Below are 57,671 nucleotides of genomic sequence, written 5' to 3'. Positions count from 1 at the left end.
GCACGTTGATGGCGGTGGGGTCGACGCCCTTGGCCTTGGCGAGGCGGCGGACATTGTCGGCCGGCGGCGCGTCGAGCTCGATCACGTTCTTGGCGTAGCCCGGACCGATCGCGATCTTCTGCATGTAGACGTCGGGCGCGTGCAGCAGCGTGCCGCCGTCGGCCATCGCCATGGTGGCGATCGAGCCCGGCATGTTCTTGGCGCACAGCGTGGTGCCTTCGAGCGGGTCGACCGCGATGTCGACCTTGGGACCGGCATTGAGGCCGACCTTCTCGCCGATGAACAGCATCGGCGCTTCGTCGCGCTCGCCCTCGCCGATCACGACCGTGCCCTCGATCGGCAGCTTGTTGAGCTCGCGCCGCATCGCGTCGACCGCGGCCTTGTCGGCGGCCTTTTCCTGGCCATGGCCGCGCAGCCGCGCGGCCGACACCGCCGCGCGCTCCGTCACCCGCACGATTTCGAGCGTCAGGATGCGCTCAAGCAACATTTGCGGCGGAACGGAAATATGGGTCGACATCAGCGTACTCCTTAAGCCTCGGGGACAGGCCAGCCTGCCCGCATCAATCGTCTCACGCCCGACCCGTTCAGGCCATGCGCTAGTTTTTCTCGATCCGGATCACCTGCGGCCGGCCGCTGATGACCTTATCGCGTTGCACTGCGGCCAGCGCGCGATGCACGGCATCTTCGCTGGTCGCATAGGTAATCAGAATGACCGGAACCGGTGAAGGTTTTTTGGCCGCACCGTTCACATCGACGCCATCCGGATGCCGCTGCACGATGGACTCCAGAGATATCTTCTGTTCCGCAAGCCGGGTGGCGATTGTTGCGGCAGTGCCTGCAAGATCGCGCGCCATCAGGCGGATATAATAACCACCCTCATGACGTTCCATCGGCGCCTTGGCGGTGTCGCGCAACCGCTCGACCGGGCGCCCGAACGGCTTGGCGCGGATGCCGCGGGCGACGTCGGCGATGTCGGCGACCACAGCCGAGGCGGTCGCGCCGCCACCGGCGCCCGGGCCGACCAGCGTGATCGGCGGAATGCCCTCGCCGTCGATCGCCACCGCATTGGTGACACCCATCACCTGTGCGATCGGGGACGATTTCGGCACCATGGTCGGATGCACGCGCTGCTCAATGCCCTTTGCCGTGCGCACGGCGACGCCGAGCAGCTTGACCCGGTAGCCGAGTTCCGCGGCCGCCTTAAGGTCTTCCGGCGTGATCGAGGAGATGCCCTCGACATAGACCGCGCTTTCCGCGACCTTGGTTCCGAAGGCGAGGCTCGCCAGGATCGCCAGCTTCTGCGCGGTATCGTGACCATCGACGTCGAACGACGGATTGGCTTCGGCATAGCCGAGACGCTGGGCGTCCTTCAGGCATTCTTCGAACGACAATCCCTCCTGCTCCATCCGGGTCAGGATGTAATTGCAGGTGCCGTTGAGGATGCCATAGACGCGGTTGACGCTGGTGCCGGCGAGGCCTTCGCGCAGCGTCTTGATGACCGGGATTGCCGCACCGACCGCCGCCTCGAAATTCAGCGCGCCGCCGTGCTTCTCGGCGGCTGTGGCGAGACGCAGGCCGTGCTTGGCGATCAGCGCCTTGTTGGCAGTGACGACCGATTTGCCGGCCTTCAGCGCCGTCTCGATCGCGGAGAGCGCCGGATCGCCGGCGCCGCCCATCAATTCGACGAAGCAGTCGATATTGGGATCCTCGGCCAGCGCCTCGGGGCTCTTCGCCCACGCGATGCCGCGCAGGTCGAGGCCGCGCTTCTTGGCTTTCGAGCGCGCCGTGACGGCGACGACGCGAATGCCGCGGCCGCTGCGCTCGGCCAGCGCGCGTCCTTGCGTTTCGATGAGGCGGACGACATCGGCACCGACGGTGCCGAGCCCCGCTATGCCCACGTTCAGGGGTGCGACCATGAGATTAAGCAACCTGGAAGGATTAGCGCCGGTTGGCGAGAGGAACGACGTTGTGCAACGTTTCGATGCCGCTTTCAAGGAAGCGGCGCACGCCGCGCGCGGCCTGCCGGATACGCTGCTCGTTCTCCACCATCGCGATCCGGACATAGCCCTCGCCGTGCTCGCCGAAGGCCACGCCGGGCGACACCACGACGCCGGATTTCTCCACCATCAGGGTTGCGAACTGCATGCTGCCGACCGCCTCGAACGCCTTGGGCAGCGGCGCCCAGGCGAACATTGAGGCCTGCGGCGGCGGAATGTCCCAGCCGGCGCGGCCAAACGACTCGACCAGCGCATCGCGGCGCTTGCGGTAGGTGTCGCGCATCTCGCGGATGCAGTCGTCAGGGCCGTTGAGCGCGGCGGTCGCCGCCACCTGGACCGGCGTGAAGGCGCCGTAATCGAGATAGGATTTGACCCGCGCAAGTGCGGCAATGATGCGCTCATTGCCGACCGCAAAGCCCATGCGCCAGCCGGCCATCGAGAACGTCTTCGACATCGAGGTGAACTCGACGGTGACGTCGATCGCGCCGGGCACCTGCAGCACCGATGGCGGCGGATTGTTCTCGTCGAAATAGACCTCGGCGTAGGCGAGATCGGACAGGATGAAGATGTCGTGCTTCTTCGCAAACGCGACGAGGTCCTTGTAGAAGTCGAGGTCCGCGACATAGGCGGTCGGGTTCGACGGATAGCAGACGATCAGCGCGATCGGCTTCGGGATCGAATGGATGATCGCCCGCTCGACCGCCTCGAAGAACTGCGGCGTCGGCTCCGACGGCACCGAGCGGATCACGCCGCCCGCCATCAGGAAGCCGAAGGCATGGATCGGGTAGCTCGGATTGGGGCACAGCACGACGTCGCCGGGCGCGGTGATCGCCTGCGCGACGTTGGCAAACCCCTCCTTCGAGCCGAGGGTGGCCACGACCTGGGTATCGGGGTTGAGCTTGACGCCGAAACGGCGGGCATAATAGGCCGCCTGGGCCTTGCGCAGGCCGTTGATGCCGCGCGAGGCCGAGTAGCGGTCGGTCCGCGGCTTGCCCAGCGTCTCCTTCAACTTCTCGATCACATGCGGCGGGGTCGGCAGGTCCGGGTTCCCCATGCCCATGTCGATGATGTCGGCCCCGGCGTTGCGCGCGGCCGCCTTGGCCTGGTTGACCTTCTCAAAGACGTAAGGCGGCAGACGGCGAATGCGGTAAAAATCTTCCATGGGACCCTTGCTCCGACAACCGCGATGCCAGAATCGACGCCCTTGGGATCGATGCCGAAGCCTGCTCGGGCTCTTACAGAAATCGCGCCAAATCAATAACTTAGAGCGAATTCAGGCGCACGATCTGAAGGCTGCGGCCGGATATGCGGTTGAATTGAGGTTCTTTTAGCACGGACACCGGGCGGCGCCAGCGCTGATCGGCCGCCTGGAACGCCTACTTCCCGCTCTGGGCTGTCGTCGCGCTTGGGGCCGCCGTCCCGCTCTGGGCCGCCGCCGACGCCTGGTGCTCGCGCGCGGCAATCAGCTCCTGCTCGATCTTGGCCTGATCCGCCGGCTTGATGGTCGGATCGGCGCGGTCGGGCGGAAGATCGTGGACCGGGAGGTAGCCGGTGGCATCCTTCGGCCGCGCCGGTGCGTCGGCCGGCATGGTCATATCGGCAATCGTGCTCGAGCAGCCGCTCAGCGCCGTCAACGACGCGAGCAGCGCTGCGGCAACGAGCGCCCTTTTCATCCAATCGATCGGCATGTGCCGAATTGTCCCCAACAAGCTAGCGCGCATGCCGCACGTTGCCGACACGGGTCGCACTGGTACGAGCCTTGGTACGAGCTTTGCAGCGTCCCCGCTGCGTTAATCCCGGCTTTAGCGTTTCAAACCATTGTCGCCCTAAACGCTTAAACCGTGAACAACTAAAGCGACCCCTGAGGCTTCAATATGTCAGAACAAAGAATTTTTTATCGCACTGCAGCAGAGCGAAACATTGGATTTTGACCGATTCCCGTTGCCGCACCGCGCGATGACGCCCTCCAAACCACGCGATATTGTCCCTCAGATGAGCAACGTCAGTACCGACACCCAGGCCACCCCGAAATTCAACGCCGAAGCCTTCGCCATGAACATCGCCCGGGCGATGGAGAGCAGCGGCCAGGCGCTTGCAGCCTATCTCAAGCCGCGCCAGACCGGGGAAGTCCGCGACAAGCCGCCGAATGAGCTCGGTGAGGTCATCAAGACCTTCAGCGTGATCGCCGAATACTGGCTGTCCGACAAGGAGCGCGCCTCGTCGCTGCAGATGCAGCTCGGCAAGGACTACCTCGATCTCTGGGGCGCGGCAGTGCGCCGCATGGCCGGCGAAGCCGATGCCAAGCCCGCGATCGCGCCGGCCCCCCGCGACAAGCGGTTCCAGGATCCGGAGTGGAAGTCGAACCAGTTTTTCGACTTCATCCTGCAGCTCTATCTGCTGACCGCGAAATGGGCGCAGCAACTGGTTCGCGACGCCGACGGGATCGATCCGCATACCCGCAAGAAGGCGGAGTTCTATGTCCAGCAGATCAGCAACGCGCTGGCGCCGTCAAATTTCGTGCTGACCAATCCGGAGGTGCTGCGCGCCACCGTCGAGAGCAACGGCGACAATCTGGTGCGCGGCATGAAGATGCTGGCCGAGGATATCGAGGCCGGCCACGGCACGCTGCGGATCCGCCAGTCCGATTCGGCCAATCTCGAGGTCGGCGTCAACATGGCGACGACGCCGGGCAAGGTGATCTACCAGAACGAGCTGATGCAGCTGATCCAGTATTCGCCGGCGACCGAGAACGTGCTGCGTACGCCGCTCCTGATCGTGCCGCCCTGGATCAACAAGTTCTACATCCTCGATCTGCGCCCTGAGAAATCCTACATCAAATGGTGCGTCGACCAGGGTATCACGGTGTTCGTGATCTCCTGGGTCAATCCGGACAAGGAACTCGGCAAGAAGACCTGGGCCGACTACATGACCGGAGGCCCGCTCACCGCGATGGACGTGATCGAGAAGGCCACCGGCGAGCTGAAGGTGCACACCGCCGGCTATTGCGTCGGCGGCACCCTGCTCGCCTCGACGCTCGCCTACCTCGCCGAGAAGCGCCGCCAGCGCGTGACGTCGGCGACGTTCTTTGCCGCGCAGGTCGACTTCAGCCACGCCGGCGACCTCCTGGTGTTCGTCGACGAGGACCAGATCTCGGCGCTGGAACGCGACATGCAGGAGTCCGGCGTGCTCGAGGGCAGCAAGATGGCGATGGCCTTCAACATGCTGCGCTCGAACGACCTGATCTGGTCGTATGTCGTGAACAACTATTTGAAGGGCCAGTCGCCCTCCTCGTTCGACCTGCTGCACTGGAATTCGGATGCGACCCGGATGCCGTCGTCGAACCACTCCTACTATCTGCGCAACTGCTATCTGGAGAACCGGCTGTCGACCGGCACCATGGTGCTCGACAACACGCTGCTCGATCTATCGAAGGTGAAGGTGCCGGTCTACAACCTCGCCGCACGCGAGGATCACATCGCGCCGGCGGAATCGGTGCTGTACGGTTCGCAGTTCTTCGGCGGCCCGGTGAAATATGTGCTGTCCGGCTCCGGCCATATCGCCGGCGTGGTCAATCCGCCGGCGTCGAAGAAGTACCAGTACTGGACCAACGACAACATCAAGGACATCAAGCTCGCCGACTGGCTGAAGGGCGCCGAGGAGCACAAGGGCTCGTGGTGGCCCGATTGGCGCGGCTGGCTGGAGAGCCATGATCCTGAGACGGTGCCGGCGCGCACGGTCGGGATGCCGGCGCTCGAGGACGCCCCGGGCAGCTATGTCCGTGTCCGCGCGTAGCGCGCGGTCTCCCGCTCAGCTATAAACAGACGATCCCGACGGTCGGGAATCGAATTGACGTGAGGGGGAGACGATGACGCGCGAACTGTTCTGGCTGTCGCTGACGGTGATCCTGACCGGGCTGCTCTGGGTTCCCTACATCATCAACCGCTGCCAGGTGCGCGGCCTCTCCGGCGCGATGGGCAATCCCTCGCGCAACGACAAGCCGCACGCCGAATGGGCGAACCGGCTGATGTTCGCGCACGACAACGCGGTCGAGAACCTCGTGATCTTCGCGCCGCTGGTCCTCATCCTCAACGCGGCCGACTATTCCACCAAATGGACCGTGCTCGCCTGCGCCGTCTATTTCTGGGCCCGCGTTGCGCATCTGGTCGTGTACACGCTCGGGCTGCCGGTGTTCCGCACCCTGGCCTTCACGGTCGGCTTCATCGCGCAGGCGGTGCTGGCGCTTGCGATCTTCAAGATCGTCTGAGCAGCAAATCCGCGCCGGCCGCGGTGCGGAAGCACGATGAAGTCATCGCGCTTCAACTCTTTTCTTGAGCATGATCGCTTCGGAAAACCGCTTCACACTTTTCCGGATCATGCTCGAGCCGCGCCGGCGCTATTCCTTAAGCCCTTGCGCACGACGATATGCAGCATCGTCGCGGGCGCCTCGTCAAAACTCTTGACCTCGCTGGTGTCGGACGAGACTTGCGTCCACGCCCCTGACGATGCGTAGGTCGCCGCCAGCCAGTCGGCGGCGGGGTAATTGTAGTAGCGGCCGATGCTGTCGCGGCCATCGCCATGGCCGATCTTGTAGCTCGCGTAGAAGATGCCGCCGGATTTCAGCGCCCGGTGGATGCGGCCGATGATGCCGGCCAGTTCGTCGCGCGGCACGTGCAGCAGGCACGCGCTGGCCCAGACGCCGTCATAGACGTCCAGATCGTCGAGCTGATCGAACAGCATCGCCTCGACCGGATGATTGATGCGGCGCGCCGCGACCTCGGCCATCTCGGGCGAACCGTCGGTCGCACGCAGCACAAAGCCTTCGGCGAGCATCACCGCGGCATGATTGCCGGCGCCGCAGCCGAGTTCGAGGATCGCGCCGCCCGGCGGAAGCAAAGCGAGAAAGCCCTTGAGCCGGGCGGACGGTGCTTTCGCCCACCCGGCATAGGCCTCGGCATTGCGCCGGTAGAATTGCAGCGTGGCGTCGTCCACGATGCGCCCGCAGTTAGCTGTCGGCCAGTCCGAGCATCAGCCGCATGTTCTGCACGGCAGCGCCCGACGCACCCTTGCCCAGATTGTCGAGCCGGGCGACCAGCACCGCCTGACGGTGCTTGTCGCTGGCGAAGACATAGAGCTCGAGCTGGTTGGTCTCGTTGAGCGCTTCCGGCTCGATCTTTCCGCCTTTGCTGACCTCGTTCTGCAGCGGCATTGCGGAGACGTATTTGCTGCCCGCGTACCACTTCGCCAGAACGGCCTGCAGATCGGCTCCGGTCGGCTTGCCCGGCAACGCGTCGAGCTGCAGCGGCACCGAGACCAGCATGCCCTGCCGGTAGTTGCCGACCGACGGGATGAAGATCGGCCGCCGCGTCAAATGCGAATACAGCTGCATCTCCGGTACATGCTTGTGCTCGAAGCCGAGACCGTAGAGCTCGAAGGCCGGCGCCGAGCCGTCCTCGAAGCTTGCGATCATCGACTTGCCGCCGCCCGAATAGCCGCTCACCGCGTTGACGGTGACGGGGTAATCCGCCGGCAGCAGGCCGGCATCGACGATCGGCCGCAGCAGCGCGATCGCGCCGGTCGGATAGCAGCCCGGATTGGAGACTTTTTTCGCGTTGCGGATCTTGTCGGCCTGATCGGGCGCGAGTTCCGGGAAACCGTAAGCCCAGTCGGGCGCGACCCGATAGGCCGTCGATGCGTCGAGCACTTTCGGCGCTGAATTGCCCATGGTGTCGATCAGCGCGACGGTCTCCTTGGCGGCCTCGTCAGGCAGGCAGAGGATCACGAGATCCACCTCCTCCATCAGCGCGCGCTTGGCACCGGCATCCTTCCGCTTGTCCTCGGCGATGTGCTTCACCGCGACGTCGCCGATTGCGTGCAGCCGCTCCTGGATGCCGAGACCGGTGGTGCCGGACGCGCCATCGACGAACACGGTGGCCTTGGTCGCACAGCTTGTGGTCTTGAGCTCGTTCTTGGGCTGGTTGGTGTCGGTGAGGGTCATGGCACGCTCCTTTCGAGCTCGTTGGTTTTGATAGCAAAGACATCCGGCCGCGCCTGCCGCATCAGATACGCAATCTGCTGCGCACCGGCGTCCGCCTGCGCGGCAAGGTTGCCCGCGACCGCCGCATAGTCGGTCTCGGACTTGTGCTGGTTCAGCTTGAAGCTGCCCTCCACTTCTTCCACCGTCATCTCAAGGCCCACGATCGCCTTCTTCATGGCATCGAGCCGCGCGGCGGTCATCTTAGCCGACGTCCAGTTACTTGAAGTACCGGGCTTCTTCGGCAACAGCCGGTCCTCGAACTTGGCGCTGAGCGCGTCGATCTGAACCGCAAGTTCCTCACCCGACAACATCCGCACCGGCCCGGTCAGATGCACGGCCTGATAGAGCCAGGTCGGCACCTGGTCGGGCGACGCGTACCAGTCCGGCGACACATAGGCATCCGCGCCGGTGACGGCCAGCAGCCAAGGCACCTCGCAAGCCGCCTCGCCTGCCAGCTTTACCAGCGGATTGTGACGGGCAACATGAAACAGCGCCCGCGGCGTGCCGTCGGCAGCGTAGCTCAGGTAGAACGGCAGCGCGGAGGCGATCGGCTTGCCGCCGTCCCACGCGCAGGCCATGCCAAAACCGCGCGCTTCCGCAAAGGCGAGGCTTGCGGCGCGGTCGGGCTTGAAAGGCGGCGGCGTATACATGGTCGAAGCTCCTGCATGACGAAGGAGCCGCCAGATCGAACCGCGTGTCTTTTTGAGGAGAGCGCCGCGGGACAGGATCCGGCGGCAGAGGCGATGGTCTTAAACGCGAGCGACCGCCCATACCGCGAGAATGCGGCGGCGGCGGGCAATGATGATGGTCGCGGCGTTGATCATGGGCGCGGCTATAAGGCCGCGCCCCCATGTCGTCAAGAAAAATTGGCGTCAGGACAAACCGTTCAGATCACCGGATTCCACGACGCCGGCACGAGCCGGTAGCCGCTGCCGTCCTTCACCACGTTGCCGAGGCCCGGGAACGGATAGTGGAAGCCCTGCACCTGCAGCCGCTCTGCAACGATCATGTCGTAGATGCGGCGGCGGGTCTTCTCCGCCACGTCGGCGTCCTGGTCGAAGAAGGCATGCCAGCCGGGATTGGTCGCGAACAAATGCGGATTGTTAGTGACGTCGGACTGGATGAAGACCTTGTCCGGGCCCGAGGCGAGCACGTAGGAGGTGTGGCCCGGCGTATGGCCGACGGTCTCGACCGAGGTCAGGCCCGGCGCGATCTCCTTGCCCCATTCGTAGGGCGTGACCTTCTTCTTCAGGCCGGCCTCGAAGATGTTGCGGTTGTTCTTGAACAGGCCCGCCATGCGGCCGGCCGGCGCCCGGCTCATCTCGCCATCGTCCATCCAGAACTTCCATTCGGTGGCCGGCACCAGCACCTCGGCATTCGGGAATGCCGGCGTGCCATCGGCAGTCAGCAAGCCGTTCACGTGGTCGCCGTGGAAGTGCGAGATCACGACCATGTCGACGGCCTTGGGATCGAAGCCGGCCGCGACGAAATTGTCGGCGAACAGGCCGTTGGCGCCCTTCGAACTGGCCTTTGCCAGCACGCCATTGCCGGTGTCGATCACGACCAGTTTGCCGCCGGTGTTGAGCACCAGCGGCGCGTACCAGATCGTCACCATGTCACGCGGCATGAACGCCTTCTCCAGCGCCGCGTTGACATCGTCCCGCTTCGCGTTGGGGATGAAGGAGTCTTCCAGCTTGAAGACGGTCTTGCCGTCGGATACCGCAGTGACCGTGATGTCGCCGACCTTGTAGCGATAGAAGCTCGGCGCCTGCTTGTCGGCGGCGGGTGCCGTGGCGGCCGCGGGAACAGCTGATAGCAATGGTGCTGCGGCGATGCCGGCAGCGCCGGCGAGAGCGTAACGTCGTGTCAATTCCATGTGTTGTCCTCCCAATGAGACGGCGCCCGATGAATTCGCGTTTGGTGGGCGAGGTTGTATCAGCGTTTCGATGCCCGCGCGATGACGACCGCGCGAGCGGTCATCATTCCGCGTAACCCCTGCGTCAAAGCCTTATTCCGGTTCTCGCTACACCACCCGCCATACCCACTCGATGGCATGCGCAATGACGTCGCCGAACAGCAGCAGCGCGGCCGACCAGACCAGCGCGGAGACGAAATTGGCGACCTGGAATTGCCAGTACGACATCTCGAAAATGCCGGCCGCCAGCGGCACCGAGGCGCGCAGCGGGCCGAAGAACCGGCCGATGAAGATGCTGGGCACGCCCCAGCTCTTCACGAAGGCCTCGCCGCGCGGCAGGATCTCCGGATAGCGCGACAACGGCCACATCTGCGCGACCTGCTCCTTGTAGCGGTAGCCGAACCAGTAGGAGACCCAGTCGCCGAGCGCGGCGCCAATGCCGCCCGCGATCCAGATCGGCCAGAAGCTGATGCCGCTGACGCCGATCAACGCGCCGATCGCAACCAGCGCGCCCCAGGCGGGCACCAGCAACGAAATGAAGGCGAGCGATTCAGCGAACGCCAGCAGCATGACGATCGGAGCGGCCCAGGCCTGGTGATGGCGGACGAATTCGGCCAGGGCCCGCGTAATATCTTCCATTTCGTCGAGTGCCTTCCGCTCCGTTGAACCTCGAATGAACCTTTGTAGCGGCACGCAGCCTAAGAACAGGTAAGCCAGCCGATTGCGTGACATCAAGTCACAAAGGCGGGGGGATCGAACGTGATTTCCCGTAAGGCCCCTGCGGTCCAGGCTGGCTGGCATCCCCCTCACAAGAAAAAGGAAATACTGGATGATCGGATCGCTGATGATGTGCGTGAGCGTTGTCGTCCTGTTGTTCGGAATGCTCGCGGGCATTGCCATGGGTATCGAGCACGACTTCACGTTAGGACCGGCGCACGCGCATCTCAACCTCGTGGGCGGCGTGCTGCTGTTCCTGTTCGGTCTGTACTACCGGCTGGTGCCGGCCGCGGGCACCATGCTGCTGGCCAAGATCCAGGGTTGGCTGCATATCGTCGGCGGCATCCTGTTCCCGGCCGGCGTGGCAGCGGTGCTGCTCAAGGGGGCCTCGTTCGAGGCGGCGCCAATCGTCGGATCCCTGGCCGTGGTTGTCGCCATGGCCCTGTTCACGGTCGTTGTGTTCCGCACCTCGAAGGCGTAATCGCGGGCTCCTATCTACAGAGGCGGCCGGCCCCCGGGGCGCGGCCGTCCCCATTGGCAGCCCATCCGTGGCATAGTCAGAACAACCGATTCGCTGCGCCAAAACTGGCGCGCCACTTGAAGAACCATGGCCAAAGCATTGAAGTCGAACGCCAAAAGCAAATCCGCTGAAGATCTGTTCGGAGCCCCGGAACCGAAGGGCCGCGCCCCGGCGAAGGCGGCTTCCCGGCCGACCTCAGGCGCCGAAGCCAGCTATACCGCTGATGATATCGAGGTGCTGGAGGGGCTCGAGCCGGTTCGCCGGCGCCCCGGCATGTATATCGGCGGCACCGATGAAAAGGCGTTGCATCACCTGTTCGCCGAAGTGATCGACAATTCGATGGACGAGGCGCTTGCCGGGCACGCCACCTTCATCGAGGTCGAGCTGACCGCCGACGGCTTCCTGACCGTGACCGATAACGGCCGCGGCATTCCGGTCGACGCGCACAAGAAATTCCCGAAGAAGTCGGCACTCGAAGTCATCATGTGCACGCTGCATTCGGGCGGCAAGTTTGACTCCAAGGTCTACGAGACCTCGGGCGGTCTGCACGGCGTCGGCGTCTCCGTCGTCAACGCCCTCTCCTCGCGGCTCGAGGTCGAGGTTGCGCGCAGCGGGCAGTTGCACCGCATGACCTTCGAGCGCGGCCATCCCAAGGGCAAGCTCGAAGATCTCGGCAAGATCAACAACCGCCGCGGTACGCGCATCCGCTTCAAGCCGGACACCGACATCTTTGGTGCCAAGGCGGCCTTCAAGCCGCAGCGTCTGTTCAAGATGACGCGTTCGAAGGCGTATCTGTTCGGCGGTGTCGAGATTCGCTGGCGCTGCGACCAGGAGCTGTTGAAGGGCGTCGAAGACGTCCCGGCGGAAGCCAAATTCCACTTCCCCGGCGGCCTGAAGGATTATCTGGCGGCGGCGATCCACGCCGACACGCTGGTGCATCAGGACATCTTCTCCGGCAAGTCCGGCCGCAGCGGCGCGCATGGCGCCTGCGAATGGGCGGTGGCCTGGACCGCCGATGCCGACGGCTTCCTGTCGTCCTACACCAACACGGTGCCGACGCCCGACGGCGGCACGCATGAATCGGGCCTGCGCAGCGCGCTGCTGCGCGGCTTGAAGGATCACGCCGAACGTGCAGGCCAGGGCAAACGCGCAGCCTCCATCACCTCGGAAGACGTGATGGTCGGCGCGGCCGTCATGCTCTCGGTGTTCGTGCGCGAGCCTGAATTCCAGGGGCAGACCAAGGATCGCCTCGCCACCGCCGAAGCGCAGCGCATCGTCGAACAGGCGATCAAGGACCCGTTCGATCACTGGCTGTCAGGCAATCCGAACCAGGCCAACCGGCTGCTCGATTTCGTGATCGATCGCGCCGAGGAACGGCTGCGCCGCCGCCAGGAGAAGGAAACCGCGCGCAAGACCGCCGGCAAGAAGCTGCGTCTGCCCGGCAAGCTCGCGGATTGCTCCGACGCCGGCACCGAAGGCTCCGAACTGTTCATCGTCGAAGGTGACTCGGCCGGCGGCAGCGCCAAGCAGGCGCGCGATCGCAAGACGCAGGCCGTGCTGCCGCTGCGCGGCAAGATCCTCAACGTTGCGTCTGCCGGCAAGGACAAGCTAACCGCGAACGCGCAGCTCTCCGACCTCGTGCAGGCGATCGGCTGCGGCACGCTCGCGCATTACCGCGAAGAGGATCTGCGCTATCAGCGCATCGTCATCATGACCGACGCCGACGTCGACGGCGCGCACATCGCCTCGCTGCTGATCACCTTCTTCTACCGGCAGATGCGGCCGTTGATTGACCAAGGGCATCTCTATCTGGCAGTGCCGCCGCTCTACCGCCTCACCCACGGCACCAAAACGGTCTACGCGCGCGACGACGCGCACAAGGAAGCGCTGATAAAGAGCGAATTCAACGCCAACGCCAAGGTCGATGTCGGCCGCTTCAAAGGCCTTGGCGAAATGAACCCGACTCAGCTCAAGGAAACCACGATGGACCCGGCCAGGCGCACGATGCTGCGCGTGGTGCTGCTCGCCGACGATCGCGAGGGCACCGCCGACTCGGTCGAGCGGCTGATGGGCACCAAGGCGGAAGCCCGCTTTGCCTTCATCTCGGACAAGGCCGAATTCGCGAGCGACGATTTGCTCGACGTCTAGGTCGCAACCAACTGATTTGAAATGTTTTTCCGGCCGCCTCCTGATCGAGGCGGCCGTTTTCATTCGCCTTTTCCGAGAGCACCGACGATTTCGTTTTCAGCTGGTTGTGTCTCACCCGCAACAGCATTTCCGGCGGAACCACGTATAGTCCCCAACATGAGTTTCGGGAATCGGTGCCAAGGCGCTCCCGTCAGCGACCCGATCGAACGCTAAAGTCGAGGATTTGGAAATGAAGAAGATTTTGCTCGCTCTGACCGCGGTTGCTGCGATGACGGCCTCGGCGTCGGCTGCTGACCTGGCCGCCCGCCCCTACACCAAGGCTCCCGCCCCGCTCCCGGTCGCTCCGAGCTGGACCGGCTTCTACATCTTCGGCGGTGGCGGCGGCGGCATCTGGGACGCTGACACCGGTGTCCAGTCGACCACCACGGGCGCGCCGATCCTCGGCTTCAACCAGCGCCAGGGCGGTGATGGCTGGTATGGCACCGTCGGCGCCGGTTACGACTGGCAGACCGCCAACAGCTGGGTCATCGGCGTGTTCGCCGACGGTCAATTCGGCAGCCTGAAGGGCACGATCCAGGATCAGGGTCCGTTCCTCGCCGGCAATATCAAGAACGACTACAGCTGGGCCGCCGGTGCGCGCCTGGGTTATCTGGTCGCTCCGAACGTTCTGTCCTACGTCAACGCCGGTTACTCCAGCTCGCACTGGAAGGGCACCACGCTGTTCAACACCGCGACCGCTCTTCCCTCGGGTCTGCACACCGACGGCTTCGATCGCAGCGGCTGGTTCGTCGGCGGCGGCGTCGAGAACAACCTGAACATCTTCGGCATCACCGCGCCGGGCTGGTTCATGAAGACCGAGTACCGCGCCGCTTACTACGACAACAGGAACATCTCCGAGCTGGCTGACGGCACCAATATCTCGAACGGTCGCGACATCACCTTCAGGCCGTTCGTCCAGACCATCAGCACCGCGCTGGTCTACCGCTTCAACTGGACCGGCCCGGTTGTCGCCAAGTACTGATCTCTGCTGATAGCAGACCAAAAGCCCCGGCATTGTCCGGGGCTTTTTTGTTGCGCCAACGTCTTCGCGAGCAGTCCCCTGCGCATGCCGGCTGGCGCAGGGCCGCCCGGCTGCGCCTGATCTGGTCAGCGTTGTGGCGATCGGGCACTCTCGACCCCCGGTTCAAACCACAGCGGACAACAACAATGAAAAACGGACAGTTTGATCTCTCGGGCCGGGTCGCCATCGTCACCGGCGGCAACGGCGGCATCGGGCTCGGCATGGCGCGCGGCCTGGCGGACGCCGGCGCCGCGGTTGCCGTGGTCGGCCGCAACGAGGCGAAATCGAAAGCGGCGGTGGAGGATCTCGCCAAGCGCGGCGTCAAGGCGATCGCGGTGGCAACCGATGTGACCGACAAGGCGGCGGTCGCGGCGATGGTTGCGCGGGTCGTCGGCGAGCTCGGCCGGATCGACATCCTCGTCAACAACGCCGGCATGAGCATCCGCAAGCCGCCGCACGAGCTCGAGCTCGACGAGTGGAGCAAGGTGATCGACACCAATCTCACCAGCGCATTCCTGTGCTCGAAGGCGGCCTATCCTGCGCTCAAGGCGTCTGGCCACGGCAAGATCATCAATATCGGCTCGATGATGTCGATCTTCGGCGCGAGCTTCGCTGCGGCCTATGCCGCGAGCAAGGGCGGCATCGTGCAGTACACGCGCGCCTGCGCCAACGCCTGGGCGCCGGACAACATCCAGGTCAATGCCATCCTTCCCGGCTGGATCGACACCGATCTGACCAAGGGCGCGCGCCAGCAGGTGGCCGGTCTGCACGAGCGCGTGCTCGCACGCACGCCGGCGGCACGCTGGGGGGCGATCGACGACTTCGCGGGCATCGCCGTGTTCCTGGCGTCGCCGGCCTCCGACTTCGTCACCGGCACCGCCATCCCGGTCGATGGCGGCTATTCAGTGATGGCCTGAAACACAGGAGCCCCGGCGCATGCGTGCGCGCGGTGCGCGTCAGCGCGCCGTCGGCGAATGGACGTGCTCCGGCCGCACGCCGACAGCGACCAGACGCGCGGTGAGCCCCTGCAGCCAGGGCATCGCCGTGATCAGCCGCAACGCCAACGGTGCCGGCTGATCGCCTGGCTTCAGCGCTGCGGTGATGAGGTTGTTCTGCGCGATCACCTGCATGCGCTGCGTCACCCGCACCGGAAATTCGCGGCGCCGTCTGACGGCATCGAGCTCGTCCTCCGACGGCAAGCCATCTACGAGCTTGGTCGCCAGGATGTTGGCGGTGGCGACCGCGTCCTGCACCGCGAGGTTGACGCCGACGCCGCCGATTGGCGACATCGCATGCGCGGCGTCGCCGATGCAGAGCAGGCCGGGACGGGTCCAGCGCGTCAGGCGATTGATCGCCACCGTAAGCAGCTTGACGTCGTCAAAGCTTTTGACGTCGGCAATGCCGTCCTTCAGGATCGGCGCGAGATGCACCACGTCGTCGAGCAGCGCCGCTAGCCCCCTCGCCTGCACGGCCTCGTATTGTCCCTTGGCGATCACATAGGCGCATTGCCAATAGTCGCCGCGGTCGAACGTCACCATCATCTTGCCGTGCTCGACGCGGGCGAACAGATTCTCGGTCTCGTCCGGACGGCGGCCGACGCGAAACCACAGCACGTCCATCGGCGCGCCGATCTCCTCAACCTCGAGGCCGGCGCGCTCGCGCACGACGGAATGGCGGCCGTCGCAGCCGATCGTCAGCTCGGCTTCGATATCGACGGGACCATCAGCCGTGTTGGCCCGGACGCCCGTAACGGCGTCGCCATGCCGGATCAGGTCGGTCGCCTCCGCGCTCATCAGCACCTGCAGCGAAGGAAAGCGCCGGCCGCTCTCACGCAGGAAATTGAGGAAGTCCCACTGCGGCATCATCGCGATGAAGGGATATTTGACGCTGAGGCGGCTGAGGTCGGCGATCCGCACCGAGGCGCCGCCGAACATGCCGTCGAGCTTCTGGATGTCCTGGTGCGGCAGCTTGAGGAAGCCGTCGATCAGACCGAGCTCGTCCATCACCTGCAGGGTCGAGGGATGCACGGTGTCGCCCCGGAAGTCGCGGAAGAAGTCGGCGTGCTTCTCCAGCACCACGACGTCGACCCCGGCGCGTCCGAGCAGATAGCCGAGCATCATGCCGGCCGGGCCGCCGCCGACCACGCAGCAGCGGACCTTCATCCGACGCCTGTTCGCCTGCTCCGGATTGCCTGCATCCATGATGCCGTCCTCACCGCTGCCTCAGGCCTTGATTGTAGCGCGGATCGGACGACAGGGATGCAAACCTATCGCCTGAACGTCTTGATTTCCGACACGCTGCCATCGCGATAGGTCAGCTCCACCGAGACCGATTTGGTCTGCGGCGCGAGTTTCAGATAGGGCTGCGCGTCGGACGGGATCGCGCTCGGATCGCGCTGATTGCAGGCCGGCATCTTCAAGACCTTGTCCGGCACCGCGCTATCGATGCCGATCCGCACCTCGCGGATCGCGCAGCGATACGACATCAAATGGGTGTAGTAGACCAGCAGCCCGTTGAACTCGCGGAACGACAGCCAGCTCGTCGCGGTCATGTCGAGTATCTTGCGCTGGTCGCGGATCAGCGCGGCGTCGGGATCGAACTTGATCGGGAACGGCCCCTGCATCTCGCCCTGGGTGTCGACATAGCGCAGCTGGATCGTGGCGGCCGGCGCATCGGCCGGCAGCTCGATCGACGGATTGGGCATCCGCTTGCGGGTGCGCGGATCGAGCGTGTCCATGAAGCCGGTCTCGCGGAAATCGCCGCTGTCGCCGATCCGCCAGGAAATGCCGAGCGCCGGATCGGCGATCGAGAACACGACGGACCAGCCGCCATTGTGCCGCGAGAAGCTCGCGATCGGCGCGTTGACGGTATCCTCTTTCGGCAGCTTCGGCACCGAGACCGGCGGCAGCGCGGCCACCTGCTGCGGCGGAGCGGACGGCTTGGCCGCCTCGGCCTGCCCCTTCGCGATTCCGTTCAGGAAGACATCGTCGACCATCTGGTCGAAATAGACCGGGATCTGCTTGTGCTTCACGGTCTCGGCCATCTCGCTGACCAGGCGCCGGGTGCGCTGGGCGACCTGCACCATGTTCTCGCCGGGTTGCAGCAACTCCCTGGCGAAGGTTCGCGTGAACACCGAATTGGGATTGGCATCGTCGTTCGAGAGACGGTCGAGCGCGGTCTGGCGCGGCCCCGCCGAGAACACCGAGAACACGCCTTCGGGCAGCTGCGTCATCGGCGCCAGCCCGCCGCCGCCGGCAACGGCGCGCGTGCCGGCCCGTTCGAACGGATTGTTGCGGCAGGCGTCGAACACCAGGATGGAGGTACGCGCCTTCTTGTTCTGCAACCGCTCGATGATGCGGTCGGCGAGCACCGAGGCGTCGCGCACCAGTTCCTCCTGCCCTTCGGTCGCGGCCGGCACGTCGGTCGGCAGCAGGAAGTTCTGGCCGGCGATCTCGAAGCCGTGGCCGGCATAGAAGAAGAACGCAGTGTCGCCGGGTTCCACGGCGCGGTCGAAAGCGAGCAATGTCTCGGAGAACGCCTGCCGGTTCAAATTCTCGGCCACCATGACGTTGAAGCCGAGCTGCTTCAGCGTGTCGCCCATGGTGCGGGCGTCGTTCACCGCCTTCTGCAGCTTGGGTACGTTCCTGTAGTCATTGTTGCCGATCACCAGCGCGACGCGCTTCTCGGCTTGGGCGGGCGCCGCCAATGCGACCAATCCAACCGCCAAAACGGTCGCCGAAAGTCTCGAAAGCCAGCTCTTCATCCGATTCCCCGCCTGCACGACAAGTGCGCCGCCCGTGCGACCGCCGCCTAGAGCATGATCCGGAAAAGTGCGAAGCGGTTTTCCGAAAGATCATGCTTAAACAACAGACTAAAGCGCGATGGACAATTCAACCTCATCTCATCGCGCGCTTAATAGTCGGATCAGCCGTTTGGCCGGTTCAAGGCTGGCCGCGGGTGGCCGTTCCGACCGGCCACCCCCGGCCCGAATGAGGCGCCCACCGGCCTTAGGTCAAGTTTCTTTTTCCGGTCCGCGTGATAAGATTCGCCCTCTCCATCCGGCTCGAGCTCCCCGCAGGTCCCACAGGTTTTCCACGAGCTTTTCCGTGTACACATGGTCCACTGAGCAGGTCGATCCCCGGGATCGCTTCGACTATTGGCGCGAGGTGCGCGCCAAGGGGTTGTTCGGCGTCACCGCGGAGCTCGAGCCCGAGCAGCGCCGGGACTTCTTCGGCGAGTTCTCGCTGCGCAAGCTCGGCGATGCCGGGCTGGTCGAGCTGCGCGCCTCGCCCTACCGCGTCGAACGGCGCGCTGCCGATATCGCCGATGCGAGCAGCGACAGCCTGTGCATCTACCAGCAGCTCGGCGGTGGCGGCTGGTTCGGCGGCGCACGGCTCGATGAATTCGCGGTTCGCGACGGCATGTTCGCGACCAGCTATTCGGACCTGCCCTATCGCACCGTCCCGCTGCACGACGACGGCTTCCATCTGCGCATCATCAAGATCCCGGTGGCAGGGATTATCCCGCCGGGCGCCGAGCTCGGCGAACTCGTCCCCAGGCCCGTGCCGGATCAGACCGCGCTGCGGACCCTGCTGGAATCATGCTTCCGCGACCTGGTCGAAGGGAGCGACGCCGCGACGGCGGACGCGCCTCCGACGGTGCAGGCGCTCGCCCATATCGCGCTGATCGACCGCGGCATCATGCGGCCGAAGAGCCGGCTCGCGCAGCAGGCGTTGCGAACCGGCCATCTGTCGCTGGCCCGCCGCCTGATCCGGCGGCATCTTTCGAATGCGGCGCTGTCGCCAAGGCTGATTGCCGGCCTGCTCGGCATCTCGGTCCGTCACCTGCACATCCTGTTCGAGGAGACGGAGATGAGCTTCTCGGAGACCGTCACCGTGCTCCGGCTCGCGCGGAGCCGCCGCCTGCTCCGCGAGACGCCGGGGCAGACGATCGCCGAGGTCGCCTTTGCCTGCGGCTTCGAGAGCCTTGCGACGTTCTACCGCCTCTTCAATGCGTCGGAATCGATGACGCCGGGCGATTACCGGGCGCGACTGGCCTGAGCGTCCTGCGCCGGACAGGCACGCACCCCGGGCTGTTGCGGGTTGCTAAAGCATGGCTATGTCCGTGCCGGCGACCGGGCACGCCGCCGCGCAATCCGACGCTCGCCGAACCGACGTCAACAGCCTGCGCGCATTGAGAAGATATTTTCCGGCGATTTCGCCAGAACCGCGCAGGCGCTTCGCCCGGACAAGACAACGCAAATCTCGTTACCGGCGACGCGCGCTCTCATGCAGAGCGAGAGGTCATGCACGATGCGCGGTAAGCACGAGGATCAGAGCCCGGAGGCGTCATCCACCGGCCCGGCGCGCCTTGTTGTCCCCACTGTCGTCGAGCTGCATGCCGATCAGACCCCAGCCCTGGAAGCCGCCCGTCGCAGCGCTCCGACGGCAAGCAATCGTGGCTGGGCACCGTTGCTCGAAGCCTGCCTTGCCGACTTCAAGGAGGCGACGGAGGCCGGTGATAGCGCGAGCATACCTGCGCTGGTTAAGATCGTGGCCGACCTCGCGCTGATCGAGCGCGGCGCGATCAGGCCTGGCAGCCGCCGTGCCCAGCAGGCGCTCCGCGTCGGCCGGCTCAGCCTGGCGCGACGCCTGATCACGCGCCATCTCGCGAAGCCGGCTCTCTCGCCCGGCATGGTCGCCGACCTGCTCGGCGTCTCGGTCCGTTACCTGCACGTCCTGTTCGAGGCGACCGAGGCGAGCTTTTCGCAGACCGTCACCGCCGAGCGCCTGAGCGAGAGCCGAAGGCTGCTGCGTGAAAAGCCGCCGCAGCCGATCGCCGATATCGCGCTTGCATGCGGGTTTGGTAGCCTGGCCACGTTCTACCGGATCTTCAGCGCATCCGAGGGCCTGACGCCGGGCGAGTACCGGGCCGCGGGGCTCTAGCACGACGGCACCGCCCGGCGGCGCTGCCCTCGCGCCAATCCGGCGCGGCCCGTGCAGCATGGTGCCGAACGGCTACACCTGCGCTCATTTCTGCGGCAGGTGCGCTTTGGATCAACGGTATGCGCGCACTGAGAAGACACCACACGGCCGTTACGTCAGAAACAAACAGCTACAATGGGGTGTCGGGGCACGGTTATGGCGGGCGGCGGCGGCAGGCCGGGAATGTGGCGCGGCGCGCTGCTTGGATCGGCGTCATTGATCGCGATGGCGTCCACGGCCGAGGCGGCGGTCTACTGTTCTGGCGTCGGCACCGGCAACGTGCTCTGCGACGCCGCCCATCCGTCGGACGGCGGGCTCAACACGAGTTTCAACGGTGATATCACCGTGAACGTCAACGCCGGCGCCGGGATCACCACCCACGGCGTGACCGTGAGCGCCTCCGGCAGTATCACGTTCAACCACAACGACCCCGCGGGCATCACATCGCGCCTGTACGACGGCATCCAGCTCCTCGGCGGCAGCCAAGCCCCGATCACCTACACGGGATCGGCCGACGTCACCGCCAACTGGTACGCAATCAACGTCTCGACCAGCGGTCCGGTCTCGATCACGCAGACCGCCGGCACGATCACGGCTGGCACCGGCATCAGTGTCACGAGTGCAGGACCGGGGGGGAGCGTCAACATCAACACGGTTGGCAGCCAGATCGAGGCCCCGAACGGCACCGGAATCTTCGTCCTGACCAACGGCAACCAGTCCGACGTCACCATCGCGACAGGCGCAGTCACCGGCAACACAACCCAAACAGGCGGCGGGATTTACGTCCGCATGGGACAGGGCAGCTATTATGCGCGTAATCTTTCCGTCACGACCAACGGCGCGGTCGTCGGCGGCATTTATCTCCAGGACGGCGGCACCGGTACCGTCGACCTTACGACCAATGCGAGCGTCACGGGCGGCATCATCCTCCAGGCCAACAATTCCGCCAACACCAGCGCGTTCACGGTGAAACTCAATCAGGATGTCAGCGGCTCGGTGAATTTGACTAACTACGGCAGCGGCACCAACACGGTGCGGACGCGCGGCATCACGGGCGGGACGCTTTCCGTGTCCACCGGCGGCGGCGGCGCCAACAATAGCCTCGTCGTGGACGGCAATATTGCCAAGGGAAACGGCCCCGACCAAGGCTACTACGGCGCCCTGGCGTCCGTCTTTTTTTCCGGCGCCGGCACCAACACCGCGACCTTCAATGGCGATATCTCCGGAACCTTCGACACCAGGACTTCCACCTCTCCTTCGGCCGGTGGCACCGTCGTCGGCCTCTCCGCCGGATTGGGAAGTACATCCAGCAACGGCTCCGCGGCATTGAACGCCAACGGATCGATCACGATTGCCGGCATGACGCCATCCGGCCAAGTCGCAAATGTGACCGGAGCGTCCTTGGCAGCCTACGGCGTGGTCCCGGTCGACTTCAATCTGCACGGCGCCGTGACGGCAACATCGATCAGCGACACCGCGTCGACAGTCGTTGGCGTCAGCGTGGCACAAAACAATCTGAGCGCGACCCGGCTGACCGCCGATGGCGCCGTGACGGCCACTGCGATCGGCGCCGGCAGCACGGCCACCGGAATTACTGCCTCAACCGTCAGCCTTCCGCCGACCTTCGTCAACACCGGTACACTCACCGTTCGCGCCAATGGCGACGTGACCGCGGCTTCTGACGGCGCCGCGACCGGCATCACGCTGAGCCGCGGCATTTCCAGGTTCTCGTCCATCACCGCGGGCCTCGGCGGCATCGACCTCGTCACCAAGGGCACCGTGAGCGCAACATCGACCAGTGCGGCGGCGATCGGCATCAGTGGCGTCATTACCCATGGCGCCGACAACGCCGCAACGCTGGCGCTGCGCGCCGAAGGCAATGTCATTGCGAGCGGCACTGCCGCTGGCAGCTACGGCATCTTCGCCCAGCGCGACGGTCTCGGCGACATCAGGATCGACTCGCTGGGCAGTGTGCTGAGCTGTGGCGTCGGCATCGCCGCATCGCGCTCGACACCGGGCAACATCTTCATCACCACCGGGACTTCCGTCACCGGTGCCACCGGCATCACGACGTCAGGCGGCACCACGACGCTGATCGCCAACGGCACCATCACCGGCACCGGCGGCACCGCGGTGCAGTTCGGCGGCACCAACGACGTGCTGCAAATGCAGTCCGGCGCAGCATTCAACGGCAATGTCATCGGCACCGGGACCAGCATCCTGCAATTCGGCGGCACGACCGCGACCAGCTTCGATCTGTCGAAGCTCGGTAGCGGCGCGCAGTTCTCGGGCTTCTCCAGCCTTGCATTGCTCGCCGGCGCAAACTGGAGCTTCACCGGCAGCTCGAACTTTGCCGGGCCTGTCAACGTCGACAGCGTGTTCACCCTCAACGGCGCGCTGCCGAATGCCAGCGTCACCGTCGGCCCAACCGGCACGCTCGGCGGCAACGGCACCATCGGAAACACCGTCATCGGCGGCACGCTGTCGCCCGGCAATTCGCCCGGCACCATCACGATGGCAAGCCTGACCATGACGGCGGCCGCGACCTATCTGGTGCAGGTCACCAACACGATCAGCGACAAGGCGATCGTCACCGGCACCGCCAACATTGCCGGCAATGTCATCGTCGATCCGCTCGAGCGGATCACCAGGAAGGTCACCTACACGATCGTCAATGCAGGAACGCTGAGCGGCACGTTCGGCTCGGCGAATTTGTTGCTCGCCAACAACCTCGCCCGCAATCCGGTGCTGAGCAATGTCGGCAACGACGTGCTGCTGTCGCTCGATCCCGGCCTGCTCTCCCCGATCCTGCCGAACAACGCCGGCATCAACCACAGGAACGTCGCGGGCGCGATCGACAACGGCCTGCTCGGCGGCGCCAACCTCTCCAACGCGTTCAGCGCGATCTTCAACCTGTCGGGCGACGATCTCCTGAAGGGCCTGACCCAGCTCTCCGGGGAGAGCGCGGCAGGTTCGCAGCAGACCACGTTCAACGCCATGAACCAGTTCATGGGCACGATGCTCGATCCCTTCATCGACGGCCGCGGCGCGGCGGCCGTGCCGGCCGGCGCCACGTCCTACGCTGACGACAATTCCATGGCCTACGCGGCCAGGCGTTCGACCAGCGAGGCCTATGCCGCAGTCTATCGCAAGGCGCCGATCGCCGTGAGCTACGATCCGCGCTGGAGCGTGTGGGCGGCAGCGTATGGCGGCTCGCAGACCACCGACGGCAACAACGGCTCGGCTCGAACAACACCACAAGCCAGGCGTTCGGCACCGCCATCGGCGCCGACTACCGCTTCTCGCCAAACACGATCGCCGGCTTCGCGCTCGCCGGCGGCGGCACCAACTTCAGCGTCACCAACGGCGGCGGCGGCCGCTCCGACCTGTTCCAGGCCGGCGCATTCGTCCGGCACAATATCGGCGCGGCGTACGTCGCCGGTGCGCTGGCCTATGGCTGGCAGGACGTCACCACCGACCGCACCGTGACGGTCGGAGGCATCGATCGCCTGCGCGCCGAATTCAACGCCAACGCCTGGTCGGGCCGCGCCGAAGGCGGCTACCGCCTCGTTGCGCCATGGATCGGCGGCGTCGGCCTGACGCCCTACGCCGCCGGCCAGTTCACCACGTTCCAGCTTCCGGGCTACGCCGAACAGGCCATCGTCGGCGCCAACACCTTTGCGCTGGCCTACAACGCGAAGAGCATCACCGACAGCCGCAGCGAGCTCGGCCTGCGCGCCGACAAATCCTTCGCACTCTCCAATGCGGTTCTGACGCTGCGCGGCCGCCTCGCCTGGGCGCATGATTTCAACCCCGACCGCAGCATCGCAGCGACGTTCCAGACCCTCCCCGGCGCGAGCTTCGTGGTGAGCGGCGCGGCGCAGGCCTCCGACTCCGCCCTGACGACGGCCTCCGCCGAACTGAGATGGGCAAACGGCTGGTCGGCGCTCGCAAGCTTCGAGGGCGAATTCTCCAACGTGACCCGCTCCTACGCCGGCAAGGGCGCGGTCCGCTATGCATGGTAGGGCGTCCCGGCCCGTGGCGGGGCCGGTGCATCCGGGGGCCTGACGTCAGGCGAATCCAGGCCGAAAAGTAGCGCGCACGCCCCTGCCGAGGCCCGGCCGCCGGATCCGGGGGTAGTGATTCATTTGACCGCAAAATGACGGAAACGACGCTTATTTCTGCGAAAACATTAAGCTTTTTCGGCCATCGGCCGGTTCCAAGATTGACTTTACCGGGTTCGCCCCTATGTTGCGTGGCAACGCGGCCCTCGGATCGAAACGCGATTCGTCAGGTTTGCCGTCCGTCAGCGTTAGTCAGAGCCCCCGAGCTTTATAGAAAAGCGAGCCGTTTCGGGGCCGAACGCGACAGCCTTTTACCTGCGATGCCGAACGGCGGTTTCGACCAGAGGCTCAATGTCTTTTTCCAATCTAGGCCTGTCCGATAAGGTCCTCGCCGCAGTAGCGGCCACCGGTTACACCACCCCCACTCCCATCCAGGAACAGGCAATCCCGCACGTCCTCGCCCGACGCGACGTGCTCGGCATTGCCCAGACCGGCACCGGCAAGACCGCGGCCTTCGTTCTCCCGATGCTCACGATCCTCGAGAAGGGCCGCGCCCGGGCACGGATGCCGCGCACCCTGATCCTTGAGCCGACCCGCGAACTCGCCGCGCAGGTGAAGGAGCAGTTCGACAAATACGGCGCCGGTCAGAAATTGAACGTGGCGCTGCTGATCGGCGGCGTCTCCTTCGGCGACCAGGACTCCAAGCTGACCCGCGGCGTCGACGTCCTGATCGCAACGCCCGGCCGCCTGCTCGACCACACCGAACGCGGCGGGTTGCTGCTCACCGGCGTCGAGCTCTTGGTGATCGACGAAGCCGACCGCATGCTCGACATGGGCTTCATCCCCGACATCGAACGCATCTGCAAGCTCGTCCCCTTCACGCGGCAGACACTGTTTTTCACCGCGACGATGCCTCCGGAGATCAGCCGCATCACCGAGGCCTTCCTGCATAATCCGGCACGGATCGAAGTCTCCAAACCGGCGACGACCGCCGTCACGGTGACGCAATTGCAGGTCCCGGCCGGCCGCGAAGCGCATGAGAAGCGCGATATCCTCCGCCGCCTGCTGCGCGACGCCAAGGATCTCAACAACGCGATTATCTTCTGCAATCGCAAACGCGAAGTCGCAGTCCTGCACAAATCGCTGCAGAAGCACGGCTTCAGTGTCGGCGCCCTGCACGGTGACATGGATCAGAGCGCGCGCACAGCGGCCCTCGATCAATTCCGCAAGGGCGAGATTCCGCTGCTCGTCGCCTCCGACGTCGCCGCCCGTGGCCTCGACATTCCGGCCGTCAGCCACGTCTTCAATTTCGACGTGCCGCACCACCCCGATGACTACGTCCACCGCATTGGCCGTACCGGCCGCGCCGGACGCACCGGTACCGCGATCTCGATCGTCACCTCGCTCGACAGCAAGTCGATGACCGCGATCGAGAAGCTGATCGGCCAGCCGATCCCGCGCGCCGAGGGCGACTACACCGTTCGCAGCGATGCCTCCGACGAGGACGCCGCGCCGCGCCGCTCGCGCAGCCGCGACGGTTCGCGCGATGGTGCCCGTGGCAGCCGCAAGCCGCGCCGTGAGCGCGAACCGCGCCAAGGTGAGCGCGAGCCGCGTCACAGTGAACGCGAAGCGCGTCACGGAGAAGGCGAGCCCCGGCAGGACCGGGAGCCCCGGCAGGAGCGTGCAGCGAAGCCGGAGCGCGAACCGCGCCACGGCCGCAACGCTGGCCCGCAGGCCCCGTCGCATGTGCCGTCGATCGGACGTGCCGAGCCGCGCCGGCCGCAGCGCGAGGCGGACCACGAGCCCGGCGATCATTCGCACCTGCCCGCCTTCCTGCTGCGACCCGTGCGCGCACGCGCCTAAGGTCGGCTCCGCCGCCGCCGCTCCTGCGGCGGTATTCCGGGCAATCTCCGTTGTCGTCGACGGCGGAGGCGCGCGTGATTCCTTCGGGTTTGAAGCAAATACGCGCAGCTTTCGCACCGGAATCGTGAGCAAGCGAAAAGCGTGTGAAAGCGGCGTGCGATCCTCGGCGGAATCGAGATCGTCCGACGATCGTCGCAGCCAAATCCCCGTAGTTCCACTATTTACCTTGCCTTCACTCTCGTCCCGTACCCTCCCGCCAATAGTTTAGTTATTGCAGCCGGACACAATCGGCATTGTGCATTGGGGACGTAACAGTGGTTAAGCTGCTGGACGAACAAGAACGTACATTGGCCTTTGCCGAAGTCGCGCTTGGCCAGATTCGCTCGCTTCGCCAGACCGCCGTCCCCCGCAACTACGAAATCTGGTACGTCTACGCGACCGGCTACAACGCTCCGCTCAACAAGGTCATCAACGAGACGCTGGCGCGCAGCGGCAAGCTCAGCGAATCCGACCTCGAGCAGATCTACGAAACCTACCTCTCGCACATCAAGACGTCGGACCGCATCGACCAGGTCGGCGCGCGCGTCATCGGCGAGATCGACGCCGTCATGAAGCTGATCACCGATGCGCTTGGTGTGTCGGCCACATATGATGCGAGCCTGGTCGGCGCCACCAGCAAGCTTGCGACCGCGACCACCCGCGATCACATCAAGGCCATCGTCGACAGTCTGGCGAAATCTACCCGCGAGATGCGCGAGACCAACCAGGCGCTGGAGAACCGGCTCGCACTGTCGAAATCCGAGATCAGCGACCTGCAGCACAGCCTCGAGGCGATCCGCGCCGAGAGCCTGACCGATCCGCTGACCGGCCTCGGCAACCGCAAATATTTCGACCGCTCGATCGACATGGCGGTGCAGACTGCGCTCGCCAGCAGCGAACCGCTGTCGCTCCTGATGTTCGACATCGATCACTTCAAGTCGTTCAACGACTCCTACGGCCACCTCACCGGCGACCAGGTGCTGCGGCTGGTGGCGCAGTCGTTGAAGCAGACCATCAAGGGCCAGGACATCACCGCGCGCTATGGCGGCGAGGAATTCGCTGTCGTGCTGCCCAACACCGCGCTGCGCCAGGCGCTGACGGTCGCCGACCACATCCGCCGCGCCGTGATGGCCAAGGAACTGAAGAAGAAGTCGACCGGCGAGATCCTCGGCCGTGTCACGATCTCGGTCGGCGTCTCCATGCTGAAACAGGGCGACGACACGGATTCACTGATCGAGCGTGCCGACGCCTGCCTCTATGCCGCCAAGCGCGCCGGGCGCAACCGCGTGATCTGCGAGACCGATCCGGAATACAGCGCCGAGACCCAGACCCGCGTGGCGTGATCTGTCCGCCATCCTTCGAGACGCGCGCTCAGGATGACGGAATTGGCTTACTCAGCTTGCTCAGCGTCATCACCCGCGCATGCGGGTGATCCAGTATTCCAGAGACGGTCGTGCTTGAGCCGATAGGCCGCGGCGTACTGGGTCGCCCGGTCGAGCCGGGCGACGACAACAGTGGATGCGGACAAAGCTTCACATCAGGATGACGACCTCTTCTTCTTTTGTACTCACTTCTTTGAAGGTCGCTTCGCCGCGGTCTTCTTCACCGCAGCCTTCTTGGCAGCAGTCTTCTTCGCGGAAACTTTCTTCGCAGGCGCCTTCGCCGTCCGCGCAACCGGTCGTTTCCGTGGCCGCTTGCGCAGCTCGGCGCGCTGGGCAGCGCCGAGCGCCGAGCGCGCCCAGACCGCGAGCTCCTCGGAATCATCGAACAACCGCGCCGGCAGCTGCCAGTACGAATTCACCGTGACCGTCTTCGACCGCGTCTGGTACTGGAACGGCCCGCAGCCTTCGGCCTCGAATTGCGGGATGGTCTCCTCGTCGGCACTGAAGTAGAGCCCGGCACGCAGCGCGAGCGCGAAATTGGTGCCGTCAGCGGAGATGCCGTAGCCGGAGAACATCCGGCGCAGCGTGACCGGGCCGAAATCGGCGAACAGGTCGCTCAGGAATTCACGGTCCATGTGCCTGCCTCGTGCCCCGGACGCAGCGCAGCGTGGAACGATGCGCTGCAGAGCCGGGGCCCATCGGCCGTTGCGCAACTGAGGGATGGGTCCCGGCTCTGCGATGCGGCGCTACACGCCGCAGCGCGTCCGGGACACGAAAGAATCAGACGGTGGCCGGCTTGAGCTGCACCGATTCGCCGCAGCCGCAGGCGGAGACCTGGTTCGGGTTGTTGAACACGAACTGGGCCTGCATCTTGTCGGCCTTGTAGTCCATCTCGGTGCCGAGCAGGAACAGCACGGCCTTCGGATCGACCAGGATCTTCACGCCCTTGTCCTCGACCACTTCGTCGGTCGGACGGATCTCGTGGGCGTATTCGACGGTATAGGATTGTCCGGCGCAGCCGCCGTTCTTGATGCCGACGCGCAGGCCGACGATCTCGGAATCGGCGCGCTTGGTCAGCTCGGTGATCCGCTCCGCCGCGGCATCGGTCAATTTCATGACCTGCGGGCGCGGCCGCTTCGGCTTGGCTGGGGTTGGTGAAGCTTGCGTCATGTCACTCATGTGGTCAGTCCCAGCGGCAAATCAATTGCCGTTTTTCTTGAGCCTAAGTCTAGTTCCCTAACGCATCACCACATATTGAGGACGAGGCGCGCCTCGTCCGACATCCGGTCCGGCGTCCAGGCCGGATCCCACACCAGATTGACGTTGACGACGCCGACGCCGGGAACGCTGGCCACCGCGTTCTCGACCATCTGCGGCAGCTCGCCCGCGGCCGGGCAGTTCGGCGTGGTCAGCGTCATCAGGATGTCGACGGAGCGATCATCCTTCAGGTCGACCTTGTAGATCAGGCCGAGCTCGTAGATGTCGGCCGGGATTTCCGGGTCGAACACCGTCTTCAGCGCGGCGACGATCTCGCCGCTCATGCGCTCGGTCTCCTCCGCGGGCAGTGCCGAGGTGGTTTCCATGGTGGCCGTCTTGACTTCGGCTGTATCGGTCATGCGAACAGTTCCCGCGCCTTGATCAGCGCCTGCGCCAGATGGTCGACTTCTTCCCTTGTATTATACATCCCGAAGGATGCGCGGCAGGTGGCCGTCACGTTGAACCGCTCTAAAAGCGGCATCACGCAATGGGTGCCGGCGCGCACCGCGATGCCCTGACGGTCGATTACGGTCGCGACGTCGTGGGCATGCGCGCCCTTCATCTCAAAGGAGATCACCGGGCCCTTGTTGCGGGCGGTGCCGATCAGGCGCAGCGAATTGATCTCGCGCAACCGCTCCTGCGCATAGGTGAGCAGCTCATGCTCATGCGCGGCGATGCGCTCCTTGCCGATCGAATTGACGTAGTCGATCGCGGCACCGAGCCCGATCGCCTCGACGATCGGCGGCGTCCCGGCCTCGAACTTGTGCGGCGGATCGCCATAGGTGACCCAGTCCTTGGCGACCTCGCGGATCATCTCGCCACCGCCGTTGAACGGCCGCATCGCCACCAGATGCTCGTGCTTGGCGTAGAGCGCGCCGATGCCGGTCGGCCCGTACACCTTGTGGCCGGTGAAGGCATAGAAATCGCAATCGAGGTCCTGGACGTCGACAGGCAGATGCACCGCGCCCTGCGCGCCGTCGACCAGCACCGGAATGCCGCGGGCATGGGCGAGCCGCACCACCTCCTTGACCGGAACCAGCGTGCCGAGCGCGTTCGACATCTGGGTGATCGCGACGATCTTGGTGCGCGGCGTCAGGAGCTTCTCGAACTCCTCGATCAGGAAATTGCCCTCGTCGTCGACCGGCGCCCATTTGATGACGGCACCATGGCGCTCCCTGAGGAAGTGCCACGGCACGATGTTGGAGTGGTGCTCCATGATCGAGAGGACGATCTCGTCGCCCTCCTTGATGTTCACCCCGCCCCAGGACGACGCCACCAGGTTGATCGCTTCGGTGACATTGCGGGTGAAGACAATCTCTTCACTGCGGCGGGCATTGATGAACTTAGCGACCTTGTCGCGGGCGCCTTCATAGGCCTCCGTCGCGGCATTGGCGAGGTAATGCAGGCCGCGATGCACGTTGGCGTATTCGCTCTTGTAGGCCTCGGTCATGCGGTCGAGCACCGCATTCGGCTTCTGCGCCGAGGCGGCGTTGTCGAGATAGACCAGCGGCTTGCCGTAGATCTGCATGGCGAGCGCCGGGAAGTCCTGCCGCACCAAGGCGACGTCGTAAGAGCCGTTGGCGACCGCCTTGTGCATGCTCACGCCCTCGCCTGAAGCCAACGCTGCGCGGTGGCAATTGCGACCTCGCGCAGCGCGTCGCTGGCAATCGTCTCGATCGCCTCGCCGACGAAGGCCTGAATCAGAAGCGCCTGCGCCTCCTTCTCGGGCAGTCCGCGGGCGCGCATGTAGAATAGCAGGCTCTCGTCCAGCGCGCCGGTGGTCGCACCATGGCCGCAGGTGACGTCGTCGGCGAAGATCTCGAGCTCGGGCTTGTTGTCGGCTTCCGCGTCGTCGGACAGCAAAAGCGCGCGGGTCATCATCTTGGCGTCGGTCTTCTGGGCATCCGGGCGGACGATGATGCGGCCCTGGAACACGGAATGGGCGCGGTCGTCGACGACGGCACGGAAGATCTCGCGGCTCGCGCAGTGCGGCACCGCGTGATCCATGAACAGCGTGGTGTCGGCGTGCTGCTTGCCGTTGATCAGATTGACGCCGTTAGTCTCGACCGTCGAGCCCTCACCGGCACAGGTGATCGTCAGCTGGTAGCGGCTGACATGGCCGCCCGAGGTCAGGCCGAACGTATTGAAATGGGCATGCGCGCCGAGCGTAACGGTCGCCGAGGAAATGTTGAACGCGTCGATGGAGTCCTCGACCAGCCTGACGTGATCGAGCCGCGCATTGTCGCCGATCGCAACGATCAGCCCGTCATGGGTCTGGTAGGCCTTGGCGCCTTCGCCCGCGAGATAGCTCTCCACCAGCGTCACGCCGGTGTCGCGGCCGAGCCGGAGCAGCGACCGCGTGAACGTCGAGGCCGGCGTCGCGCCTGATGCGACGTGGACGATGTGCAGCGGCTGCGACAGCACAGTGCCGTCAGCGATCTCGATGACGACGCCATCGGTCGCCATCGCGCCATTCAGCGCGATCATCGGATTGGAGATGTCGGAGGCAAAGGCCTGGGCGGAGAGCCCGCCATCGCTGGCCTCGAGCACCTCGCGCAGCGCGCGGATGCTGAGCCCCTTCTCGAGACCGCCGAGATCGGACAGATCAGGCGCGAAGGCGCCACCGACCAGCACCAGGCGGCGTACGCCGTCGATCGCCCGCAACTTGACGGCAGCAGCCGCGCGGTCCAGCCCGGCCGCATCGGGCGCCGGCGCGAGCGGCAGCACTTCGCGCATCAAGGCGCGCAGGTCGGTGTATTTCCAGTCCTCGATCCGGCGATGCGGCAGGCCTGATCGTTCATAGGCCTCGAACGCCTGGCGGCGCTGATCGGCGATCATGCCCTTGCCCGGCAGACGGTCGCACACCACGGCGAAAGCATCGCCCAGTGCGCGTCCGGTCTCGGTCTTTGCTACAACGTTCATATGAAAACCCGTAACCTGATCAGGCAGCGTCTTCGAACTGCGCGTAACCGGACTCTTCCAGCTCCAGCGCCAGTTCCTTGCCGCCGCTCTTCACCACCCGGCCCTTCGACATCACGTGCACGACATCGGGTACGATGTAGTTGAGCAGCCGCTGATAGTGGGTGATCACGACCATCGCGCGCTCCGGCGAGCGCAGCGCGTTGACGCCGTCGGCGGCAATCCGCAACGCGTCGATGTCGAGGCCGGAATCCATTTCGTCGAGGATGCAGACGGCCGGCTCGAACAGCGCCATCTGCAAAATCTCGTTGCGCTTCTTCTCACCGCCGGAGAAGCCGACATTGACGCCGCGCTTCAGCATGTCCTGCGGGATGCTGAGCTGCTTCGCCACTTCGCGGACCTTCTTGAGGAACGCCGGCGACGAGATCTCGTCCTCGCCGCGCGCCTTGCGCTGCGCGTTGAGCGCCGCATGCAGGAAGTTCCAGGTGGTGACGCCGGGGATCTCGACCGGATACTGGAACGCCAGGAACACGCCCTTGGCGGCGCGCTCGTTAGGAGCCATCTCCAGCAGGTCCTCGCCCCTGAACAGGATTTGCCCGCCGGTCACTTCATAGCCCGGCTTGCCCGCGATGACGTGGGACAGCGTCGACTTGCCGGAGCCGTTCGGCCCCATGATCGCGTGCACCTCGCCCGGGTTCACTGTGAGCGACAGCCCGTGGAGGATCTCACGCTCCTCGACACGAACCTTCAGATCTTTCACTTCAAGCAAAGACATCAGATTTTTCCTGAGCATCATCCGCAAAGAGCGCGTCGGCCGCGCCCTCAAGCGGGATGGATTAGCCAACCGAACCTTCAAGGCTGATCGAGATCAGCTTCTGCGCTTCCACCGCAAATTCCATCGGCAGTTGCTGCAGCACGTCCTTCACGAAGCCGTTGACGACGAGGCCGACGGCTTCTTCCTGCGAGAGCCCGCGCTGGACGCAGTAGAACAGCACGTCCTCGGAGATCTTCGACGTGGTCGCTTCATGCTCGAACGTTGCCGAGGAGTTCTTGGCCTCGACATAGGGCACGGTGTGCGCGCCGCATTTGTCGCCGATCAGCAGCGAATCGCAGGCGGTGTAGTTGCGCGCGCCGGTGGCTTTGCGGTGCGCACTGACGAGGCCGCGATAGGTGTTCTGCGACCTGCCGGCGGCGATGCCCTTGGAGATGATCCGGCTCGACGTGTTCTTGCCGAGGTGGATCATCTTGGTGCCGCTATCGACCTGCTGGAAGCCGTTCGAGATCGCGATCGAGTAGAACTCGCCGCTCGAATTGTCGCCGCGCAGGATGCAGCTCGGGTATTTCCAGGTGATCGCCGAGCCGGTCTCGACCTGGGTCCAGGAAATCTTGGAATTCCTGCCGCGGCAGTCGCCGCGCTTGGTGACGAAATTGTAGATGCCGCCCTTGCCCTCGGAATTGCCGGGGTACCAGTTCTGCACCGTCGAATACTTGATCTCGGCATCGTCGAGCGTGACCAGTTCGACCACGGCGGCGTGCAACTGGTTCTCGTCGCGCTGCGGCGCGGTGCAGCCTTCGAGATAGGAGACGTAGGAGCCCTTGTCGGCGATGATCAGCGTGCGCTCGAACTGGCCGGTGTTGCGCTCGTTGATGCGGAAATAGGTCGACAGCTCCATCGGGCAGCGCACGCCCGGCGGCACGTAGACGAACGAGCCGTCGGAGAACACCGCCGAATTCAGCGTCGCGAAATAATTGTCCGTGGTCGGCACCACGGTGCCGAGATATTTCTGCACCAACTCGGGATGCTCGCGGATCGCCTCCGAGATCGGCATGAAGATCACGCCGGCCGCCTTCAGCTCCTTCTGGAAGGTGGTCGCCACCGAAACCGAATCGAACACGGCGTCGACCGCGATCTTGCGGCTGGGCGACGGCGGGCCGCCGGGCGGCGGCTCGACGCCCTCGAGGATCGCGACCTCGCGCAAGGGAATGCCGAGCTTCTCGTAGGTCTTGAGGATTTCCGGATCGATCTCGTCGATCGAGGACAGCGTCTTCTTCGGCTTCGGCGCCGCGTAGTAGTAGATGTCCTGATAGTCGATTTTTGGATAGTTGACGCGCGCCCAGGTCGGCTCGGTCATGGTCAGCCAGCGGCGATACGCCTCCAGGCGCCATTCCAGCATCCAGGCCGGCTCATTCTTCTTTGCAGAGATGAAGCGGACGGTGTCTTCCGACAGCCCCTTCGGGGCCTTGTCGGACTCGATCTGCGTCTCAAACCCATATCGATACTGGTCGACGTCGATGCGCCGGACGCGCTCGACCGTCTCTTGTACAGCAGGCATTCAATCCTCCGCTCGCGGTTTCAAGGACCGCGGTGGATCTCAAGTTCCGAAAATCTCTTACGAAGCTTTGACGACGAAATCGGCTTAGAACAGTTCAAGCTGTGTTTCGTCGTTCCCCTCTAACTAAGGTATCGGCGAGCTTTCGCCAAGCCTTGAGGGCCAAATCCACGTCTGTCTCCGTGGTAGACCAGCCAAGACTAAGCCGCACCGCTCCCTGGGAGACGTCAGAACGGTATCCCATTGCCTCCAGGACATGGGACGGCTGGACCTTGCCCGACGAGCAGGCGGAACCGGAGGAGACCGCTACGCCCGCGAGGTCGAATCCGATGACCGCCGTCTCGGCCTTCATCCCGGGCGCCGTGAAAAGAACGGTATTTGGCAACCTTTTAACGTCATCGGAGAAGACCAGCAAGCCCGCCGTCTGCCGCAGACCGTGCTCGAGCCGGTCGCGCAGCCCTCTGACGCGAGCGGCGTCGGCCTTCAGCGCTGCCATCGCGGCCTTCACGGCCGCACCATACCCGGCGATCCCGGCGACGTTCTCGGTCCCTGCCCGCCGCCCATGCTCCTGTCCGCCGCCGCGCAGAAACGCCTCCAGTCCCTCGACGCCATCTGCGAGCACCAGCGCGCCGGTGCCCTTCGGTCCGCCGATCTTGTGCGCCGACAGCGTCACGAGATCGGCCTGCGTCGAGGCCAGATCGAACGGGATCTTGCCGAACGCCTGGATCGCGTCGACATGCAGCAGCCCGCCGGCCGCATGGACGATCCCGGCGACGTCAGCCATCGGCTGAATGGCGCCGGTCTCGTTGTTTGCCAGCATCACCGAGACCAGCGCAGGCGGCCCCTCCGCCAGCAGCGCGCGCAGATGATCGAGATCGATCACGCCAGCGCGCGTGACATGGATTGCGGAGATCGCATCCGGCGAAAATCGCCCGCCCGCCAGCACCGACGCATGCTCGATCGCCGACACCAGGAGCCGCCGCACCGGCGCGCTCGCCGCACGGCGCAATCCCGGCGTTAGCGCCAGCGCATTGGCCTCGGTCCCGCCGGAGAGAAACACCACGTCCTGCGCGCGGCGGCCGACCGCCTTCGCCACCGCATCGCGGGCATCCTCGACCAGCCGTCGCGCCCGCCTGCCCTCGCTGTGCACCGAGGACGGATTGCCGCTCAATTCCCACGCGGCGGCCATCGCCGCTTTCGCCTCGGCGCGAAGCGGCGTGGTGGCATTCCAGTCGAGATAGACGCGCTCGGCCATGCAATCTGTCCGCCGAACCATCATGGTTGCGGCCTTCCACTGCGACATAACGACAGTCAGGCACCGAGACCAGATCGGAGTCACCGGCAGGCGAGATTTTTCACACTCGTCCGGAGCCTCGTCTTGTTGCCGGGCAAGACACTGACGGCTCCCCGAGCGCGATAGCAATATGACAAACTGAAGCTTCAGGTAGCCATTCCACCGCGTGAAACCAGCGAAGCGACCGCGCAAGGATCAAGCCTCGCTGATCGCACGTTCCAGCGCCATGATTCGACGGCGCTTTTGATCCACAAAAGCGCCGCAGACGCGCCCGCTGTGCGCACGTCACGAAACGGATTCACTCCCGCCAAGCCGCACAATTTCCTTGATTTTTGCCCCTTGCGTCATGCTAGAAGGCCTTCCAGCGTGCCGCCCGGCGGTGCCTGCGCCGCTTTCATCATGAGCCGCTTTGTTCGCGCCCCGTCGCTGAAGATGGCTCCAACCGGTTGATTGATCGACGTCAATCAAGGGAACGCAATGCCTGAAGTCATTTTCACCGGCCCTGCCGGCCGTCTCGAGGGCCGCTATCATCCGGCCAAGCAGAAGAACGCGCCGATTGCGATGATCCTGCATCCGCATCCGCAGTTCCACGGCACGATGAACCACCAGATCGTCTATCAGTGCTACTACGCGTTCGCGCATCGCGGCTTCTCGGTGCTGCGGTTCAATTTCCGTGGCGTCGGCCGCAGCCAGGGCTCGTTCGATCACGGCACCGGCGAATTGTCCGACGCCGCGAGCGCGCTCGACTGGGCGCAGGCGATCAATCCGGAAGCGCGCGCCTGCTGGGTTGCCGGCTTCTCGTTCGGCGCCTGGATCGGCATGCAGCTTTTGATGCGCCGGCCGGAGGTCGAAGGATTCATCTCGATCGCACCGCCCGCCAATCTCTACGATTTCTCGTTCCTCGCGCCCTGCCCGTCATCGGGCCTGATCGTGCACGGCGACAAGGATGCCGTGGTCCCCCCCAAGGACGTCAACACGCTGGTCGAGAAGCTGAAGACGCAGAAGGGCATCGTGATCGACCAGCAGGTCATCCCCGGCGCCAACCACTTCTTCGACGGCAAGCTCGAGCCGTTGATGGAGACGGTGACCGGCTATCTCGATATGCGCCTCGCCAACGTGCGGTGAGGACGAACATGATGTAGCCCGCATGAGCGAAGCGACATGCGGGTCGCAACGGCGCAGACCCCGGATATCGCTTCGCTCATCTGGGCTACGGTCCCCGTCTATTCCGGCGCGAACTTCAACGCGGCAATGCCGATCAGCACCAGCGCAATCCCCGCAACCTTCATCGGGTTCAAGGCTTCGTTGAACAACAGCACGCCCATGGTCAGCGTGCCGACCGCGCCGATGCCGGTCCACACCGTGTAGGCGACGCCGACGCCGAGCACCTGCAGCGCGCGCCCGAGCAGGAACACGAAGGCGGCGAGCAGCACCAGCGAGACCAGCGTCCAGCCGAGCCGCGTATAACCTTCGGCGTATTTCATCGATATCGCCCAGCCGACATCAAGCATTCCGGCGACGACGAGCGCGATCCAGGCAACCGAGTGCGACATGGCTTACGCGGCAAGCTTGAGCATGTGCGCGCGGTGGTTAACCAGGAATGCGTGTAGCAGCGCGGGATAGTCGGCTGACACGGCGCTGCGCACGCTCGGCCGCTGCGCCAGCGCGCGGCGCCAGGCGCGCAGTTTTGGCGTATGCGTGAACACCGCGAGATCGATCAGCTGGTCGAACAGATCGAAGTAGCGGAAGACCGGCGCGAACACCGCATCCACCAGGCTGAAATTTGGGCCTGCGAAGAACGGCCCCGCACCCAGCGCCGCCTCGACCCGCGCGAATTTCGCGACGACCGCCTGCCGCTTGCTCTCGAAGGCCGCGGCATCGGTTGCGGTCTCGAGCCCCCAGAGATCGCCGAGAATGGCCGAGCCGAACTCCATCCAGGCGCGATGCTCGGCGCGGACTAGCGCCTCCTTGGGGTGCAGCTTGGCGCCGGCCTGCGTCTCCTCGATGTACTCGCAGATCACGTTGCTCTCGAACAGCGCGACCTCGGTGCCGTCGTCACGGGTCACGACCAACACCGGCACCTTGCCGAGCGGCGAGATCTTCAAAAACCAGTCCGGCTTGTTGCCGAGATCGATGTCGATCCGCTCGAACGGCACGCCCTTTTCATGCAGCGCGATCACCGCGCGTTGCACATAGGGGCAGAGCTTGTGGCTGATCAGCTTCAGGGCGGCCATGGCGAACCTCGCGTTCAATGCAACTGCATCGAATTAAATGCAGCGGCATGGAACTGTCAAGGTAGATGCATTTGCATCTAAATCACGGTCGCGCGATGATGCCCCCGGTCATCGGGATCGGCACCCCCGTAGTGGCGGGATAGCTCAGCGGCAGGCCCTTCAGGCCGCGCGCGGCGAGGAAGCCGAAGGCCTGCGCCTCGATGGCGTCCGCGGCCCAGCCCAGCGCCTCGGCGGGTTCCACGATCGCCGGCGCGAGCCGTTCGCGCAGCATCCGCATCATCGTGAGGTTGGAGGCGCCGCCACCGGAGACGATCCAGCTCTTCGGCACCTTCGGCAACAGCGGCACGACGCGGGCGATCGCAGCCGCGGTGAAGGCGGTCAGCGTCGCCGCGCCATCGGCGGGCGCCACGGCGCCGAGCTTCAGGCTGGCAAAGTGGTTGCGGTCGAGCGATTTCGGCGGCGGCAGCGTGAAGAACGGCAACCTCAGGGCCTGTGCGATCCAGGCCTCGTCAGCTTTGCCCAGCGCGGCGAACTTCCCGGCGGTGTCGAACGGCTGATGCATCTGGCGGAACATGAAGTCGTCGAGCAGCGCGTTGCCCGGCCCGGTGTCGCAGGCGATCAGCGTGTCCGCCCCGTCGATGTAGGTGATATTGGAGACGCCGCCGATATTGACCACGACGATCGGCCCCTCGCGGTTCAGCGATTGCGCCAGCGCACGATGGTAGACCGGCACGAATGGCGCGCCCTGCCCGCCCGCCTCGACGTCGGCGGCGCGGAAATCATGCATCACCGGAATGTGGATCGCCTTGGCAAGCGCCAGGGCATCACCGATCTGCACCGTCAGCTTCCGCTCCGGGCGATGCAGCACGGTCTGGCCATGGAACCCGACGATGTCGATCTCCTGGGCGGAGATCCGGTTCTGCGCCGTGAAGCTGGCGACCGCCTCGGCATGGGCCGTGGTGACCGCCTGCTCGGCCTGCCGCAAGATCCCCGGCCGGGCGTCACGCCGCGACAGATGAACCGCCTCGGTCAGCGCCTGGCGCAGCAGGCTGCGCTCGCCGTCAGTATAGGGTCGATAGCCCGAGGGTCCGAAGGCCTTGATCTGGCGGCCGTCGGTCTCGATCAGTGCGACGTCGACCCCGTCGAGCGAGGTGCCGCTCATCAGACCGAGTGCCGTTAACATCATCTTGGAAGCGCCCCAGCCGGGAACCCCCGGCTTGTCTCAAACAAGTACATCCTATAATGCCACTGCGCGGCGGCCTGCGAGGCCTAAGCGTCAAGGTTCCGCAAATAGATGCAAAAACCGTAAAACAAGAATGATCTGGCTCGCCGACAAATGACTGCATTTAAATCGGATTTCCTGAATACTCTACAGGAACGCGGCTTCGTCCACCAGTGCTCCGATTTCGAGGGCCTCGACGCGCTTGCCGCGAAGGGCGAGGCGACCGCCTATGTCGGCTACGACTGCACCGCGCCGTCGCTGCACATCGGCAACTTCCTCACCATGATGATGCTGTACTGGCTGCAGCAAAGCGGCAACAAGCCGATCACGCTGATGGGCGGCGGCACCACGATGGTCGGCGACCCCTCTGGCAAGGACGAGACGCGCGCGATGCGCACGGTCGCGGAAATCGAAGCCAACAAGGCCTCAATCCGCGGCGTGTTCGCCAAGGTGCTGCGCTACGGCGACGGACATTCCGACGCCATCATGCTCGACAACGCCGAGTGGCTGACGAAATTGAACTGGATCGAGATGCTGCGCGACATCGGCCGGCACTTCTCGGTCAACCGCATGCTGACCATGGACTCGGTGCGGCTCCGGCTCGAGCGCGAGCAGGAGATGAGCTTCATCGAATTCAACTACATGGTCTGCCAGGCCTACGACTTCGTCGAGCTGGCGCGCCGCGCCGGCTGCCGGCTGCAGATGGGCGGCTCCGACCAGTGGGGCAACATCGTCAACGGCGTCGATCTCGGCCGCCGCATGGGCTCGCCGCAGCTGTTCGCGCTGACCACGCCGCTGCTCACCACCGCCTCCGGCGACAAGATGGGCAAGACCGCCAAGGGCGCGGTGTGGCTCAATGCCGACCAGTTCTCGCCGTACGACTTCTGGCAGTACTGGCGCAATGTCGAGGACGCCGACGTCGTCAAGTTTCTCAAGCTGTTCACGATCCTGCCGATGAGCGAGATCAACAAGCTTGCAGCGCTCGGCGGCAGCGAGATCAACGAGGCGAAGAAGGTGCTGGCGACCGAAGCCACCGCCCTGCTCCACGGCCGCGCCGCGGCCGCTGAGGCCGCCGAGACCGCGCGCCGCACCTTCGAGGAAGGCGCGCTGGCCGAGACCTTGCCGACGGTCGAAATTCCGCGCGGCGAATTTGAAGCGGGCCTCGGCGTGCTTGCCGCCTTCGTCAAGGCCGAGCTCGTCGCCTCCAACGGCGAAGCGCGCCGGCAGATCAAGGGCGGCGGACTGCGCATCAACGATGCCGCCGTCACCGACGAGAAGATGCTGCTGACGTCGGCCAATCTGACGCCCGAAGGCGTGGTGAAACTGTCGCTCGGCAAGAAGCGGCACGTGCTGCTGAAGCCTGCATAGGCACATTCGCATTTGTCGGTTGCGGGGCGTGTCGAAAGCGCGCTCCCTCCTTTGCGATGGACCAGAACACCCCCCTCGACGACAGGCTCGCGAAGCCGAAATCCGCGCGCGTTGCACTGAACGTGCTGGCGCTGTGCTTCGTGCTGTCGGTGCTCGGGCGCGGCCTTAGCGACAGTTTTACGGTGTTCCTGAAACCGATCTCGGAAAACTTCGGCTGGGATCGCGCCTCGGTGGTGTCGGTCTATTCGCTCGCATGGCTCGCCAGCGGTCTCGCCGCGCCGCTGGTCGGACGCCTGTTCGACCGCTCGGGCCCGCGCGTGGTCTATGCGCTCGGCCTCTCGCTGCTCGGCGGCGCCTTCCTGGTGGCGTCGCGCGCCCAGCAGCTCTGGCAATTCCAGCTCAGCGTCGGCCTCTGCGTCGGTTTCGGCACCGCGCTGATCGGCAACGTGTCGAACTCGATCCTGCTCGGCCGCTGGTTCGGGCCGCGGCTGCCGACCGCGATGGCGGTGATGTATTCGGCAATGGGTGCCGGCTTGCTGGTGCTGCTACCGCTGTCGCAGGTCCTGATCGACCGGATCGGCTGGCGCAACGCCTATCAGGCGTTCGGCGTCGGTGCGCTCTGCCTCCTTGTGCCGCTGGTGTTGCTGCCGTGGCGCCTGCTCGCAGGCGGATCGCCGCACATCGTCAGGAAGGCGGAGACCAGCCTGGCCGACGAAGGCTGGACGCTGCTCGGCGCGATGCGCCACCACGCCTTCTGGGCGCTGTTCTCCACCTTCTTCTTCACGGCGGTCGCGATGTATGCGCTGACGGCGCAGATCGTCGCCTATTTGATCGATGTCGGCTTCCCGCCGCTGCAGGCCGCAACGGCCTGGGGTTTCTCTGGTGTCGCGCTGTTCGTCGGCATGCTCGGCGTCTCCACGCTCGACGGCATCATCGGCCGCCGCCCCAGTGTGCTGTTCAGCTACGGCGTCTCGATCCTCGGCATCATCCTGCTCTGGCTGCTGCAGTGGCATCCGAACTACTGGCTGCTGACCGGCTTCATCATCTGCTTCGGCAGCATGATCGGCTCGCGCGGCCCGCTGATCACCGCGACCGCGCTAAAGATCTTCCGCGGCGAGCGCGTCGGCACCATCTACGGCACCATCATGATCGGCAGCGGTCTCGGCTCCGGCCTCGGCTCATGGGGCGGCGGCCTGATCCACGACTGGACCCATAGCTACAATCCGCTGATCGCCTTCGCGTTGGTCAACGTGGTGCTCGGCCTGATTCCGTTCCTGGTTGTGCCGGCGCTGCGGCGCTAGCGCTGCTTCCGTTCCGATTGAATCGAATCGGGGCTCTCGATTTCTTGTCTTGACGCACTTTCTTCTGGCTTCTTCTGGCGAACCGGCCGCATCGCTCGAGTGCGGGACAGTCACGGCATTATCATTCCGGTTTCACATCGCCGTCGTGTTCGCAGCGGTATTCAAGGACGCCAATTTCTCCAGGGAGGGCGTCCATCATGAATAGAATTGGAAAGTTCGCAATTGCAGTGTTGCTCGGCTCGAGCGCGCTCAGCACGGCCGCACGTGCCGACGATGACGACCGCGATCATCGCGCCATCGAGCATGTGCTTCTGATCAGCGTCGACGGCATGCACGAGGTCGACCTGCAGCATTATGTCAAGGGACACCCGACATCGGCCTTCGCCAAGCTGCTGAGGCATGGTCTGCATTACACCAATGCGCACACCTCCCGCCCGTCGGATTCCTTTCCGGGGCTGCTGGCGTTCATGACCGGCGCCTCGCCGAAGACGCACGGCGTGTTTTACGACGACACCTACGACCAGACCCTGTTTCCGCCCGGCAGCAACTGCCAGGGCAAGCCGGGCACCGAAGCCACATACTTTGAAGCGCTCGATTACGATCTGACCAAGCTCGACGGCGGTGGCCCGACGAATTCCGACCACATCAATCCGGCTAACCTGCCGCTGCGCAAGGTCGGCGGCGCTTGCCAGCCGGTCTATCCGCACGCGTACCTGAAGAACGACACCACGACGATCATGGAAGTCATCCACGAGGCCGGCCTGCGCACGGCCTGGTCGGACAAGCACCCGGCCTATGAGATTATCAGCGGCCCCTCCGGCAAGGGCCTCGATGAGCTCTACGCGCCCGAGATCAATTCGACGACCGTGCTTGCCACCGCACCCCAGTTGATCCCGGCACCCCAGGCCGGCGACGACTGGACCGTGAACCCGGTCTACACCCGCTACTATGACAATCTGAAGGTCACCGCCGTCCTGAACTGGATCAAGGGCCTCGACCACACCGGGACCAAGACGGTTGGCGTGCCGGCGATCCTGGGCATGAACTTCCAGGCCGTCAGCGTCGGACAGAAGGTCACCGCCGACGGCTACACGGACGCAAAGGGCACACCGAGCGCGCAGCTCGAATTGTCGCTCGACTTCGTCGACAGCTCGCTTGGCCAGATGCTTGATCAGCTCGACAAGCAGCATCTCACGAAGAATACTTTGGTTGTCGTCGGTGCGAAGCATGGCCAGTCGCCGATCGATGTGGACCAGCTTCACATGCTGAAGGGCAGCACCAATCCGAGGCTACTGATGGGCCATGCCGACGTCGTCGACCCGGTCGATCTCTTGAGCGCCGGCGGCGTCAAGGTGGCGCAGGAGACTGCCGACGACGTCTCGCTGATCTGGCTGGCCGATCACACCCAGACCGCGAAGGCCGTCGGCATCCTCGAAAACGACAAGGTCCTCCTGAACCAGGCCCGGATCGAGAAAATCTATACCGGCGACGAGCTGGAGGACAAATTCGGTAACCCGGCGCAGGGCCGCACGCCCGACATCATCATCCAGCCGCTCCATGGCACGATCTACAGCGGCAGTTCGAAGAAGGTCTCCGAGCACGGCGGCTTCACCGACGACGATACCCACGTCCTGCTGGTCGTCGCCAACCCCGGCTTCGAAGGCGCGGTGGTTGATGAGAAGGTCGAGAACAAGCAGGTCGCACCCACGATCCTGCGCGCACTCCACCTCAACCCCAACAAGCTGACCGGAGCCCGCGCCGAGCACACCACCGCCCTGCCCGGTTTCGACCGCTGAGTCGAAACGACTGCGGAAGACTCTAAATCTGCGGCGCCCGATCCATTCGGGCGCCGCTTTCTTATGCCGTTCTGTGAAGTCGCCTTTGCGCAAGCCAGACCGTACGGCCGCCTGCGGCGACCCAGTCTTCGACAACATGGGCAATGACGTCGAAGCCGATTCCATCGAGCAGCGCCATGTATTCGTCCGGCTCCAGGCTCGCGTGATAGAGCGGATCGCCCCGGTACTCGCCGATGCTTTCGCCATGGTGCGGCCCGCTGTTGAACATCAGCACGGCCGATGGGCCGGCGTGCCGGGCGAACACGTCGAACATCCCGCGCTGATCGTCCGGCGTGAGGTGGAAAAAGCTGTCCCAGGCGAGCACGCCATCGAATCGACGGGCAAGCCGCAGCGACCGCATATCCCCGACGACGAATTCATGCTCCGGGAGTCGCTCACGGCACAGGGCAATGAAAGTCGGCGACGCGTCGACGCCGGTGACGCGAAGCCCGTGCTCGGCCATGTGCCGGGCGACCGGGACACCCGATCCGCAACCGAGATCGAGCACATCAGCCGCGGCAGGCAGCGCCTTGATGAAGCGATCATGCCACGGCTTGTCGTTCCAGTCGGCCGCGCGCCGATCAGCATCCCAGGCCGCGGCGTGATGCTCGTAGTGATCGATGATCCGGTCGGCCATGTCCGGCAATTTCATCGGAGCCATCGGGTGCGCTGAGGGAATGCGTCGACGCTAGTTGTTCGTCGGCGGCAGATCGGTCGGATTGTATTGATTGAAGTCGAAGATCTTCCGCGTCAACCCGGGTGCCAGCGCCGAGATCGGGTTGACGCGCAGCACCGGCTGGTTCGGCGTGCCGACCACCTCATAGGTGACGCCGATCAGCCCCTCATTGCTGCCGGCGCCGAGGAATATCCCGAAGAACGGGATCTGTCCGAACATGTTGTTCAAGCCGTACATCGGAATGAAGGTGCCGTTCATCCGCACCTGGTTGCCGACATAGTCGATGCTGCCCTTGATGGTGGCGCCGATGCTCGGTCCCTTGACCACGCCGTCGCGGATCGAAAGCTGGCCGCTCTGGCGCGTGAACTCGGCGCGCAGCGCGTCGAACCCAATGCCGTTCTGGGTGCTGATCGGCCCGCCAGCGACCGCGCGGTCGAGCTGGGCTTCGCCCTTCACCGAGAAGTCGCGAATAGTGATCAGGCCGTCCTTGGGACCCTGATCCGGTGTCGGCGGCTCCAACGCCAGCATGAGCTGACCGCCGACCACCTTGGAATAGGTATCGATGAAGCGCAGCAGCGCGCCGGCGTCGCCGGTTTGCAGATAGATCACTTCCCGTGCCTGCTGGCGCCGCAAGTCGACGCTGACGGGGGTAGCTTGGCCGCCGACCTTGCCGGCCAGCGTGAACGCCTTGAAGTACCCGTTGCGGCGCGAGATCTTGGCGTCGACGCCGCGCATCGCCTCGCCGTTGAAGCCGGCCACCGCGCCGAGTTTCAGATCGGCATCGAAATCGGTGGTCTTGGTCTTGCTCTTGGGATCGCTGTCGCGGCCGGAGATCGCCGATTTCAGGAAGCCGCGGCCGTCGAACACGTCGCCGCGGATCGTCACCTTGATCACGCCGTCGGGACCGCGATCGGCCCGCAACGATGTCTTGTCGCCTTCCGACGGCGCGTAAGTCGGGAAGTTCGCATTCATCAGGTCGCCGTTCTGGTCGACCTCGAGCGCGCCCTTGATCGACACGCCGCTGCCTTCGATCGAGATGTCCTCGAACCGGGTCGATTGTCCCTTCGGCACCACGTTGAAGGTCGCCTTGCCGGCCCTGCCCTGTGCCTTGACCCAACCCGGCAGGATGTTGTCGAGCTTGAGCTGGGTGAGATCAGCCTCGACGCCCATCTTGGTGGTCGGGTTGTCGCCGCTGCCGATCTTGCCGCTCAGTTTGATCGGGATTGCGCCCGAGACCGCCGGCCCGAGATCGAGCCCGAGGCGCGCGCGGCTCGCGTCATCCAGCGTCGCCTGCAGCTTGACGTCGGCGTCGCCGTCGGCCGGCTTGCGGTAGTCGAGCGACGCCGCCTGTCCGTTGATCTTGACGTCGCCCTTGACCTGGAAGCCGGCATTGCTGGCGATCACCTTCAGCGTATTGGCCTCGAGCTTCTGGTTCATCACCAGCTTGTCGACGGCAACACCGGCAATGTCGGCGGTGACGGAATATTGCGTATCGGCCTTGGTCAGCTCGCCCTTCACAGGCATGCCGAGATTGATCGTGGCCGTGACGTTGCCCTTAGAGGCGTTGGGATCGATCGGCGGACCGGAGAGATCGCTGAGCCGGTCGGATGCGAGGATTTCGGCGGCGGCCGGCACCGGGCAGTCGACCCGGAACTTGACCTTCGACGGCGACGGCTTGGGCGCCATGTCCGGCACCTCGAAGGTAAAGTCCGACAGCGTGATCTTGCGGCCCGCCGGCGTGTCGGCGATGCCCTGGTTGATGGTCACGGTCGCGGTGCGGCCGGTGACCCTCGCCTTCAGGTCCGCATCATGCACCGCAGGCATCTTGTCCACCGGACGCACCGTGACTCCAGAGGCGACAATGTTGACCGAGAGGCCATCATCCGGAATAGGCGGTCCCTTGCGGGACAGATTGTGAACCGGCGAGTTGACCCCGACATCGATGCGCTGGAGCGTGCCGCGGTCGATCCGCTCGAGCACCCATTCGCGCACCTCGGGCACGATGATGACCGGCCACATCCGCTTCAGGGCGGAGGCCGACATCGGCGTGCCGGCGAAGCCGAGTTGCAACCGCGGCTCGCCGGAATAATCGATGCTGCCGGTGCCGGCGACGCCGATCTCGCCATTGGAAATGTCGGCCTGGGTCAGCAGCACGCGCTTCTTGTCGGTGTCGAACCGAAAGCCGATGTTGATGCGATTGAAGATCAGCGGCGGCTCATTCTTGTCGGCGTCGGCCAGCACGATGGTGCCGCCCGACAGACCGGCCTGCCAGTCCGTGACATTGTCGTTCGGTGGTTCGAGATGGCCGAGCAGCGTGATGCGGTTGGCGCCGGAGACGATCTTGATCGGCGCCAGCAGCACGCGCCGCCCCGAATCCCATTCGACGCTCATCTCGGCCGAATCGACCGGCATCGGATAGTCGGGCGTGTCGGTGTCGATGATGTTGCCGGCGCCGACATTGACCTTGCCGCGGAAGTAGGTCGGCAGGCCGTCGCGGCCGAGCTCGCCTTTCAATTCGCCCGATAACGGCAGGTCGGCGGTGTAGGTCAGGTCCTTGGTCCGGAGCGCGAGCAGGATGTTGCTGGTGGAGACCTTGTCGGCCTTGATGTCGACCGAGCGCACGCCGTTGGTCTGCGGCCCGATCACCATGCGCACCGACCAGGGCTTGGCGCCCTCCTCGCCAAAACTGAGCGCGACGCCGCCACCGCTCGGTCGCCGCAGGCTCAGGCTGATATTCTCAAAACTCCATTTGTTGCCGCGCTGCTGGTCGTCGACGACGAGATTGCCGTTCTTCAGGCCGATCTCGTTGAGGTTCTGCCCGTCGAGGCCGGTCAGGCTGAGACTGTCCAGCCAGTCGAGACCGGCGAGCAGTCCGTTCTGGGCCGATTCCTGCGCGGCCGCCGAAGGCTCGGAGGCAACCGGCGGCGACGGCACTGCGGGCAATGGTACGGCGGGCAGCGGACGCGGGAATGTCGGCGGCATGCCCGCCTCCTTCTTGGAGGCAACGCCGGTGGCAAGCGGCTTGGCGGTATCGCCGGTGGATACGGTCACATAGCCATCGGGCGTGATGCGGACCGACAGCTCCGCATCGACCAGGTTGAGGCTCTCCGCCCGCAACTGCCCCATCAGCAGCGCCGTACCCGACAACCGCACCTCGGCCTTCGGCGCACTCGCGACGATCGCATGGTCGCGGTCGCGGACGATGATGTCGCGGATGCGCACCGCGATCCTGACGCGGCCGGCGCGCTCGATCTGGGTTCCGCCGACCTCGACGGTGTTGCCGTGGCCGATATTTTCCTCGATCGCCGCGGCAAGCCACGGCGTTGCCATGTCGAGATTGATCGGACCGGCGCCGAGCCGCCACCACAACGCGGCGAAGCAGGTCGCGAAGATCACGACGAGCACCGCGAGGACCAATCCGATGCGACGAATCCAGCGCCCGCCGTTCAGCCAGCGCTGCATGCCGGAGCAAAAGTCGGTGAAGCGATGCAGGTTGCCATTGGAACGCGACAGCAATTGCCGCGCACGGTGGCCCGCCGCCTCATCCTGCTCGTCCCACGCGGCGTCGTCTTCCCATTGCGAGAAGTCAGCCCCGGCGCGCGGATTTGGACCCTGCGGCGACGTTTTCCTTGCCATTGCCTCTCGGTGCTGACGGCGAAGCTGATCGCCGCCATCAGGACGCCCGTCGATTCGTATCGAGCGCTCCTGTGCCGGCATCGCCGCCTATCCTCGCCTAATCATGTTACTCGCCGATGGCCCCAAGTACGGACCAAAAAGAACGGACCAAACAACCCAAACAAAAGCCAATTCAGCAAGCGGACGGGTAACGCGTCGAATTCCTTGTCACCATACTCCGTGGCCATCAAACTTGCCCAGCGGCCGATGCGAATCCGGCCGCCGCGAATGAGACCCGCAATACCTCAATGGTTGAGCCTCGGAAAGCGACGAAAGGAAGGCGTATGTCCAAGAAAACGCGCAAGAAATCCTCCAACACAACCGGAAAGCGGGTCGCAACAAAGGTTGCGCGCGCCGCCAGCGCAAGCACTGGGAAGTCCGCGACCAAAACCCGCACAACAGCTGCGAAAAAGGCAGCCGCCAAAACAACCAAGACCAGGACCGCGGCGGGTGTTCGAAGCAAAGCCTCGCACAAGCCTGCATCGAAACCGTTAAAGCGTGAGCCGACCGCGTCAGTGACCAAGCCGTCCGCCGTCACACTTGCCGAAGGCGCCGCGGCACCCGCCTTTAGCCTGCCGCGCGACGGGGGCGACACCGTTTCGCTAAAGGATTTCGCCGGCAAGAAGCTGGTGCTGTTCTTCTATCCCCGCGCCGACACCCCCGGCTGCACCCGCGAGGCGATCGACTTCACCCGGCTCAAAAGCGAGTTCGCCGCGACGGGTGCCGAGGTGGTCGGCATATCCGCCGATACGGTTAAGGCACAGGAGTCATTTCGAAACAAACACCAGCTGTCCGTGCCGCTGGTCTCGGATCCTGCCCATCAGATGCTGGAGGCGTATGGCGCCTGGGGCGAAAAATCCATGTATGGCAGGACCTTCATGGGAATTATTCGCACCACGGTTCTGGTGGATGCCGGCGGAAAAGTCGCCCGGATCTGGCGCCATGTGAAGGTCGACGGCCATGCCGAAGCGGTACTGGAGGCCGCCCGGTCGCTCTGACGGGAGGGGTTCCGTTTCCTGAAAATTAACCATACCGGGCTCAAATCGCCCCGCAAATTAGCCGTACGGAGCTTGGTCCGACCGGCCGCGGGAGTACCGATGTCGAGCCGGTCCGGTCATCACCAGGAATACCAGAAACACCATCATCCGCAGGACCATGGCCGGACGCCCGCACGCCGTCCGGCAGCGCAGTACGCCGCTCCGGCAGCAGCGGTGGCGGCCGCCGGCGAAGGCTACACCATTGTCCACGCCGGCAAGCAGGTCCGGTTCGGGCCGGTCGTGTTCTGGATCGCGGTCGGCACCGTGGTCCTGCTCGGCATGTGGTCGGCGGCGACCGCGACCTATTTCGCATTCCGTGACGACGTCCTGACCCGGCTGATCGCGCGCCAGGCCGAGATGCAATACGCCTATGAGGACCGCATCTCCGAGCTGCGCGCCAAGGTCGATCGCACCACCAGCCGCCAGCTGCTCGACCAGGAGCAGTTCGACCAGAAGCTCGATCAGATCATGAAGCGGCAGTCGACGCTGGAATCGCGCGCCACCGCGCTCGGCGCGATGCCCGATGCCACCTCGACTGGATCGATCAAGCCGCAGGGCCGCGCCGAGCAGGCGCCCTCCTCCGGCGCGCCAAAACCCTCGCCGATCAGCGACACCGTGATCTTCGTGGCACCGCCGGATCGCGAGGCGCGGCTGGAATCGCGCGCACCGCTGATCGCCAAGGCGCAGCCGAACCAGTTCGCCAAGGCGCAGGGCGTCGACAACGTCCTGGTCCGTCTGCAGACCTCGCTTGACCAGGTGGAGCGGCGCCAGGTCGCCGCGCTGTCTTCGGTCGAGGACGGCATCGAATCGCGGGTGCGCCGGATGCGCGGCGTGATCTCCGACCTCGGCCTCAACATGGCGCAGCTCGAAGCGGCGACGCCGCGCTCCGGCATGGGCGGGCCCTTTGTCCCTGTGAAACTCTCTGCCGACGCCGGCGCGTTCGAGCGCCAGCTCTATCGCATCAACATCAACCGCGCCCAGATGCAGCGGCTGAACCAGACGCTGGCGCTGGTGCCCTATCGCAAGCCGGTCGTCGGCGAAGTCGAGTTCACCAGCGGCTTCGGCGTGCGCTCTGATCCCTTCCTCGGCCGGCCGGCGATGCACACCGGGCTCGACTTCCGCGCCGCCCAGGGCGATCCGGTGCGCGTCACCGCCAACGGCAAGGTGGTGTCGGCGGGCTGGGCCGGCGGTTATGGCCGCATGGTCGAGGTCGATCACGGCAACGGCCTTTCGACCCGCTACGGCCATCTCTCCGAGATCGGCGTCAAGGTCGGTGACACCGTCAAGATCGGCCAGGTAATCGGCGCCGTCGGCTCCACCGGCCGCTCCACCGGTCCGCATCTGCACTACGAAACCCGGATCGACGGCGAAGCGGTCGATCCGCAGAAATTCCTCCGCGCCGGCGTCCGCCTCAGCGCGGGCTAGCTCCGTCTCTCGACAATGATCTGAACATCGGCGCAAGCGGCCCCGCTTGCGCCGATCTCGTTTGCGGCGTCAGCGCCGGCCGCCGCCCATGCCACCCGGCGGTCCGCCGCCGGGTGCCCCAAAGCCGCCGCCGGGCTCCGGACCGGTTGATCCACCCGTGGCCGGATTGGGCGCAGAACCGCCGCCCGGCGGCAGTCCGCCGGACGAACCCGGAGGCGCACCGCCGGGACCGCCACCAGGACCACCGGGCCCGCCGGGACCATGTCCTGGTCCGGGTCCGCCGCCACCGGATCCACGTCCGGGCGTGCCGGGACTCCGTACCGAGGAGCCCGGGAACTTGCCAACCGACTGCACCGATTCGACGCGCAGCTCGCGCGTGCCCGACAGCTGCGCGTTGACGACCACGCGCGTATCGGGAGCCGGCGAGAAGCGCGAATGATCGCGCGCGACGAAGCCGGAGCCGAGCTGCAGATCATTGCCGACCCGCCGCACATAGGCCTCGATCAGCAGCCGGTTGGCGCCGGCGAGATCGGAGAAATCGTCGGCCCGGCTGCGTGCGACCTGCATCACGCCCTGCGCGACCTGGCCCTCGGCATAGACGCGCTGGCCGGCGAGCGCGGCGTTGACGCCGGTCAGCTTGAGATCGCCGATGCGCAACGCCCCGGAGCGGTCGCGCTCCAACGGCCCGGTGACATGTGTCGCGCCGGCGCTGTGCTGCTGCACCAGGCTCGCGACGACGACGCCGTCAGTGCGGCGCAATCCGAACACGGCGACATGCGCGCCCGGCTTCAGCCAGCTCTCGCCGCCGCTCCAGGCGACCTTCTGGCCGAGCACCGTCAGCTCGCCCGGCTTCATGCGCTCGACCGGCCCGGTCACCTCGCTCGTCACATCGATGCGTTTGGTCGACAGCGCGCCGCCGGCATCGCGCTGCGCCACCACGCGCGCGAGCTGTCCGATCCGCAGCGCCTTCGCGCTCGCCGCCTCGCCGTCGATCCGCACGGGCACGTCGGCCGCGTAGGCGACCCGCTCACCGTTGACATAGATCGAGCCGAAACGCTGGATCACGCCGACGATGCCGGTGCCGCCGATGCCCTGATCCGAGCCGGTGATCCCGGTGCCGCCGATGCCCTGGTCGCTGCCGCGCTTCCTGCCTTGCGCGCCCGCGAGCGACGTTCCGGCGAGCCAGAACGCTGCAAGCAGCGCGCGGCGCGAGATGACGGGCGGGCGCCTCATGACGCGCCGCCTTCGTCCGCATCGTCATCGACCGGACCGTCCGGGCCCTCGCGATAGATGTAGATGCCGAAATTCCAGCGATAGTCGCCACCCTTGTCCTTGACCAAAGCGCGGTTGGCCTCGCGGTTGGCGACCTTCAGCGCCTCCATCGCGAGCTCACGCGAGCGGCCCTCGAGCCGCTTCGCCAGTTTCGCCGACAGCCCGTCATAATGCACCGCGCGTTCGAGGAAGCGCGGTGTCGCCGACGACACGTTCATCTCGGCGGCCGCGACATGGTCGTGCAAGTTGCGGCCGAGATAGTGCCATTTGCGGTCGTCGTCGCCATGCGGGACGAAGGCCTCCTCGACCAGCACGATCTCGTCATCGTCGTTGATGGTGACGAGCTTGCGGTCGAGCCATTCGTCCAGCACCGCACGCGGCCGCACGTCCTTGGTGATCGATTCGACCAGCGACTCGAACGACGGCGCGCCGCCATCCGCCGTGCGCGGCAGCGGCAGCGGATCGCCGTTGGCGTCGGTGAATTCAGGCGCGGCCAGCCAGCGCGCGATGATCGCGCTGGTGCGCGACAGCGTCGCCGGCACCGCATTGACCGGCGCGCCGGCGCCGCGCAGCCGCGCCACCTCCTTGCGGTGGATGCCGGTCAGCAGGCTGACGCGGCTGTCGGTCTGCTCCTTGCCTTCGAGCGCGAAATCGTGCTCGGCGACGTTGACATAGAGCTCGCGCAATAGCTGGGTCAGCGCCGGAAATGTCATGCCGCCGCGGATGCAAAGCCGGACCAGCGGACGCAGCATCCGCGCCAGCGGCGAATGCAGCTTGGCTGCGGCGATCGGCGCTGATGATGCCGGCTTCGGCTTCGGGACTTTGGCATTCATGCCCAAGTTTTAGCCGTCCGTCGCGTGGGACACAATCCCACTCCACTTGACGTGTGACATTTTCCCACTTATGGGAAATGAAGTCACCTCCGGACACAATCCGCGCTTGCGGGCGCTGACGTCACGGTACGTGGCGCTGCGCCATCGCTACGGACCGCTCCATGACGCCTGCCCGATTCGACCTTGCGATCGCGGAAGCCTGCCGGATCGCCCAGGTTCCCTACGAGGAGTTCGTGGCGACGGTGATGGCGGGCAGCTATCCCTGCCTGCCGGGTGTTGTGCCCGGCTCGCCCCGCCGCTTCGACGAAACCGACCTGGTGGCGCTGTACATCTATGGCCGCCTGCTCGCCTTCGGTTTTGGCGCCTTGCGTGCCGGCGAATATGCTTGCCGCGCGCATGCCGGCCTCTCCGCCGAGCCGCGGGCGCAGTCGATCTCGATCGCGCTGACATCGGATGGCGGCAAGCGCGTCGTGATCGAACAGGATCTGCAGCGGCCCGCCGCCGCGATGCTGCCCGAGCGGATCCATTTCGACATCGCCGCCATCCGCCGCCAGTTGCAGCCATCCGCCGCACGCAGCACGGCCGAACCGGCCTGACGCCTGCTCCATAAGCTCGTCATGTCCCCGGGCATGACGATCGGCGTTCGCCTGTTGCACGCGATAGCTCTGCTCATTTCCTCGTCAGCTCGCCCACCTCGCGCCGTCGTGGCGCGACCGTGACGTCACGCGGCCGCGTTTCCCCTCCTTCAAAAAGGTTATCCACCGCCACACGTGGGACATAATCCCACATTTTAGTCCGACGCCATTGACGTGTGCAATTTTCCCACGTATCCAGAATCCATTCAGCAGGGAATCCGACGCAATGTCTCTTCGTTCGGTCCGCTACCCCGGTTCGTCTTGCGAACCCGGTCGGTTCGCCGCCAACACACTCCGCTTCACGCCGCAGGTGCCCTGCGGCCCGATCGAGCCGGTGTTTCCGGCGCTGCTGCGCTCGCTGGTGTTCTTCACCGCGCTGGCGCTGCCGTTCGTCGTCGCCCTGTTCGCAGCATGATCCGGATCGAGCCGCCCATGATTGTTGTCAACGCGCCGGTCCGGCGCCCCTCGGTGCTGCACATCTTCAAGGTCTACTACCCCGACCTGTTCGGCGGCACGCTGACGGTCATCCGCGACATCTGCGCCGGCCTGAAGGACACCTTCAACGCCGCGGTATTGGTTTGCTCGCGCTCCGGCGGCGAGCGGCAGATCGTGGTCAACGACGTCGCCGTCGAGCGCGTGCACTCGTTCGGCGACGTGCTGTCGCTGCCGGCCGCGCCGACTTATCCGTGGCGGCTGTGGCGCCGCATCGGCGAGCACGATTTGCTGGCGCTGCACGCCCCCTTCCCGCTCGCCGACCTCGTGTTCGCGCTCGGGCTCGGCCGCGCGCGTCCGCTGGTGGTGCACTGGCACGCCGACATCGTCTCGCACGCGGCCCTGCGCTTCCTCGTCGAACCGTTGATGCGACGGACGTTGCGTCGCGCCGCCGCGATCATCGTCTCCGATCCGGTGCTGCTCGAGACCACGCCGCTGCTGCAGGAATTCTCCGACAAATGCCACGCCGTTCCATTTGGTGTGGATGTTGCGAAATATGACCGGCCGGCCGCCCAGCCGGATGACGTCAACGCACGCGGCCGCCTGGTGCTCGCCTGCGGACGGCTGGTGCCCTACAAGGGCTTTGACGTGCTGGTGCGCGCGGCGCACGCCCGCAATTTCGAGGTCTGGATCGTCGGCGAGGGCCGCGAGCGAGACAATCTGGAGCAGTTGATCCGCGACTACGGCCTGCAGGACCGCGTCCGCCTGCTCGGCTCGGTGTCCGAGAGCGAACGCGTCAAGCTGATGCGCATCGCCGACGTCTTCGTGATGCCGTCGGTGACCAATGCGGAGACCTTCGGGCTGGTGCAGCTCGAGGCGATGGCCGCGAGCCGCCCCATCGTCAACACCGCGCTCGACACCGGCGTTCCGCATGTCGCCCGCCACGGCCTCGAGGCCATCACGGTGCCGCCCGGTGACGCCGCAGCGCTCGCCGACGCCATCGAGACCTTGATCAACGATCCCGAGCGGCGCCGCCACATGGGCCAGGCCGCGCGCCATCGCGCCATGACGAAATACTCAACCACAGCCTTCAAGGAGGGAGTCGAGACAGTGTACCGCAAGGTCGTTACCGACGAGGCCACCGCAAAGGACGCAGGTTCACCAGCCCCAGCCTCGCGTCCCCAAACGGCCGGTCTCGTCGGGGCGATCCAGATCGCGGCAGCACTGGCCTGGTCCGACGTGCGCCATCGCTACGTCCGCTCCCTCCTTGGACCCTTCTGGATGTCGATCCAGATGGCGATCATGGTGGCCGTTCTCGGCTCGGTCATCGGCCATCTCTCCAACGCGAGCGCGCTGGCGCGGTTGCCGATGCTCGCGGCGAGCCTCACCGCCTGGACCTTTCTCAACAGCGTCGTGCTCGACGCTACCACCGCACTGCAGAACTCGGCCAGCCTGATCAAGGATCGCGCGCTGCCGCCGGTCGTCTTCCTGCTGCAATGTACCTTCCGGCAGGCGCTGTTCGCGGCCCACAACGCGGTCGTGCCGCTGATCCTCTGGCTGGCGCTGACGCCCCGCGATGTCGGCGGCGCCATCGCCGCCCTGCCCGGCCTTGCTCTCTTCGTCGTCTGCACGCTGGCCCTGAGCCTCGTGCTCGGCGCGCTGGCAACGCGCTACCGCGACATCAAGCCGATCATTGAATCCTCGCTGACCCTGGCATTCCTGGCCTCACCGATCATCTGGACAGAGGAGATGATCGATCGCGGCTCCACGGTGATGCGACTCAATCCGCTGACGCATCTGTTCGCGATCTGGCGCGATCCCTTAGCGACCGGTCATGTCGCGACGACCAGCGTGATCTACGTGCTGGCCTGCCTCGCCGCGCTCGCGGTCCCCGCGACCGTCACCGTCGCCCATCTGCGCAAAGCGGCGTTCTGGATCTAGGCATGGCAAGCATCCAGCTCCGCGACGTCTGCCTCGACTATCCGCTGTACGGCGCCTACGACTTCTCGCTGAAGCGCCGCGTGCTCGGGCGACTGTTCCGCCAGAGCAGCGAGATGCGCACCATCCGCGCGATCGACAACATCTCGATCGACGCGAAAGCCGGCGCACGCATCGGCCTTGCCGGGCCGAATGGCTCCGGCAAGTCGACGCTGTTGCGGCTGATCGCCGGGGTCTTTCCGGCGACCAGCGGCCGGGTCGAGATTTCCGGCAACATCGTGCCGCTGCTTGGCTTAGGGGCCGGCGTCAATCTCGATTTCGTCGCCGCCGATAATATCAACCTGCTGCTGCGGATCTCGGGACGCAAGCCGACACCGGCGATCCTCGACGACATCTGGGCCTTCACCGAACTGGAGGAGCGCATGCGGCGGCTGCCGCTGCGCATGTTCTCCTCGGGCATGCTGATGCGCGTGCTGTTCGCGACCGCAACCGCCTTTCCCGCCGACATCCTGCTGCTCGACGAATGGCTCAGCGTGGTCGACGAGAATTTCTCGGCCAAGGCGGAGCAGCGGCTGCGCAAGATGGTCGAGACCGCGGCGATCGTGATCATCGCCTCGCACGACCACGCGCTGCTGCGCCGGACCTGCACCAGCATCATCAATCTCGATCACGGCCGCATCGCCAGCACCGTTGCGCTGGATGCTCCCGTCCCGCATCACCTCGAGCTCAGAGAAATCAGCGCATGACAAAGATCCTGGTCGTCAGCGAGGCGCTTGGCGAACCCAACCACAAGCGCGGCATCTTCCACTTCACGCGCGAATTGATCCGCTCGCTGGCCGGCGACGGTCATCAATTGACGCTCGTCGTTGAGACCACGCGCCGCTACCGGAAGCTGCGCCGCAGGCAGCAGCGGACGCGCCTGCTGCCCGAGGACTCGCGACTGATCGAGCTGCTCGCGCTCTATCGTTTCCTCGATGAAACCGACATGAACTCGCCGATGATGCGCGGCGGCCTGCGCCGCACCGTCGACTGGTTCAAGCACAAGCTCAAGGCGGCGACCTCGCTTGAATTCATCATCGCCTTCCTGCGCTCGGTTCGTCTGCTGCCGACCAGCGTCAAGCTGATCGAGAACCGGACCGAGGGCCTCGAATACATTCCGACCGATTTGCGCCATCTCGAATTGTTCCGCGATTTCCTGCTCGAGCCCGGCTTCTACAGCTATCAGGACACCTCGGCCCTGACCCGGCTGCCCCCGCCGCGGGTTGATGCGCGCGACTATGACGTCATTCTCATCGACACCCCGACCCGGGTTGCGATCAAGCGCCATCCGAACGCCAAGGTGATCTGCGTGGTCCACGACCTGTTGCCGATCACCGATCTCAAGCTGGATGACATCGCGACCCGCCTGTTCCTGTCGCGCCTCCTGACCAGCGTGCATCAGGCCGACGAGCTCGCCTTCGTCTCGAACTACAGCATGAACCGCTTCCGCGCCCTGCTCCCGCAATATGCGCACATTCCGGCGCGGGTAGTCTATCCGCGGACCCGCTTCGACGTGGCGGAAGCGCCGCTTGCGCCGGTGACCACCGCCGTTCCGGCACGGCCGAGCTTCGTCGTCATCGTCTCGAATGAGCCGCGCAAGAACCTCGCGGCCGTCATCCGCGCCTTCCGCAAACTGCCGGAGGCCGATCTCGTCGTGATCGGCTATGCCGGCGGCGCCAATCAGGCGCGCAACCTGCCCAAGAACGTCCGCTTCTCCGGCTATGTCGATGAGCACGAGAAGGCGGCCCTGATCGCGGACGCGCATGGCCTGATCATGCCGAGCCTCGCTGAGGGCTTCGGCGTCCCGATCATCGAGGCATTTGCGGCCAATACCCCCGTGCTGTGCTCCGATATTGCCGTGTTCCGCGAGGTCGCGGGCGAGCTTGCAGACTATTTCGATCCGTTCTCGACCGAATCGATCTGCGCCTCGGTGCGGCGCGTTCTGGCGCAGCAGGAGCAATGGCGCGAGCGGATCCGCGAGCGCCGGACCGAGCTCGCCGAGCGCTTCGGCCATCATACCCAGGCGCGCGACCTGCTGTCCCATCGGGTTGCCCCTGACGTCGCGGCGGCCGCCGCGGCGCTGTCCGCCGCGATGGCTACATTCCACAGCGCGACCGCACACGGCGTGTGACCGGTCATGACCACCGATTCCGACGCCATTGGCCTTGCCATCGAACCGCCCATCCGGTGGCGCGACCGTGTCCGCGCCTGGTCCGGCTCGGTCGC

General features: G+C 65.2%; 50 protein-coding genes (2 of these 50 only partly in view). 24 read left to right on the top strand and 26 right to left on the bottom strand.

Annotated features, from left to right (window positions below):
- From glpX to HAP48_RS37120, 4 genes are all read right to left on the bottom strand, one after another.
- Window positions 1-517 carry the 5' portion of a class II fructose-bisphosphatase gene (gene glpX / locus HAP48_RS37135; protein ID WP_029083354.1) on the bottom strand. It extends 482 nt beyond the left edge of the window, so 517 of the gene's 999 nt are visible here — the first part of the coding sequence; its start codon is at window positions 515-517; its stop codon lies beyond the left edge, outside the window.
- Between the two features lie 79 nt (window positions 518-596).
- A complete protein-coding gene (locus HAP48_RS37130; RefSeq protein WP_166204736.1) occupies window positions 597-1,916 on the bottom strand; it encodes a homoserine dehydrogenase in 1,320 nt (439 codons plus the stop codon).
- A gap of 22 nt (window positions 1,917-1,938) precedes the next feature.
- A complete protein-coding gene (locus HAP48_RS37125) occupies window positions 1,939-3,159 on the bottom strand; it encodes an LL-diaminopimelate aminotransferase (RefSeq protein WP_016842955.1) in 1,221 nt (406 codons plus the stop codon).
- 214 nt (window positions 3,160-3,373) lie between these two features.
- On the bottom strand, window positions 3,374-3,685 hold the full coding sequence (locus tag HAP48_RS37120) for a hypothetical protein (RefSeq protein ID WP_166204734.1): 312 nt from the start codon (window positions 3,683-3,685) through the stop codon (window positions 3,374-3,376).
- A 304-nt stretch (window positions 3,686-3,989) separates the two neighbouring features.
- Between HAP48_RS37120 and HAP48_RS37115 the strand changes: the two genes are divergently transcribed.
- Both HAP48_RS37115 and HAP48_RS37110 read left to right on the top strand, forming a co-directional pair.
- Window positions 3,990-5,789: a PHA/PHB synthase family protein gene (locus tag HAP48_RS37115; RefSeq protein ID WP_176399244.1), complete on the top strand. Its 1,800-nt coding sequence runs from the start codon at window positions 3,990-3,992 to the stop codon at window positions 5,787-5,789.
- Between the two features lie 73 nt (window positions 5,790-5,862).
- A complete protein-coding gene (locus tag HAP48_RS37110) occupies window positions 5,863-6,261 on the top strand; it encodes an MAPEG family protein (RefSeq protein ID WP_029083359.1) in 399 nt (132 codons plus the stop codon).
- A gap of 107 nt (window positions 6,262-6,368) precedes the next feature.
- Here HAP48_RS37110 and HAP48_RS37105 read toward each other — a convergent pair whose 3' ends face one another.
- Genes HAP48_RS37105 through HAP48_RS37095 form a run of 3 tightly spaced genes read right to left on the bottom strand, consistent with a single transcriptional unit; the run spans window position 6,369 to window position 8,681 of the window.
- Window positions 6,369-6,986 (bottom strand): class I SAM-dependent methyltransferase, encoded by a 618-nt coding sequence (locus HAP48_RS37105; protein ID WP_166204732.1) that lies wholly within the window; start codon window positions 6,984-6,986, stop codon window positions 6,369-6,371.
- Window positions 6,987-6,999: 13 nt separating this feature from the next.
- Window positions 7,000-7,992, bottom strand: a complete 993-nt coding sequence (gene argC / locus HAP48_RS37100) for an N-acetyl-gamma-glutamyl-phosphate reductase (RefSeq protein WP_166204730.1) — start codon at window positions 7,990-7,992, stop codon at window positions 7,000-7,002.
- Window positions 7,989-8,681 carry an FMN-binding negative transcriptional regulator gene (locus HAP48_RS37095; protein WP_166204728.1) on the bottom strand — a complete coding sequence of 231 codons (693 nt, stop codon included), beginning with the start codon at window positions 8,679-8,681 and terminating at the stop codon, window positions 7,989-7,991. Before HAP48_RS37095 ends, argC begins: the two co-directional genes overlap by 4 nt.
- Before the next feature lie 15 nt (window positions 8,682-8,696).
- On the opposite strand from HAP48_RS37095, the gene HAP48_RS37090 reads away from it, so the two are divergent.
- Window positions 8,697-8,957 (top strand): hypothetical protein, encoded by a 261-nt coding sequence (locus HAP48_RS37090; protein ID WP_166204726.1) that lies wholly within the window; start codon window positions 8,697-8,699, stop codon window positions 8,955-8,957.
- On the opposite strand, the gene HAP48_RS37085 is transcribed toward HAP48_RS37090, so the two are convergent.
- Together HAP48_RS37085 and HAP48_RS37080 are read right to left on the bottom strand one after the other, a co-directional pair.
- The gene (locus HAP48_RS37085) at window positions 8,918-9,907 is read right to left on the bottom strand and encodes an MBL fold metallo-hydrolase (RefSeq protein ID WP_166204724.1); all 990 of its coding nucleotides are present in this window, start codon (window positions 9,905-9,907) and stop codon (window positions 8,918-8,920) included. The genes HAP48_RS37090 and HAP48_RS37085 overlap by 40 nt on opposite strands.
- Before the next feature lie 147 nt (window positions 9,908-10,054).
- The gene (locus HAP48_RS37080; protein WP_166204722.1) at window positions 10,055-10,585 is read right to left on the bottom strand and encodes a DedA family protein; all 531 of its coding nucleotides are present in this window, start codon (window positions 10,583-10,585) and stop codon (window positions 10,055-10,057) included.
- A 190-nt stretch (window positions 10,586-10,775) separates the two neighbouring features.
- Between HAP48_RS37080 and HAP48_RS37075 the strand changes: the two genes are divergently transcribed.
- The 4 genes from HAP48_RS37075 to HAP48_RS37060 all read left to right on the top strand — a co-directional run bounded on the left by HAP48_RS37075 (window position 10,776) and on the right by HAP48_RS37060 (window position 15,308).
- Window positions 10,776-11,144, top strand: a complete 369-nt coding sequence (locus tag HAP48_RS37075) for a hypothetical protein (protein WP_166204720.1) — start codon at window positions 10,776-10,778, stop codon at window positions 11,142-11,144.
- Between the two features lie 126 nt (window positions 11,145-11,270).
- On the top strand, window positions 11,271-13,331 hold the full coding sequence (parE, locus tag HAP48_RS37070; protein WP_166204718.1) for a DNA topoisomerase IV subunit B: 2,061 nt from the start codon (window positions 11,271-11,273) through the stop codon (window positions 13,329-13,331).
- A gap of 229 nt (window positions 13,332-13,560) precedes the next feature.
- A complete protein-coding gene (locus HAP48_RS37065) occupies window positions 13,561-14,352 on the top strand; it encodes an outer membrane protein (RefSeq protein WP_166204716.1) in 792 nt (263 codons plus the stop codon).
- A gap of 185 nt (window positions 14,353-14,537) precedes the next feature.
- On the top strand, window positions 14,538-15,308 hold the full coding sequence (locus HAP48_RS37060; protein WP_166204714.1) for a glucose 1-dehydrogenase: 771 nt from the start codon (window positions 14,538-14,540) through the stop codon (window positions 15,306-15,308).
- 39 nt (window positions 15,309-15,347) lie between these two features.
- Here the strand turns inward: HAP48_RS37060 and HAP48_RS37055 are convergent, their stop codons facing one another.
- Complete coding sequence (locus tag HAP48_RS37055) at window positions 15,348-16,592, bottom strand: FAD-dependent oxidoreductase (RefSeq protein WP_210292732.1); 1,245 nt, start codon at window positions 16,590-16,592, stop codon at window positions 15,348-15,350.
- A gap of 65 nt (window positions 16,593-16,657) precedes the next feature.
- Complete coding sequence (locus HAP48_RS37050) at window positions 16,658-18,154, bottom strand: caspase family protein (RefSeq protein WP_166204712.1); 1,497 nt, start codon at window positions 18,152-18,154, stop codon at window positions 16,658-16,660.
- A gap of 343 nt (window positions 18,155-18,497) precedes the next feature.
- Here HAP48_RS37050 and HAP48_RS37045 point away from each other — a divergent pair, with 343 nt between their 5' ends.
- From HAP48_RS37045 to HAP48_RS37025, 5 genes are all read left to right on the top strand, one after another.
- On the top strand, window positions 18,498-19,451 hold the full coding sequence (locus HAP48_RS37045) for an AraC family transcriptional regulator (protein WP_166204711.1): 954 nt from the start codon (window positions 18,498-18,500) through the stop codon (window positions 19,449-19,451).
- A 252-nt stretch (window positions 19,452-19,703) separates the two neighbouring features.
- A complete protein-coding gene (locus tag HAP48_RS37040; protein WP_338028964.1) occupies window positions 19,704-20,336 on the top strand; it encodes a helix-turn-helix transcriptional regulator in 633 nt (210 codons plus the stop codon).
- Between the two features lie 3,230 nt (window positions 20,337-23,566).
- Window positions 23,567-24,400: an autotransporter outer membrane beta-barrel domain-containing protein gene (locus tag HAP48_RS37035; protein ID WP_166204709.1), complete on the top strand. Its 834-nt coding sequence runs from the start codon at window positions 23,567-23,569 to the stop codon at window positions 24,398-24,400.
- A gap of 390 nt (window positions 24,401-24,790) precedes the next feature.
- The gene (locus HAP48_RS37030; RefSeq protein WP_166204708.1) at window positions 24,791-26,302 is read left to right on the top strand and encodes a DEAD/DEAH box helicase; all 1,512 of its coding nucleotides are present in this window, start codon (window positions 24,791-24,793) and stop codon (window positions 26,300-26,302) included.
- A gap of 314 nt (window positions 26,303-26,616) precedes the next feature.
- A complete protein-coding gene (locus HAP48_RS37025; RefSeq protein WP_166204707.1) occupies window positions 26,617-27,684 on the top strand; it encodes a GGDEF domain-containing protein in 1,068 nt (355 codons plus the stop codon).
- Between the two features lie 224 nt (window positions 27,685-27,908).
- On the opposite strand, the gene HAP48_RS37020 is transcribed toward HAP48_RS37025, so the two are convergent.
- The 8 genes from HAP48_RS37020 to HAP48_RS36985 form a co-directional block, all read right to left on the bottom strand.
- Window positions 27,909-28,358, bottom strand: a complete 450-nt coding sequence (locus HAP48_RS37020; protein ID WP_166204706.1) for a TfoX/Sxy family protein — start codon at window positions 28,356-28,358, stop codon at window positions 27,909-27,911.
- A gap of 145 nt (window positions 28,359-28,503) precedes the next feature.
- A complete protein-coding gene (locus tag HAP48_RS37015; protein ID WP_029083373.1) occupies window positions 28,504-28,893 on the bottom strand; it encodes a HesB/IscA family protein in 390 nt (129 codons plus the stop codon).
- Between the two features lie 74 nt (window positions 28,894-28,967).
- Window positions 28,968-29,339: an SUF system Fe-S cluster assembly protein gene (locus HAP48_RS37010; protein ID WP_028342143.1), complete on the bottom strand. Its 372-nt coding sequence runs from the start codon at window positions 29,337-29,339 to the stop codon at window positions 28,968-28,970.
- A complete protein-coding gene (locus HAP48_RS37005; protein ID WP_175612259.1) occupies window positions 29,336-30,583 on the bottom strand; it encodes a cysteine desulfurase in 1,248 nt (415 codons plus the stop codon). Before HAP48_RS37005 ends, HAP48_RS37010 begins: the two co-directional genes overlap by 4 nt.
- Window positions 30,580-31,902: a Fe-S cluster assembly protein SufD gene (gene sufD / locus HAP48_RS37000; protein ID WP_166204705.1), complete on the bottom strand. Its 1,323-nt coding sequence runs from the start codon at window positions 31,900-31,902 to the stop codon at window positions 30,580-30,582. The genes HAP48_RS37005 and sufD overlap by 4 nt, the downstream gene beginning before the upstream one ends.
- Window positions 31,903-31,921: 19 nt before the next feature.
- A complete protein-coding gene (gene sufC / locus HAP48_RS36995; protein WP_166204704.1) occupies window positions 31,922-32,674 on the bottom strand; it encodes a Fe-S cluster assembly ATPase SufC in 753 nt (250 codons plus the stop codon).
- A 61-nt stretch (window positions 32,675-32,735) separates the two neighbouring features.
- Window positions 32,736-34,232 (bottom strand): Fe-S cluster assembly protein SufB, encoded by a 1,497-nt coding sequence (gene sufB, locus HAP48_RS36990; RefSeq protein WP_166204703.1) that lies wholly within the window; start codon window positions 34,230-34,232, stop codon window positions 32,736-32,738.
- Between the two features lie 94 nt (window positions 34,233-34,326).
- Entirely contained in the window at window positions 34,327-35,484 is a 1,158-nt protein-coding gene (locus tag HAP48_RS36985; protein ID WP_166215504.1) for a cysteine desulfurase family protein, read from the bottom strand.
- 516 nt (window positions 35,485-36,000) lie between these two features.
- Here HAP48_RS36985 and HAP48_RS36980 point away from each other — a divergent pair.
- The gene (locus HAP48_RS36980; protein ID WP_016843213.1) at window positions 36,001-36,648 is read left to right on the top strand and encodes an alpha/beta hydrolase; all 648 of its coding nucleotides are present in this window, start codon (window positions 36,001-36,003) and stop codon (window positions 36,646-36,648) included.
- A 98-nt stretch (window positions 36,649-36,746) separates the two neighbouring features.
- Here the strand turns inward: HAP48_RS36980 and HAP48_RS36975 are convergent, their stop codons facing one another.
- The 3 genes from HAP48_RS36975 to HAP48_RS36965 form a co-directional block, all read right to left on the bottom strand.
- Window positions 36,747-37,076, bottom strand: coding sequence for a DMT family transporter (locus HAP48_RS36975; RefSeq protein ID WP_166204702.1), 330 nt, complete (start codon window positions 37,074-37,076; stop codon window positions 36,747-36,749).
- Window positions 37,077-37,079: 3 nt separating this feature from the next.
- Window positions 37,080-37,757: a glutathione S-transferase family protein gene (locus tag HAP48_RS36970; RefSeq protein ID WP_166204701.1), complete on the bottom strand. Its 678-nt coding sequence runs from the start codon at window positions 37,755-37,757 to the stop codon at window positions 37,080-37,082.
- An 82-nt stretch (window positions 37,758-37,839) separates the two neighbouring features.
- Window positions 37,840-38,943 carry an anhydro-N-acetylmuramic acid kinase gene (locus HAP48_RS36965; RefSeq protein ID WP_166204700.1) on the bottom strand — a complete coding sequence of 368 codons (1,104 nt, stop codon included), beginning with the start codon at window positions 38,941-38,943 and terminating at the stop codon, window positions 37,840-37,842.
- A gap of 150 nt (window positions 38,944-39,093) precedes the next feature.
- Here HAP48_RS36965 and tyrS point away from each other — a divergent pair, with 150 nt between their 5' ends.
- The 3 genes from tyrS to HAP48_RS36950 all read left to right on the top strand — a co-directional run bounded on the left by tyrS (window position 39,094) and on the right by HAP48_RS36950 (window position 43,444).
- A complete protein-coding gene (gene tyrS / locus HAP48_RS36960; protein ID WP_166204699.1) occupies window positions 39,094-40,347 on the top strand; it encodes a tyrosine--tRNA ligase in 1,254 nt (417 codons plus the stop codon).
- Window positions 40,348-40,403: 56 nt separating this feature from the next.
- Window positions 40,404-41,648, top strand: coding sequence for an MFS transporter (locus HAP48_RS36955; protein WP_166204698.1), 1,245 nt, complete (start codon window positions 40,404-40,406; stop codon window positions 41,646-41,648).
- A 197-nt stretch (window positions 41,649-41,845) separates the two neighbouring features.
- Window positions 41,846-43,444 (top strand): alkaline phosphatase family protein, encoded by a 1,599-nt coding sequence (locus HAP48_RS36950; protein WP_166204697.1) that lies wholly within the window; start codon window positions 41,846-41,848, stop codon window positions 43,442-43,444.
- A gap of 61 nt (window positions 43,445-43,505) precedes the next feature.
- Here HAP48_RS36950 and HAP48_RS36945 read toward each other — a convergent pair whose 3' ends face one another.
- Together HAP48_RS36945 and HAP48_RS36940 are read right to left on the bottom strand one after the other, a co-directional pair.
- A complete protein-coding gene (locus tag HAP48_RS36945) occupies window positions 43,506-44,135 on the bottom strand; it encodes a methyltransferase domain-containing protein (RefSeq protein WP_166204696.1) in 630 nt (209 codons plus the stop codon).
- A 36-nt stretch (window positions 44,136-44,171) separates the two neighbouring features.
- Entirely contained in the window at window positions 44,172-47,876 is a 3,705-nt protein-coding gene (locus HAP48_RS36940; RefSeq protein ID WP_166204695.1) for a DUF3971 domain-containing protein, read from the bottom strand.
- Window positions 47,877-48,118: 242 nt separating this feature from the next.
- Between HAP48_RS36940 and HAP48_RS36935 the strand changes: the two genes are divergently transcribed.
- Complete coding sequence (locus HAP48_RS36935) at window positions 48,119-48,832, top strand: peroxiredoxin (RefSeq protein ID WP_166204694.1); 714 nt, start codon at window positions 48,119-48,121, stop codon at window positions 48,830-48,832.
- 99 nt (window positions 48,833-48,931) lie between these two features.
- Window positions 48,932-50,296, top strand: a complete 1,365-nt coding sequence (locus HAP48_RS36930; RefSeq protein ID WP_166204693.1) for a M23 family metallopeptidase — start codon at window positions 48,932-48,934, stop codon at window positions 50,294-50,296.
- 69 nt (window positions 50,297-50,365) lie between these two features.
- On the opposite strand, the gene HAP48_RS36925 is transcribed toward HAP48_RS36930, so the two are convergent.
- Together HAP48_RS36925 and HAP48_RS36920 are read right to left on the bottom strand one after the other, a co-directional pair.
- The gene (locus HAP48_RS36925; RefSeq protein WP_166204692.1) at window positions 50,366-51,529 is read right to left on the bottom strand and encodes a DUF5666 domain-containing protein; all 1,164 of its coding nucleotides are present in this window, start codon (window positions 51,527-51,529) and stop codon (window positions 50,366-50,368) included.
- Window positions 51,526-52,401: a DUF6502 family protein gene (locus HAP48_RS36920; protein WP_166204691.1), complete on the bottom strand. Its 876-nt coding sequence runs from the start codon at window positions 52,399-52,401 to the stop codon at window positions 51,526-51,528. Before HAP48_RS36920 ends, HAP48_RS36925 begins: the two co-directional genes overlap by 4 nt.
- Window positions 52,402-52,562: 161 nt before the next feature.
- On the opposite strand from HAP48_RS36920, the gene HAP48_RS36915 reads away from it, so the two are divergent.
- The 6 genes from HAP48_RS36915 to HAP48_RS36890 all read left to right on the top strand — a co-directional run.
- Complete coding sequence (locus tag HAP48_RS36915) at window positions 52,563-52,997, top strand: hypothetical protein (RefSeq protein ID WP_166204690.1); 435 nt, start codon at window positions 52,563-52,565, stop codon at window positions 52,995-52,997.
- 265 nt (window positions 52,998-53,262) lie between these two features.
- Window positions 53,263-53,451, top strand: coding sequence for a hypothetical protein (locus HAP48_RS36910; RefSeq protein ID WP_166204689.1), 189 nt, complete (start codon window positions 53,263-53,265; stop codon window positions 53,449-53,451).
- 17 nt (window positions 53,452-53,468) lie between these two features.
- A complete protein-coding gene (locus tag HAP48_RS36905) occupies window positions 53,469-55,409 on the top strand; it encodes a glycosyltransferase (RefSeq protein ID WP_224496757.1) in 1,941 nt (646 codons plus the stop codon).
- 2 nt (window positions 55,410-55,411) lie between these two features.
- Window positions 55,412-56,152, top strand: coding sequence for an ABC transporter ATP-binding protein (locus HAP48_RS36900; RefSeq protein ID WP_166204687.1), 741 nt, complete (start codon window positions 55,412-55,414; stop codon window positions 56,150-56,152).
- Window positions 56,149-57,576, top strand: a complete 1,428-nt coding sequence (locus tag HAP48_RS36895; RefSeq protein WP_166204686.1) for a glycosyltransferase family 4 protein — start codon at window positions 56,149-56,151, stop codon at window positions 57,574-57,576. The genes HAP48_RS36900 and HAP48_RS36895 overlap by 4 nt, the downstream gene beginning before the upstream one ends.
- Window positions 57,577-57,582: 6 nt before the next feature.
- Window positions 57,583-57,671 carry the 5' end (the start) of an O-antigen ligase family protein gene (locus tag HAP48_RS36890; RefSeq protein WP_166204685.1) on the top strand. 1,237 nt of this gene lie beyond the right edge of the window, so 89 of the gene's 1,326 nt are visible here — the first part of the coding sequence; its start codon is at window positions 57,583-57,585; its stop codon lies off the right edge, out of view.

The sequence above is a fragment of the Bradyrhizobium septentrionale genome (assembly GCF_011516645.4).
Lineage (GTDB): Bacteria > Pseudomonadota > Alphaproteobacteria > Rhizobiales > Xanthobacteraceae > Bradyrhizobium > Bradyrhizobium septentrionale.
The sequence above is the reverse complement of the archived record's forward strand: the minus strand, read 5'-3'. Positions and strand labels throughout refer to the sequence as shown.

Coding starts and splice junctions, on each gene's coding strand:
- HAP48_RS36925 (WP_166204692.1), bottom strand. CDS start 51,529: ATGAGGCGCCCGCCCGTCATCTCGCGCCGCGCGCTGCTTGCAGCGTTC.
- HAP48_RS37015 (WP_029083373.1), bottom strand. CDS start 28,893: ATGACGCAAGCTTCACCAACCCCAGCCAAGCCGAAGCGGCCGCGCCCG.
- HAP48_RS36980 (WP_016843213.1), top strand. CDS start 36,001: ATGCCTGAAGTCATTTTCACCGGCCCTGCCGGCCGTCTCGAGGGCCGC.
- HAP48_RS36920 (WP_166204691.1), bottom strand. CDS start 52,401: ATGAATGCCAAAGTCCCGAAGCCGAAGCCGGCATCATCAGCGCCGATC.
- HAP48_RS37040 (WP_338028964.1), top strand. CDS start 19,704: ATGCGCGGTAAGCACGAGGATCAGAGCCCGGAGGCGTCATCCACCGGC.
- HAP48_RS36905 (WP_224496757.1), top strand. CDS start 53,469: ATGATTGTTGTCAACGCGCCGGTCCGGCGCCCCTCGGTGCTGCACATC.
- HAP48_RS37080 (WP_166204722.1), bottom strand. CDS start 10,585: ATGGAAGATATTACGCGGGCCCTGGCCGAATTCGTCCGCCATCACCAG.
- HAP48_RS36975 (WP_166204702.1), bottom strand. CDS start 37,076: ATGTCGCACTCGGTTGCCTGGATCGCGCTCGTCGTCGCCGGAATGCTT.
- HAP48_RS37050 (WP_166204712.1), bottom strand. CDS start 18,154: ATGAAGAGCTGGCTTTCGAGACTTTCGGCGACCGTTTTGGCGGTTGGA.
- HAP48_RS36910 (WP_166204689.1), top strand. CDS start 53,263: ATGTCTCTTCGTTCGGTCCGCTACCCCGGTTCGTCTTGCGAACCCGGT.
- HAP48_RS37010 (WP_028342143.1), bottom strand. CDS start 29,339: ATGACCGATACAGCCGAAGTCAAGACGGCCACCATGGAAACCACCTCG.
- HAP48_RS37110 (WP_029083359.1), top strand. CDS start 5,863: ATGACGCGCGAACTGTTCTGGCTGTCGCTGACGGTGATCCTGACCGGG.
- HAP48_RS37120 (WP_166204734.1), bottom strand. CDS start 3,685: ATGCCGATCGATTGGATGAAAAGGGCGCTCGTTGCCGCAGCGCTGCTC.
- sufB (WP_166204703.1), bottom strand. CDS start 34,232: ATGCCTGCTGTACAAGAGACGGTCGAGCGCGTCCGGCGCATCGACGTC.
- HAP48_RS36985 (WP_166215504.1), bottom strand. CDS start 35,484: ATGGCCGAGCGCGTCTATCTCGACTGGAATGCCACCACGCCGCTTCGC.
- HAP48_RS36955 (WP_166204698.1), top strand. CDS start 40,404: ATGGACCAGAACACCCCCCTCGACGACAGGCTCGCGAAGCCGAAATCC.
- HAP48_RS37075 (WP_166204720.1), top strand. CDS start 10,776: ATGATCGGATCGCTGATGATGTGCGTGAGCGTTGTCGTCCTGTTGTTC.
- HAP48_RS36915 (WP_166204690.1), top strand. CDS start 52,563: ATGACGCCTGCCCGATTCGACCTTGCGATCGCGGAAGCCTGCCGGATC.
- argC (WP_166204730.1), bottom strand. CDS start 7,992: ATGACCCTCACCGACACCAACCAGCCCAAGAACGAGCTCAAGACCACA.
- HAP48_RS37115 (WP_176399244.1), top strand. CDS start 3,990: ATGAGCAACGTCAGTACCGACACCCAGGCCACCCCGAAATTCAACGCC.
- sufC (WP_166204704.1), bottom strand. CDS start 32,674: ATGTCTTTGCTTGAAGTGAAAGATCTGAAGGTTCGTGTCGAGGAGCGT.
- HAP48_RS37125 (WP_016842955.1), bottom strand. CDS start 3,159: ATGGAAGATTTTTACCGCATTCGCCGTCTGCCGCCTTACGTCTTTGAG.
- HAP48_RS36940 (WP_166204695.1), bottom strand. CDS start 47,876: ATGCCGGCACAGGAGCGCTCGATACGAATCGACGGGCGTCCTGATGGC.
- HAP48_RS37085 (WP_166204724.1), bottom strand. CDS start 9,907: ATGGAATTGACACGACGTTACGCTCTCGCCGGCGCTGCCGGCATCGCC.
- HAP48_RS36945 (WP_166204696.1), bottom strand. CDS start 44,135: ATGAAATTGCCGGACATGGCCGACCGGATCATCGATCACTACGAGCAT.
- parE (WP_166204718.1), top strand. CDS start 11,271: ATGGCCAAAGCATTGAAGTCGAACGCCAAAAGCAAATCCGCTGAAGAT.
- HAP48_RS37095 (WP_166204728.1), bottom strand. CDS start 8,681: ATGTATACGCCGCCGCCTTTCAAGCCCGACCGCGCCGCAAGCCTCGCC.
- HAP48_RS37090 (WP_166204726.1), top strand. CDS start 8,697: ATGACGAAGGAGCCGCCAGATCGAACCGCGTGTCTTTTTGAGGAGAGC.
- HAP48_RS37065 (WP_166204716.1), top strand. CDS start 13,561: ATGAAGAAGATTTTGCTCGCTCTGACCGCGGTTGCTGCGATGACGGCC.
- HAP48_RS37060 (WP_166204714.1), top strand. CDS start 14,538: ATGAAAAACGGACAGTTTGATCTCTCGGGCCGGGTCGCCATCGTCACC.
- HAP48_RS37020 (WP_166204706.1), bottom strand. CDS start 28,358: ATGGACCGTGAATTCCTGAGCGACCTGTTCGCCGATTTCGGCCCGGTC.
- HAP48_RS36930 (WP_166204693.1), top strand. CDS start 48,932: ATGTCGAGCCGGTCCGGTCATCACCAGGAATACCAGAAACACCATCAT.
- HAP48_RS36965 (WP_166204700.1), bottom strand. CDS start 38,943: ATGATGTTAACGGCACTCGGTCTGATGAGCGGCACCTCGCTCGACGGG.
- HAP48_RS36970 (WP_166204701.1), bottom strand. CDS start 37,757: ATGGCCGCCCTGAAGCTGATCAGCCACAAGCTCTGCCCCTATGTGCAA.
- HAP48_RS37055 (WP_210292732.1), bottom strand. CDS start 16,592: ATGGATGCAGGCAATCCGGAGCAGGCGAACAGGCGTCGGATGAAGGTC.
- HAP48_RS36895 (WP_166204686.1), top strand. CDS start 56,149: ATGACAAAGATCCTGGTCGTCAGCGAGGCGCTTGGCGAACCCAACCAC.
- sufD (WP_166204705.1), bottom strand. CDS start 31,902: ATGAACGTTGTAGCAAAGACCGAGACCGGACGCGCACTGGGCGATGCT.
- HAP48_RS37130 (WP_166204736.1), bottom strand. CDS start 1,916: ATGGTCGCACCCCTGAACGTGGGCATAGCGGGGCTCGGCACCGTCGGT.
- HAP48_RS36950 (WP_166204697.1), top strand. CDS start 41,846: ATGAATAGAATTGGAAAGTTCGCAATTGCAGTGTTGCTCGGCTCGAGC.
- HAP48_RS36900 (WP_166204687.1), top strand. CDS start 55,412: ATGGCAAGCATCCAGCTCCGCGACGTCTGCCTCGACTATCCGCTGTAC.
- tyrS (WP_166204699.1), top strand. CDS start 39,094: ATGACTGCATTTAAATCGGATTTCCTGAATACTCTACAGGAACGCGGC.
- HAP48_RS36935 (WP_166204694.1), top strand. CDS start 48,119: ATGTCCAAGAAAACGCGCAAGAAATCCTCCAACACAACCGGAAAGCGG.
- HAP48_RS37030 (WP_166204708.1), top strand. CDS start 24,791: ATGTCTTTTTCCAATCTAGGCCTGTCCGATAAGGTCCTCGCCGCAGTA.